Annotated in this window: 33 protein-coding genes and 2 pseudogenes; 18 read left to right on the top strand and 17 right to left on the bottom strand. The window is 63.4% G+C overall.

Annotated elements, in window-relative coordinates:
- Both SO180_RS33200 and SO180_RS33195 read left to right on the top strand, forming a co-directional pair.
- Window positions 1–1,391 (top strand): ABC transporter ATP-binding protein (locus tag SO180_RS33200; protein ID WP_449383034.1); only part of this gene is annotated, 1,391 nt, incomplete at its 5' end.
- A gap of 13 nt (window positions 1,392–1,404) precedes the next feature.
- A complete protein-coding gene (locus SO180_RS33195; protein WP_449383033.1) occupies window positions 1,405–1,890 on the top strand; it encodes a nucleoside deaminase in 486 nt (161 codons plus the stop codon).
- A gap of 190 nt (window positions 1,891–2,080) precedes the next feature.
- Here SO180_RS33195 and SO180_RS33190 read toward each other — a convergent pair whose 3' ends face one another.
- Window positions 2,081–3,187, bottom strand: coding sequence for a hypothetical protein (locus SO180_RS33190; protein WP_449383032.1), 1,107 nt, complete (start codon window positions 3,185–3,187; stop codon window positions 2,081–2,083).
- A 568-nt stretch (window positions 3,188–3,755) separates the two neighbouring features.
- Between SO180_RS33190 and SO180_RS33185 the strand changes: the two genes are divergently transcribed.
- The 4 genes from SO180_RS33185 to SO180_RS33170 all read left to right on the top strand — a co-directional run bounded on the left by SO180_RS33185 (window position 3,756) and on the right by SO180_RS33170 (window position 8,456).
- On the top strand, window positions 3,756–5,327 hold the full coding sequence (locus SO180_RS33185) for an ABC transporter ATP-binding protein (protein ID WP_449383031.1): 1,572 nt from the start codon (window positions 3,756–3,758) through the stop codon (window positions 5,325–5,327).
- Window positions 5,311–6,402, top strand: coding sequence for an ABC transporter permease (locus SO180_RS33180; protein WP_449383030.1), 1,092 nt, complete (start codon window positions 5,311–5,313; stop codon window positions 6,400–6,402). The genes SO180_RS33185 and SO180_RS33180 overlap by 17 nt, the downstream gene beginning before the upstream one ends.
- The gene (locus SO180_RS33175) at window positions 6,389–7,306 is read left to right on the top strand and encodes an ABC transporter permease (RefSeq protein ID WP_449383029.1); all 918 of its coding nucleotides are present in this window, start codon (window positions 6,389–6,391) and stop codon (window positions 7,304–7,306) included. Before SO180_RS33180 ends, SO180_RS33175 begins: the two co-directional genes overlap by 14 nt.
- Before the next feature lie 73 nt (window positions 7,307–7,379).
- On the top strand, window positions 7,380–8,456 hold the full coding sequence (locus SO180_RS33170; RefSeq protein ID WP_449383028.1) for a BMP family ABC transporter substrate-binding protein: 1,077 nt from the start codon (window positions 7,380–7,382) through the stop codon (window positions 8,454–8,456).
- A 109-nt stretch (window positions 8,457–8,565) separates the two neighbouring features.
- Here the strand turns inward: SO180_RS33170 and SO180_RS33165 are convergent, their stop codons facing one another.
- Window positions 8,566–9,912 carry an 8-oxoguanine deaminase gene (locus tag SO180_RS33165; RefSeq protein WP_449383027.1) on the bottom strand — a complete coding sequence of 449 codons (1,347 nt, stop codon included), beginning with the start codon at window positions 9,910–9,912 and terminating at the stop codon, window positions 8,566–8,568.
- Window positions 9,913–10,052: 140 nt separating this feature from the next.
- Here SO180_RS33165 and SO180_RS33160 point away from each other — a divergent pair, with 140 nt between their 5' ends.
- Together SO180_RS33160 and SO180_RS33155 are read left to right on the top strand one after the other, a co-directional pair.
- Window positions 10,053–10,880, top strand: coding sequence for an FAD binding domain-containing protein (locus SO180_RS33160; RefSeq protein WP_449383026.1), 828 nt, complete (start codon window positions 10,053–10,055; stop codon window positions 10,878–10,880).
- Window positions 10,877–13,447 (top strand): annotated as a pseudogene (locus tag SO180_RS33155) (molybdopterin-dependent oxidoreductase); the annotation flags it as partial. The gene SO180_RS33160 and the pseudogene SO180_RS33155, both read left to right, overlap by 4 nt.
- An 18-nt stretch (window positions 13,448–13,465) precedes the next feature.
- On the opposite strand, the gene uraD reads toward SO180_RS33155, so the two are convergent.
- From uraD to SO180_RS33135, 4 genes are all read right to left on the bottom strand, one after another.
- Window positions 13,466–14,353 (bottom strand): 2-oxo-4-hydroxy-4-carboxy-5-ureidoimidazoline decarboxylase, encoded by an 888-nt coding sequence (gene uraD / locus SO180_RS33150; protein ID WP_449383036.1) that lies wholly within the window; start codon window positions 14,351–14,353, stop codon window positions 13,466–13,468.
- An 11-nt stretch (window positions 14,354–14,364) separates the two neighbouring features.
- A complete protein-coding gene (gene puuE, locus SO180_RS33145) occupies window positions 14,365–15,300 on the bottom strand; it encodes an allantoinase PuuE (protein ID WP_449383025.1) in 936 nt (311 codons plus the stop codon).
- Between the two features lies 1 nt (window position 15,301).
- Window positions 15,302–15,715, bottom strand: a complete 414-nt coding sequence (locus SO180_RS33140) for a DUF3830 family protein (RefSeq protein WP_027528380.1) — start codon at window positions 15,713–15,715, stop codon at window positions 15,302–15,304.
- A gap of 87 nt (window positions 15,716–15,802) precedes the next feature.
- A complete protein-coding gene (locus SO180_RS33135) occupies window positions 15,803–16,084 on the bottom strand; it encodes a hypothetical protein (protein ID WP_449383035.1) in 282 nt (93 codons plus the stop codon).
- 230 nt (window positions 16,085–16,314) lie between these two features.
- Between SO180_RS33135 and SO180_RS33130 the strand changes: the two genes are divergently transcribed.
- Together SO180_RS33130 and poxB are read left to right on the top strand one after the other, a co-directional pair.
- On the top strand, window positions 16,315–16,533 hold the full coding sequence (locus SO180_RS33130) for a hypothetical protein (RefSeq protein ID WP_449383024.1): 219 nt from the start codon (window positions 16,315–16,317) through the stop codon (window positions 16,531–16,533).
- A gap of 125 nt (window positions 16,534–16,658) precedes the next feature.
- Window positions 16,659–18,395, top strand: a complete 1,737-nt coding sequence (gene poxB, locus SO180_RS33125; protein WP_449383023.1) for a ubiquinone-dependent pyruvate dehydrogenase — start codon at window positions 16,659–16,661, stop codon at window positions 18,393–18,395.
- A 43-nt stretch (window positions 18,396–18,438) separates the two neighbouring features.
- On the opposite strand, the gene SO180_RS33120 is transcribed toward poxB, so the two are convergent.
- A complete protein-coding gene (locus SO180_RS33120; RefSeq protein WP_449383022.1) occupies window positions 18,439–18,825 on the bottom strand; it encodes a hypothetical protein in 387 nt (128 codons plus the stop codon).
- Window positions 18,826–19,126: 301 nt separating this feature from the next.
- Here SO180_RS33120 and SO180_RS33115 point away from each other — a divergent pair.
- Window positions 19,127–19,387, top strand: a pseudogene (locus SO180_RS33115) (DUF2798 domain-containing protein).
- A gap of 62 nt (window positions 19,388–19,449) precedes the next feature.
- Entirely contained in the window at window positions 19,450–20,643 is a 1,194-nt protein-coding gene (locus tag SO180_RS33110) for an MFS transporter (protein ID WP_449383021.1), read from the top strand.
- 61 nt (window positions 20,644–20,704) lie between these two features.
- Here SO180_RS33110 and SO180_RS33105 read toward each other — a convergent pair whose 3' ends face one another.
- The 3 genes from SO180_RS33105 to SO180_RS33095 all read right to left on the bottom strand — a co-directional run bounded on the left by SO180_RS33105 (window position 20,705) and on the right by SO180_RS33095 (window position 24,397).
- The gene (locus SO180_RS33105) at window positions 20,705–21,529 is read right to left on the bottom strand and encodes a dihydrolipoyllysine-residue succinyltransferase component of 2-oxoglutarate dehydrogenase complex (protein ID WP_449383020.1); all 825 of its coding nucleotides are present in this window, start codon (window positions 21,527–21,529) and stop codon (window positions 20,705–20,707) included.
- A gap of 223 nt (window positions 21,530–21,752) precedes the next feature.
- A complete protein-coding gene (locus SO180_RS33100) occupies window positions 21,753–23,564 on the bottom strand; it encodes a chloride channel protein (RefSeq protein WP_449383019.1) in 1,812 nt (603 codons plus the stop codon).
- A 206-nt stretch (window positions 23,565–23,770) separates the two neighbouring features.
- Complete coding sequence (locus tag SO180_RS33095; protein ID WP_449383018.1) at window positions 23,771–24,397, bottom strand: MarC family protein; 627 nt, start codon at window positions 24,395–24,397, stop codon at window positions 23,771–23,773.
- 224 nt (window positions 24,398–24,621) lie between these two features.
- On the opposite strand from SO180_RS33095, the gene SO180_RS33090 reads away from it, so the two are divergent.
- From SO180_RS33090 to lon, 3 genes are all read left to right on the top strand, one after another.
- On the top strand, window positions 24,622–25,188 hold the full coding sequence (locus tag SO180_RS33090) for a YciE/YciF ferroxidase family protein (protein WP_449383017.1): 567 nt from the start codon (window positions 24,622–24,624) through the stop codon (window positions 25,186–25,188).
- A gap of 180 nt (window positions 25,189–25,368) precedes the next feature.
- On the top strand, window positions 25,369–25,755 hold the full coding sequence (locus SO180_RS33085) for an Hsp20/alpha crystallin family protein (protein ID WP_449383016.1): 387 nt from the start codon (window positions 25,369–25,371) through the stop codon (window positions 25,753–25,755).
- Window positions 25,756–25,763: 8 nt separating this feature from the next.
- On the top strand, window positions 25,764–28,145 hold the full coding sequence (lon, locus tag SO180_RS33080; protein WP_449383015.1) for an endopeptidase La: 2,382 nt from the start codon (window positions 25,764–25,766) through the stop codon (window positions 28,143–28,145).
- A gap of 240 nt (window positions 28,146–28,385) precedes the next feature.
- Here lon and SO180_RS33075 read toward each other — a convergent pair whose 3' ends face one another.
- The 3 genes from SO180_RS33075 to SO180_RS33065 all read right to left on the bottom strand — a co-directional run bounded on the left by SO180_RS33075 (window position 28,386) and on the right by SO180_RS33065 (window position 32,049).
- The gene (locus SO180_RS33075; RefSeq protein ID WP_027528369.1) at window positions 28,386–28,688 is read right to left on the bottom strand and encodes an HU family DNA-binding protein; all 303 of its coding nucleotides are present in this window, start codon (window positions 28,686–28,688) and stop codon (window positions 28,386–28,388) included.
- A 280-nt stretch (window positions 28,689–28,968) separates the two neighbouring features.
- Window positions 28,969–30,201, bottom strand: coding sequence for an acetyl-CoA C-acetyltransferase (locus SO180_RS33070; protein ID WP_449383014.1), 1,233 nt, complete (start codon window positions 30,199–30,201; stop codon window positions 28,969–28,971).
- Window positions 30,202–30,585: 384 nt separating this feature from the next.
- Window positions 30,586–32,049, bottom strand: coding sequence for a GH1 family beta-glucosidase (locus SO180_RS33065; RefSeq protein ID WP_449383013.1), 1,464 nt, complete (start codon window positions 32,047–32,049; stop codon window positions 30,586–30,588).
- Between the two features lie 247 nt (window positions 32,050–32,296).
- On the opposite strand from SO180_RS33065, the gene SO180_RS33060 reads away from it, so the two are divergent.
- Complete coding sequence (locus tag SO180_RS33060) at window positions 32,297–32,674, top strand: NUDIX hydrolase (protein ID WP_449383012.1); 378 nt, start codon at window positions 32,297–32,299, stop codon at window positions 32,672–32,674.
- 57 nt (window positions 32,675–32,731) lie between these two features.
- Here SO180_RS33060 and clcA read toward each other — a convergent pair whose 3' ends face one another.
- The 4 genes from clcA to SO180_RS33040 form a co-directional block, all read right to left on the bottom strand.
- Entirely contained in the window at window positions 32,732–34,096 is a 1,365-nt protein-coding gene (gene clcA / locus SO180_RS33055) for a H(+)/Cl(-) exchange transporter ClcA (RefSeq protein WP_449383011.1), read from the bottom strand.
- A gap of 303 nt (window positions 34,097–34,399) precedes the next feature.
- Window positions 34,400–35,935 carry a PAS domain-containing sensor histidine kinase gene (locus tag SO180_RS33050; protein ID WP_449383010.1) on the bottom strand — a complete coding sequence of 512 codons (1,536 nt, stop codon included), beginning with the start codon at window positions 35,933–35,935 and terminating at the stop codon, window positions 34,400–34,402.
- Between the two features lie 481 nt (window positions 35,936–36,416).
- Window positions 36,417–37,262, bottom strand: a complete 846-nt coding sequence (locus SO180_RS33045; RefSeq protein WP_449383009.1) for a metal-dependent phosphohydrolase — start codon at window positions 37,260–37,262, stop codon at window positions 36,417–36,419.
- Window positions 37,263–37,481: 219 nt separating this feature from the next.
- Window positions 37,482–38,084: a hypothetical protein gene (locus tag SO180_RS33040; protein ID WP_449383008.1), complete on the bottom strand. Its 603-nt coding sequence runs from the start codon at window positions 38,082–38,084 to the stop codon at window positions 37,482–37,484.
- A 724-nt stretch (window positions 38,085–38,808) separates the two neighbouring features.
- Between SO180_RS33040 and SO180_RS33035 the strand changes: the two genes are divergently transcribed.
- Together SO180_RS33035 and SO180_RS33030 are read left to right on the top strand one after the other, a co-directional pair.
- Complete coding sequence (locus tag SO180_RS33035; RefSeq protein ID WP_449383007.1) at window positions 38,809–39,555, top strand: FkbM family methyltransferase; 747 nt, start codon at window positions 38,809–38,811, stop codon at window positions 39,553–39,555.
- 75 nt (window positions 39,556–39,630) lie between these two features.
- Window positions 39,631–40,380: a glycosyltransferase family 32 protein gene (locus tag SO180_RS33030; protein ID WP_449383006.1), complete on the top strand. Its 750-nt coding sequence runs from the start codon at window positions 39,631–39,633 to the stop codon at window positions 40,378–40,380.
- Window positions 40,381–40,548: the final 168 nt, after the last annotated feature.

Below are 40,548 nucleotides of genomic sequence, written 5' to 3'. Positions count from 1 at the left end.
AGAACGGCGCGGGCAAGTCGACGCTCGTCAAATGCATCATGGGCTACTACCACGCCACCGAAGGCGACATCCTGATCGGCGACCGCCAGCAGGCGATCGGCAATCCCAGGGATGCCCACGCGCTCGGGCTCGGCATGGTCTACCAGCATTTTACCCTCGTGCCGGCGATGACGGTTGCCGAGAATCTCGTGCTCGCGCGCGACGACGTTCCGGCAGTGGTGGATTGGAGTAAGGAGAAGAAGGAACTTGGAGCGTTTCTGGCGCGGATGCCGTTCAAGGTGCCGCTCAACGCAAAAGTCTCCGACATCTCCGCCGGCGAGCGGCAAAAATGCGAGATTCTCAAGCAGCTCTATCTGAAGCGGCGCTTCCTGATCCTGGACGAGCCGACCTCCGTACTGACGCCGGCCGAAGCCGACGAGGTACTCGGCATGCTCCGCGACATGGTGGTCAGGGGCGAGCTGACGATCCTGATGATCACGCACAAGTTCCGCGAGGTCATGGCGTTCGCCGACGAGGTGACGATCCTGCGGCGCGGCAAGCTCGCCGGCCAAGGCAAGGTTGCCGAGCTCACGCCCGACGCCATGGCGCGCACCATGATCGGCGCCGAAGAGTTGACCGTGCAGCCGCCGCGCACCGGCGAAACAGGCCAGGCGCGGCTGGAGCTGGCAAAGGTCCGCGCACGCGACGATGCCGGCGCGATCGCAGTGCACGACGTTTCCCTTACGGTACGCGCCGGCGAGATCGTCGGTATCGCCGGTGTCTCCGGCAACGGCCAGCGCCAGCTCGTCGAGGTGCTGGCCGGCCAGCGCGACGCCGAGAGCGGCGAAATCCGCGTCGCCGGCGATCCCTATCACGCACGCCGCGAGGAGATGCGCCAGCACAAGATGTCACTATTGCCGGAGGAACCGCTCAAGAACGCCTGCGTCGGCGGCATGAGCGTCGCCGACAATATCGCCTTCCGCGAATTCGACCGCGCGCCCTTTGCGAGCCTCGGCTGGTGGCTCAACCGCGGCGCATTCCGCGACGACGCCCGAAAGAAGATCGCGCAATACAAGATCAAGACGCGCACGCCGGAGACGCCGATCTCGGCGCTGTCAGGCGGCAATGTGCAGCGCGCGGTGCTGGCGCGCGAGCTCGGCGGCGACGTCGAAGTGCTGATCGCGGCCAATCCCTGCTTCGGCCTCGATTTCGCGGCGGTGGCGCAAATCCACGCCGAGATCATGGCCGCGCGCAATCGCGGCGCGGCGGTTCTGCTGGTCAGCGAGGATCTCGACGAATTGCTCGAGCTGTCCGACCGGTTGGTTGTGATGTTCCACGGCGAATTCGTGTATGAAGCACGGACCAGCGAAGCCGACCTCACCGTGGTCGGCCGTCACATGGCGGGACACTAACAGCGGAGCAGCGATGAGCGGCGCATCGGAACGCGACGAGCACTTCTTGCGCCTGTCGTTTGAGGTAGCTCGCCGCTCCCTCACCCATGGCAACCACCCGTTCGGCTGCCTCGTGGTCGACGCGGACGGCAAGGTGTTGATCGAGGCCGAAAACGGCTACATGCCGGACCATGACGGCACCGCGCATGCCGAGCGCCTCGCCGCCACGCAGGCCTGCCGGACGCTGGGTCGTGAGGTGCTCGCCAAGGCGACGCTCTACTCCTCCGCCGAGCCCTGCGCGATGTGCGCCGGCGCGATCTACTGGGCCGGCATCGGCCGCGTGGTCTATGGGCTCAGCGAACACCGCCTGCGCGGCGTCACCGGCAACCACCCGGAGAACCCGACCCTCGATCTGCCCTGCCGCGAGGTCTTTGTCAGCGGCCAGCGGCGAACCGAGGTCGTCGGCCCGCTCCTGGAAAACGAAGCCGAAGCCCTGCACGACGGCGTGTGGACGAGGTAGCAATCTCCACAAACTCGGACTCGTAGGGTGGGCAAAGGCGCCCTCGCGCCGTGCCCACCATCTGAATGCAATAGAGCAGAAGTGGTGGGCACGCTTCGCTTTGCCCACCCTATGATTCTCCGCCAAAACCCCCAAATGGCGCCGCGCATTCCTGCACGGCGCCATCCGAACCTTGGAAGACTTCAACCGATCAGAACTTCACAGTGACACCGCCATAGACCGTGGACTCGGTGCAGCTCTTGGTGCTCTGGCCGGTGGCGGCGACGGTGCAGACGCCGGGCATGGCGTTGTGATCGAGGCCGAACTTGTTCTCCCAGTAGCGATAGGCGACCCAGAGATCGACGAAGTGCGAGTACTTGTCACCCCACGCCGCCTTCGAGGCGTCGAAGGTCAGGCGGATCGGTTCGCTGTTCAGCTCGGTCTTGGACGCGGTGGAGAACCGGCCGACGCCCGAGAGCGCAGGAAGGCCGTTCGAGTCGCCCTTTGGTCCATACCATCCGGCACGGCCGCTGATCGACCAGTACTGCATGTTCGGCGGCAGGAAGCCGAGGTCCATGTAGTAGTTGATTTCGACCGCCCAGGTCGGATTGTAGCTGACATTGCCGTCCGAGTTACAGACGACGCCCGCAGGTCCGGCGACGAACAGGCCGCACTGGGTGAAGGCGTTGTGGTTCGAGAACTCCCAGTACATCAAGGGCGCGACGTTGATGTAGCCCTTGTAGGGAAGATCGAAGGCAAACTGCAGACCGGCGACGACGTCGCGCTTGGCGGGCGCAAGGAAGTTGTTCTCGGTGTTGCCGTCCATACCGACTTCGAACGAGACGTTGTGCAGCGGGCCGGCGGTGAAGGCCTTGGTGTTGAATAGTTCGTTCCAGCCGAAGGTCGAGCGGAACAGGCCGTAGATCTCGGTCGCGCCGGCGCAGTCGGCAGCGCCGCCGGTGATGGTCACGCCGGGCGCAACGCAAGGGCTGGCGGGGTCGTTATGACCCGACTTGAACATCGAGATGGTGAAGAAGTTGGTGCCGTAGGCCCAGAGATCGAAGTGGGTGAAGGAGTAGACCTGCTTGGGCGTCTTGCCGTCGATCGAACCATCCGGGCGCACGCTCCACATGCCGGGGTCGGTGCCCTTCGGCATATACGAGAACGACACCCGGTCGTCGATCACCAGGAAGAACGGAAGGTCCGTTGTCTTCTTGGCGGCCTTGACTGGAAGGTCCGCCGCGTGAGCCAAGCCGCCGGTGGCTAGCGTAGCAAGAGACAGCGCCGTTGCTGCAATTGCCGTGAAACGAAACGACATCCTGAACACCCCCAAAATTGAAGCTTTAGAAATCAAGCCCCGTCGGGTGCGACACTTGCGCCGTTCCCTGGAGGTGAGAAGCCTCAACTTGTTTCAGCGCCTGCTGCAGGTTTCGGCAGAAGGCGCGTGAGGATCAGGACTTTTTCGCTCGCTTCGATGCCCGGCAACGCGCTTCGCTTGCGCGCGTTGCGCGAGCCCCTGCCAGAGTTTCCCGATTGTTTTTCTTTGCCTTTTGTGCGCGGCAAAAACCGATTCGCTGAGCCCGGACCCGCGGCGTCGCCGCGTCTGCGCAAAGCGTACAAAGCGAAACGCGTCGGTTGCCCAACTTGGCATCAAGGCTGCACAGGGCGGTTCCGATTGGGCTTGAACCGTCACAAATTTGCAACAGACACTTACCGCATAACTACGGACTCGCTAGAACTGTCGCTCGAGAATCGCGAATGGATGGCGAATCCTCTCGTTTGCCGAAGCGTTGAGCAAGGCATGACGTTTTTTCGCTACTTACGCGGCGGATCAAACTAGCCCACTATTGAGGCAGAGGCACTTTACTCGACCCACGTGACGGCGAATGTCAGACGCGATGCCCAACAGCCCGCATACCGGGGAGCCACCGCTGCTCCAGACGATCGGGCTCACCAAGCGCTATGGCGACTTCCTCGCCAACGCCTCGATCGACATTGATATCTTCCCCAGAGAGATCCACGCCCTGCTTGGCGAGAACGGCGCCGGCAAGTCGACGCTGGTCAAGGCGATCTACGGCCTGATCCAGCCAAGCGCCGGCGAGATTCGCTGGCAGGGCGAGCGCATCGTGCTGTCCGGCCCGTCGGAAGCCCGCAGCCGCGGCATCGGCATGGTGTTCCAGCATTTCTCGCTATTCGAGAATCTCACCGTCGCCGAGAACGTCGCGCTCGGGCTCGACGGCAAGGAGTCCTACAAGGACATGTCGGCGCGGCTGGAACAGGTTTCGAGGACCTACGGCCTGCCGCTCGATCCAAAGCGCGAGGTCTGGCAATTGTCGGTCGGCGAGCGGCAGCGCATCGAGATCGTGCGCGCCCTGATGCAAAATCCCAAATTCCTGATCCTGGACGAGCCGACCGCCGTGCTGACGCCGCAGGAGGCCGACCAGCTATTCATCGTGCTCGAACGCCTCAAGGCGGAAGGCCGCGCAATCCTCTATATCAGCCACAAGCTCGAAGAGGTGAAGCGGCTGTGCGACACTGCCACCATCCTGCGCGGTGGCAAGAAGGTCGCGACCTGCAATCCGCGGCAAGAGACGGCGGCCTCGCTCGCGCGCATGATGGTCGGCGGCGAGATCAAGGAGGTCAGGGCCGCGACTGGCAGGCAGACCACTGTGCCGCGGCTCGTCGTCAACGATCTCACGCTTGTGCCCGACGAGCCGCACGGCGTGCGCCTCGAGCACATCTCGCTCGAGCTCAAGGGCGGTGAGATCCTCGGCATCGCAGGCGTCGCTGGCAACGGCCAGGACGAGCTTTTCGCCGCCCTGTCGGGCGAGAGGTTGTCGAAGGATCCCGGCACGGTGGTGATCGAAGGCATCGCCGCCGGCCATTTGTCGATCACCCAGCGCCGCAAGCTGGGCGCGGCCTTCGTGCCCGAAGAGCGGCTCGGCCATGGCACCGCGCCGCGCATGCGATTGTCGGAGAACGCATTGCTGACGGGCCACGCCGCCAGCGGCATGGTCAGGCACGGCTTCATCGATACGGCGGCGACGTTGAAAACGGTCGACAAGGCGACCGAGACCTTCGACGTACGCAAGGCCAAGCGCGATCCGGAAGCGGCAAGCCTCTCCGGCGGCAATCTGCAAAAATTCATCGTCGGCCGCGAGATCCTGCGCAACCCGGCCGTGCTGGTGGTGAGTCAGCCGACCTGGGGCGTGGATGCAGGCGCGGCTGCCATCATCCGCCAGGCGCTGCTGGATCTCGCCGCCAGCGGCGCGGCCGTCCTGGTGACGAGCCAGGATCTCGACGAGCTCGCCGAGATCGCCGACCGTATCGCGGTGATGTTCCACGGCCGGCTCTCGGTGCCGCTCTCGGCCAGCGAAGCGACGCGTGAAAAGCTCGGCCTGCTGATGGGCGGCAGCAGCCTGGACCAGAAGGAGGTCGCGCATGCAGCTCGTGCTTGAGAAGCGCACCGAGCGCTCCAACACGATCGCGCTGGTCTCGCCGCTGATCGCGATCGGCCTGACGATCGTGACGATGAGCATCCTGTTCGCGGTCCTCGGCAAGAATCCGCTCCTTGCTCTCCATGCGTACTTCATCGCACCATTGACCGACGGCTACTCGCTCCAGGAGATCGCGGTGAAGGCGACGCCGCTGGTGATGATCGCGATCGGGCTGTCGCTCTGCTATCTCGCCAATGCCTGGAACATTGGCGCCGAGGGCCAGTTCCTGATTGGCGCAGTCGCCGGAAGCTGGATCGCGGTGAAGACGCAAGGCACGGACGCCGGGGTCTGGGTGCTGCCGGCGATGCTCTTGCTTGGTGCCGTCGCCGGCGCGCTCTACGCCCTGATCCCGGCCATCTGCAAGGTGAAATTCGGCGCCAGCGAAATCCTGACCAGCCTGATGCTGGTCTATGTCGCCGACCTCTTCCTCGACTATCTCGTCCGTGGCCCGTGGCGCGATCCGCACGGTTTCAATTTCCCAACCACTGCGGAATTCGATCCCGTGGCGACAGTCCCGGTGCTGATCGAAGGCGGGCGGCTACATCTCGGCTCGATCATCGCACTCCTGATCGTAGCGGCAGCGGCGGTGCTGCTGGGACGAACCATCAAGGGCTTCGAGATCCGCGTGGTCGGCGCTGCGCCGCGCGCGGCGCGGTTCGGCGGCTTCAACGCCAACCAGTTGATCATCCTGACCTTCGCCGTCTCAGGCGCGCTGGCCGGTCTTGCCGGCATCATCGAGGTTGCCGGCCCGGTTGGGCATCTCCAACCCGGCATCTCGCCCGGTTACGGATTTACCGCCATCATCGTCGCCTTCCTCGGCCGGTTGAATCCGATTGGAATATTAATTGCAGGCCTTTTTCTCGCATTGACCTTCATCGGGGGCGAGCAGGCCCAGATCGCAATGAAGATCCCGCTTGATGTCACCAAGGTTTTCCAGGGGATTTTGCTGTTCTACGTGCTCGCCTGCGATTCCCTGATCCTCTACCGTTTCCGGCTGGTCTTCCCGAACCGTCAGGTGGCCCGTGGAACTGGTTGAAGCCATCATCCTGTCGGTGCTTGCCGCCTCGACGCCGCTGCTGATCGCGGCGACGGGCGAGCTCGTGACCGAGCGTTCCGGCGTCCTCAACCTCGGCGTCGAAGGCATGATGATCATGGGCGCGGCCTGCGGCTTTGCGGGTGCGTGGCTCACGGGCTCGATCATCATTGGCGCAATCTGCGGCATCATTGCGGGTACGTTGATGTCGTTGGTCTTCGCGCTGATGGCGCTCGGTCTCGCGGTCAATCAGGTTGCGACCGGGCTCGCGCTGACCATCCTCGGCATCGGGCTCTCGGGCCTGATCGGTGCCGGCTTCGTCGGCGAGCGCATCACGCCGGCGCCGCATCTCTACATTCCCATCCTCACCGACATTCCGCTGATCGGCCGCGTGCTGTTCGGCGAGGATGCCTTCGTCTATCTCTCGATCGCGCTGATCGTCGGCGTATGGTGGTTCCTCTATCGGACGCGAGCCGGGCTGATCCTGCGCGCCTGCGGCGACAACCACGTCTCCGCGCATGCGCTCGGCTATCCCGTGCTGCGCATCCGCACCCTTGCGGTGATGTTCGGCGGCGCTTGCGCGGGACTTGCCGGTGCCTATCTGCCGCTCGCCTACACGCCGTTCTTCATTCCCGGCATGACTGCTGGCCGCGGCTGGATCGCGCTCGCGCTGGTCGTGTTCTCATCGTGGCGGCCGGGGCGCCTCGTCGTCGGCGCCTACCTGTTCGGCGCGGTGACCATCCTGCAACTGCACGCTCAGGGCTGGGGCATTGGCATTCCCTCGCAGTTCATGTCGGCGCTGCCGTATCTGGCAACCGTGATCGTCCTGGTTCTCTTGTCGCGCGCACGCACCGGCGGATCGACCGCGCCGGCCGCGCTCGGCACCGTGTTCGTGCCCGATCGTTGATGGACTTCCGCTTCGTGCGCGATGGGGCGCGCACGTTGCGGTGTGGCTTTCCCCGACTGTTTGGAGATTGATGATGAGGAAAACACTTCTTGCGCTGGCTGCCGGGCTCTTGCTTGCCGGAAGCATTGGCGCCGCCTCCGCTGCCGACAAGCTGAAGGTCGGCTTCATTTACCTTGGCCCGATTGGCGATCTCGGCTGGACATATCAGCACGAGCAGGCGCGCGAGGCGCTCGTGAAGGAATTGGGCGACAAGATCGAGACTACCTATCTCGAGAATGTTCCCGAGGGCCCGGACGCCGAGCGCGCCATCGAGCAGCTCGTCCGCGCCGGCAACAAGCTGATCTTCACCACGTCCTTCGGCTACATGGACCCGACGCTGAAGGTCGCGAAGAAATATCCGAACGTGCATTTCGAGCACGCCACCGGCTACAAGCGCGACAAGAACATGTCGACCTATTCGTCGAAATGGTATCAGGGGCGGTACATCCAGGGCCTGATCGCCGCCAAGATGTCGAAAACCGGTGTGCTCGGCTATATCGGCTCGTTCCCGATTCCCGAGGTCGTCTCCGGCATCAACGCGACGATCCTCGCGGCGCAGACCATCAACCCGAACATCAAGGTCAAGATCATTTGGGCCAACACCTGGTTCGATCCGGGTAAGGAGGCCGACGCCGCCAAGGCGCTGCTCGACCAGGGCGCCGACGTTATCATGCAGCACACGGATTCGCCGGCGGCGATGCAGATCGCTGCCGAGCGCGGCAAGCTCGCCTTCGGCCAGGATTCCGAAATGATCAAGTTCGGGCCCAAGGCGCAGCTCACCTCGATCCTCGATACCTGGGGTCCCTACTACATCGCGCGCGTCAAGGCCGAACTCGACGGCACCTGGAAGTCCGAGGACACCTGGGGCGGGCTCGACAGCCACATGTTCGCGATGGCGCCCTACACCAACATGCCCGACGACGTGAAAAAGATGGCAGAGGATGCCCAAGCCGCGATCACGTCAGGCAAGCTGCATCCGTTCAAATGCCCGGTCGTCGGGCAGGACGGCAAGGAAGTCGAGTGCAAGGGCGGCGATCACCTCGATGACGGCCAGATCCTCGGCATGAACTTCTACGTCAAGGGCATCGACGACAAGGTGCCGGGCAAGTAGCACGCTTCTTGCATTGCTAAAATCACCTGCTCCTCCCGGAGGAGGTTCGGAGGGGGTAGCCACCAATACCCGGCAATGGTGGTTGCCCCCTCTTCTCTATCCTACCTGCCTAACCTGCCTGCATCGCGCGGGCCGCAGCGCTGTGGCGGCGGATCAAATCGGCGATATCCAGCCCCGGGATTGCCCCGTCGACCACGGCCCATTTGCCCGCGACCATCACCCGATCGGCCCGATGCGCGCCGCAGAGCACGACTGCCGCAATCGGATCGCCGTGGCCCGAGAAGCGCAATTCATCCAGCCGATACAGCGCCAGATCCGCCGCCTTGCCGAGGGCGATCTCGCCGAGCTCGGGGCGGCCGACGCAGGCGGCCGAGCCCTTGGTCGCCCAGCGCAGCGCGTCCTTGTGGCTGATCCTCGTCACTCCATAACGCGCTCGCTGGAGCAGGAACGCGGAACGCACCTCCTGCATCAGATTGGACGCATCGTTGGAGGCCGAGCCATCGACCCCGAGTCCGATGCCGACGCCGGCGTCCTCCATCTCGCAGACCGGGCAGCAGCCCGACGCGAGAAGCTGGTTGCTGCAGGCGCAGTGGCTGATGGTGGTCTTGGCCTTGCCGAGCCGCTTCATCTCTTCGGCGTTGAAGAAGATGCCGTGGGCGAGCCAGGTCCGCGCATTGAGCCAGCCGCACTGCTCGAGATAATCGAGCGGGCGGCAGCCATACATCTGTTCGCAAAACCTGTTCTCGTCCTCGGTCTCGGCAAGATGCGTGTGCAGGCGAACATCAAGTTTGTCGGCGAGATCGGCGGTGGCGCGCATCAGCGACGTCGTCACCGAGAATGGCGAGCATGGCGCCAACGCGATCTGCACCATCGCATCCGCACCGCGCTGGTGATGCTTTGCGACCACCCGCGCGCTGTCGGCGAGGATGGTGTCCTCGTCCTGCACCACGCTATCAGGCGGCAGGCCGCCGTCGCGCTGCGACAGGTTCATCGAACCGCGCGTGAGCAGCACCCGCACGCCGAGCCGCTTGGCAACGGCGACCTCGATGTCGAGCGCATCTTCAAGGCCCGCCGGGAAGACGTAGTGATGATCAGTCGTGGTGGTGCAGCCCGACAGCAGCAGCTCCGACATCGCCACGGTGACGCCGAGCTGGAGTGCCTCCGGTGTCATCCGTGCCCAGACCGGATAGAGCGCCTTGAGCCAGGGAAACAACTCGCGGTCCATCGCCGCCGGCAGCGCGCGTGTCAGCGTCTGGTAGAAGTGGTGATGCGTATTGATAAGACCGGGCAGGACGACATGTTCGCCCGCTTCGAACACCGCGGCGTCCGCTGCGGGCTTACCGCCAGCGGGCACAAGCTCGACGATCAGCCCATCCTGCACCACGATGCCGCGCTCGGCCCCATCGGCGAGGATGGCGAGCGGATCCTTGATCCAGACCGGCTTTGCGTTATCCATGATCCCGTTTCTCCTGACGTCGGCCGGCATTCTCGCCCGCAAGGCGAAGGTTAGTTGCTTGCATCCTTGTTGCGACTTGGCTCCGGACTTGCAAGACTCCATTTCAAGCGATCGATCCGATTCAAGGCGTTGGCGTACTCATGGACTTGAATACCATCACGTCGGTGGCCCATCCGGAGAGCCGCGCGCAACTGCCCGTTTGGACGGCAGGTGATGCTTGGCTCGCGGGCGGAACCTGGCTGTTCTCGGAGCCGCAGGCCCACCTGTCCCGCCTGATCGACCTCACCGACCTGAAATGGCCGGCACTGACCATCACCGACACCTATCTGACGATCGCGGCAACCTGCACCATCGCAGAGCTCGATGCGCTGACCTGTCCGCTCGACTGGGTCGCCGCACCGCTGATCAGCCAATGCTGCCGCGCCTTCCTCGCCTCGTTCAAGATCTGGAAGACGGCAACGGTCGGCGGCAATCTCTGCATGTCGCTGCCAGCAGGTCCAATGATCTCGCTGACGTCAGCACTCGACGGCATTTGCACGATCTGGAAGGCCGGCGGCGGCGAGCAGAAGCTTCCCGTTCTCGATTTCATCACCGGCAATCAGCGCAACCGCCTGATGCCGGGCGATCTGTTGCGGCAGATTGATATCCCCCTATCCGCACTGAAGCGCCGTTCGGCGTTCCGCCAGATCTCGCTGACGCCGGTCGGCCGCTCCGCGGCGCTGTTGATCGGCAGCCTCGATGACGATGGTGGACTGAACCTGACGGTGACTGCATCGACCGTGCGCCCGATCCGACTGTCCCTCCCGAAGCCGCCCGATGCGAACGCATTGCGCGCAGCCATCGTGACCGAGATCATCGACGGCCTCTATCATGACGACGTCCACGGCAAGCCGTTCTGGCGCAAGCATATGACGCTGCACCTTGCCGAGGAGATTCGTCGCGAATTGCTGGATGGCGCGCGGCCATGAGCTTCGAGATCAACGGCAAGCCGTTTTCGGAACACCCACGCGCGGGCCAATGCCTTCGAACCTTCCTGCGCGAGCTCGGCCATTTCGGCGTCAAGAAGGGCTGCGACGCCGGCGATTGCGGCGCCTGCACGGTGCTGCTCGATGGCGAGCCGGTGCATAGCTGTCTGATCCCGGCCTTCCGCGCCGAGGGCCGCGCGATCACCACCATCGAAGGGTTTGGCGGCGACGGCGGCACGCATCCGATGCAGCAGGCCTTTCTCGACGCCCAGGGGTTTCAATGCGGCTTCTGCACCGCCGGCATGATCCTGACCTGCGCGTCGCTGAACCAGGCGCAGCGCACCGATCTCGGCGCGGCGCTGAAGGGCAACATCTGCCGCTGCACCGGCTATCGCGCGATCGCGGATGCGCTCGACGGCAAGACCAATGTCGACGATGCCGTGGAGGCCGGCGGCGCGTTCGGCCGCAGCCTTCCCGCGCCGGCCGGACCCGACATCGTGCGCGGCGAGGCGCGCTACACTTTCGACACCGAGATCCAGGGCCTCCTCCACATCAAGCTCCTGCGTTCGCCGCATGCGCATGCGAGGATCGTCGCAATCGACAAGACGGCCGCGCTGGACGTTCCCGGCGTCCACGCGGTGCTGACCCATGAGGACGTGCCCGACCGGCTGTTCTCGACCGCGCGGCACGAGAAGGACTGGATGGACCCGGAGGATACGCGCGTCCTCGATGATATCGTCCGCTTCATCGGCCAAAAGGTCGCCGCCGTCGTGGCGGAAAGCGAGGCTGCCGCGGAGGAAGCGTGCCGCCGGCTGAAGGTGGCCTACGACATCCTGCCCGCGGTGATCGACCCGGAGCAGGCGATGGCGCTCGGGGCGCCGCTCGTGCATCCCGATCGCAGCATCGAACATCGCGTCGCGAACGCACAGCGCAACATCGTGGCGGAGATCCATGGCGAGTTCGGTGACGTTGCGGCGGCGTTCGCAGCTTCGGCCGTCAGTTACGAGGGAACTTTCGCTAGCCAGCGCGTGCAGCATGCTGCGCTGGAGACGCATGGCGGCCTGGCCTGGCTCGATGCGTCCGGCGTCCTCAATGTCCGCACCAGCACGCAGGTGCCGTTCCTCACTCGCCGCGCGCTGTCGAACATTTTCGATCTTCCCATGGACAAGGTGCGCGTGTTCTGCGCGCGGGTCGGCGGCGGCTTTGGCGGCAAGCAGGAGATGTTCGTCGAGGACATTTTGGCGCTCGCCGCGCTGAAGACGGGGCGCCCTGTGAAACTCGAGCTGACGCGCGAGGAGCAGTTCATCGCGACCTCGACGCGACATCCGATGCGTGTCCGCGTCAAGGCCGGTGCCGATGCGGACGGCAGGCTGACCGCGCTCCAGCTCGACCTGCTCTCCAATACCGGAGCTTACGGCAATCACGGCGGAGCGGTGATGTTCCACGCGGTGGGGGAGTCCATCAGCGTCTACAACTGCCCGAACAAGAGGGTCGATGGCGTCGTCGTCTACACGAACACGGTGCCGGCTGGCGCGTATCGCGGCTACGGCCTGCCGCAGGCATTGCTCGCGGTCGAGTCGGCGATCGACGAACTGGCAAGGCAGCTCGGCATCAGCCCATACGATATCCGCCGCCGCAACGTCGTCAGGCCCGGCGATCCCATGCTGTCGCCACCCCCGTCGGAATATCACGACGTCGCCTATGGCTCCTACGGGCTCGACCAGTGCCTCGATCTGGTCGAGCGCGCGATGCAGGCGGATGCGCCTCAACCGGATTTGTCGGCGGACTGGCTGATCGGCGAGAGCATTGCGCTGACCATGATCGACACCGTGCCGCCGGCCGGGCATATCGCGGACGCGATGATCACGCTCAACGGCGACGGCAGCTTCGATCTCACCGTCGGCACCGCCGAGTTCGGTAACGGCACCAGCACGGTGCACCGGCAGATCGCGGCCAGCGCGCTCGCGACCACCGTCGACAACATCGACCTCAAGCAATCCGACACAGCGCATGGCGGCCACGACACCGGCGCCTATGGCAGCGCCGGCATTTTCGTCGCCGGCAAGGCAACGCAGGCGGCGGCGGAGCGTCTTGCGAGCATGTTGAAGGCGGCGGCCGCCGAGGCATGGCTGTGCGATGCCGCGATTTGCACGCTTGACGACAATTCTGTCGTCAGCGGTGTCAGGCGGATCTCCTTTGCTGATCTCGCGAGGAACGCGCAGGAGCAAGACGAGGTGCTCGCGGCGAGCGGCAATTCCCAGGGCACGCCGCGCTCGGTCGCGTTCAACGTGCAGGGTTTTCGCGTGGCGGTGAACAAGGCCTCGGGCGAGTTGAAGATTCTCAGGAGCGTGCAGGCGGCCGATGCCGGCGTCGTTGCCAATCCCATGCAATGCCGCGGCCAGGTCGAGGGCGGCGTAGCGCAGGCTCTGGGGGCGGCAATGTATGAGGAGATGGTGATCGACGCGCAGGGGCGCATCATCAACGCCAAATTCCGCGACTATCACCTGCCCTCCTTCGCCGATGTGCCGCGCACGGAAGTGCTGTTCGCCGAGACGTCCGATACGATCGGGATGTGTATAAGAGACAGCCTAGCTCCCGCGATAGGTCGAATAGCTCCAGGGCGTGACCAGCAGCGGCACGTGGTAGTGGCCCTCGGGCTCGCTGATCGCAAAACGCAGCGGAATTTCGTCGAGGAACGGCGGGTCCGACATCGGCACGCCGCGCGTGGCAAAATATTTGCCGACGCTGAAGCGGAGCTCGTAGCGGCCGATCGGCAAGGGCCGGCCGCCGATCAGCGGCTGGTCGGTACGGCCATCGTGATTTGTGACGGCGCGCACAATGACGCGGCTCTCGCCGAGAGAAGCGAGCTCGACAAGCTCGACCGCGATGCCCGGCGCAGGCTTGCCGCTGTGATTGTCGAGCACATGGGTCGAGAGCCGGCCGTGGACCTTCAGGCGATCATCGGCGACTACGTGCTGGTCGAGCCGCAACGCAGCGATGCGGCAGATCTCCGCGATCGAGCGCCCTGTCTCGGTCTCGGCGTCGTTCGGCAGCCGCTGCTCGAAATCGCGCAGGATGGAATCCTTGGTATGGCGGCGCACGCAGACGATATAGGGGATGCCGAACTTTGCGCGATAGGCATTGTTGACGCGTTCGAACGCCGTGTATTCGGCGTCGGACAGGCGGTCGAGCCCGACGCTGTTCTGCTCGGCATTGGAGTCTGCGGTAAGACCTGCCGCACGTTGCGTCTTGTCGGCGAGATCAGGATGCGCCTTGATCAGCGCGAGTCGCAGCTCTGCCACGGCACTTTCGACCGCCGCCGTCATCGCCGCGAACAACTGATTGACCCCGGCAAACGGCCGCTGATCCGCGACGCGCTCGGCGATCCATGGCGAGTGCTCGAAAATGTTGGCGAGCGCCGCGACGAAGTCGGCTTTGCTTGCAGCGTTGAGATCGGACAGAGACAGTTGCGACATCGCCGCCCGCCTCAACCAATCTCGAACGCATCGTCGGCGAGATGGGCGAGATTATCGTGCCAATGACGCGCGATCTGCAGTCGGGTCGGCACCCAAACGTGCTCGTGCCCGCCGATATAGTCGAGAAAGCGCATCAATCCCGCCGCGCGGCCGGGACGACCGACCAGGCGGCAATGCAGGCCCACCGACATCATCTTCGGCGCGCTCTCGCCTTCGGCATAGAGCACGTCGAAGGCATCCCTCAGATAGGTGAAGAACTGCTCGCCCTCCGCAAAGCCCTGCGCGTTGATGAAGCGCATGTCGTTATTGTCGAGCGTATAGGGGATGATGAGCTGCTTGCGGCCGGAGCCCTTGACCCAATAGGGCAGATCGTCGGCATAGGAGTCGCAGAGATAGAGGAAGCCGCCCTCTTCCATCAGCAGCCGGTTGGTGTTGATCGAGGATCGACCGGTGTACCAGCCGAGTGGCCGCGCGCCGGTCGCCTCGGTATGCACGCGGATGGCCTCAGTGATCTCGGCGCGCTCCTGCGCCTCGGTCATGTCCTTGTGCTCGATCCATTTCAGGCTGTGGCTGGCGATGTCCCAGCCCGCCTCCTGCATCGCGGCGACGATCTCCGGATTGCGTTTCAGCGCCGTGGCAACGCCAAACACAGTGGTCGGCAATTTGCGCATCGTGAACATCCGCCACAGCCGCCAGAAGCCCGCGCGCGACCCATATTCGAACATCGATTCGATGTTGGCATGGCGCTGGCCGGGCCAGGGCTGCGCGCCCAGCACGTCGGACAGGAACGCTTCCGAGGCGCGGTCGCCGTGCAGAATGTTGTTCTCCCCGCCCTCCTCGAAGTTGACGACGAACTGCACCGCGACGCGGGCCCCGCCCGGCCAATGCGGATGCGGCGGGTTGCGGCCATAGCCGCGCAGATCACGGGGATAGCGGGGTTCTGGCAACTCAGACTTCCTCGAAGCGGATCGGCAGGGCGCCCTTCCACAGCACGCTCTTGCCCAGCGTCGCCAGATTCTCAAGACCCGACGTCAGCGTGATGAAGTGATTACCGGCCAGCTGGCCCATCTTGCTTGCAAAGTGCACGCCACCATAGGCGAGCAGGATCTCGGTCTCGCTGATGCCACCGGGATAGAGGATGATCTGGCCCGGCGCGGGATAGCTGGTGTGGTTCTCGTAGCCGACGCCGAAATCGAGGTCGCCGAGCGGCATCCACACGCCCTCGCCGCTCCAGCGCACGTGGATGATGTGGCTTTCGAACGGCATGGCTTTACGGAATGCGGCGACGGTCTTCGGCGCCAGTTGCTCCTCGAAGCGGGCATCAAAGGTGAAATCGCCGGCGCGAATAACGAGTTTGCTCATCTCATCTCTCTAGGTGGGAAGGCTTTGGCCCTCCACGGGGAACCTTCACGCAAAGAGCATCCCAGCAGGACCAACGCAAGTGGGGCGTCACCTGCGGTCATAAGACCAGCCGAAAATGCCGCTCCGCCGCGTTTCCGGCTCAGCCTCGGCCGCCGGCGGGGCCACCTCCTTCAGTTCCGCCTGCGGCGGAGGTGACGACGGCGCCGGCAGGTTCTCGCATTTCATGGAATAGACCAGCTTGCCGTCCGCGGTACGCCCGACCGGCGCGCAAGGGTCGGGGCGCACCGCCGTCGCGGCTTTCGGCGGCTGCTTCATCTGCGCTGCGGTGGGCGAGGCCACCAGCGCCAAGACCAGTAAATATTTCCACATCGGTGTGGCTCGATACATCAACTGGTCCCCATTCAAGCGGATCGTGCTCGCCAAGTCCATCAGGACCATCCGCGCCATTGCCGAATATTTAGCCGCGACTAAAATTTTGGCTCGCCGCTTCGTGATGGCCGAAACCGTGATATTCGGCGAGACGCATCGCCATCTCCGAAAAGCGGCGACACCGGCACGAGACATTTCTCTCGGGCGGCGTCCGACTAGGGAGACCAATGATGCGAACAACAACACTGACCGTGCTCGCCACGACGCTGCTCGCGTCCCTGACGATCCAGACGGCCTCAGCAAGTCAGCGCCACCACCCCCGCAAGGCCCCCGTCCCCGCTACCCAGTCCTTCCGCGACTCCAGCGCTGCCGTCTGGCCGACCGAGCCACGCGAAGTCGACTGGTGGCGCTACTCGACCGGCGCGCTCTCGGCGCCCGCAGGGCGGTGATTGCTAGGCTCGCACGACCATACTGCCAGATCCGTCATCCCGAGGAGCGAGCCGGGGGCGCAACGCGCCGTATGGGGAGCCTCGAAGGATAAACGCGACAACACCAGCGATACCGGGAGAACGTGATGGCGATCAACAACGTGGCCGACCTCTTCGTGGCAACGCTCGAGCAGGCGGGTGTCAAGCGGATCTATGGCATCGTCGGTGACAGCCTCAACGGCCTCACGGAAGCGCTGCGCCGCCGTGGCACCATTGAGTGGGTGCATGTGCGGCACGAGGAAGTCGCAGCGTTTGCCGCCGCAGGCGAGGCCGAGATGACGGGCAGCCTTGCAGTATGCGCCGGCTCCTGCGGACCGGGCAATCTGCATCTCGTCAATGGTCTGTTCGATGCCCATCGCAGCCGCGTTCCGGTGCTCGCAATCGCAGCGCAGATTCCCTCGGCCGAGATCGGCGGCGGCTATTTTCAGGAGACTCATCCGCAAAATCTATTCCAGGAGTGCAGCCACTATTGCGAGCTGATCTCGGATCCAAGCCAACTGCCTTACGTGCTGGAAAACGCCATCCGCGCGGCGGTCGGACTGCGCGGAGTTGCGGTCGTGGCCATACCTGGCGACGTCGCGTTTCGCGCGCCACCTCAGCGTGCTCTGGCGACCGCGCGGGGCCTGGCGCTGTCCCCACCAAAGATCGTGCCCGAGACCAACGAACTGGAGGCGCTGGCGTCTCTCTTGAACGGAACGGAGCGCGTCACGCTGTTCTGCGGCCGGGGATGCGCCGGCGCGCACGCACCGCTGATGCGGATGGCCGAGACCTTGAAGAGCCCAATCGTGCACGCGCTTGGCGGCAAGGAGCATGTCGAATACGACAATCCCTATGACGTCGGCATGACCGGCTTCATCGGCTTCTCGTCCGGTTATGCAGCGATGCATGCCTGCGACGTGCTGCTGATGCTGGGCACTGATTTCCCCTACAAGCAGTTCTTCCCGACTGACTGCCAAATCGCGCAAATCGACATCAGGCCGGAAAATCTCGGCCGACGCTGCAAGCTCGACCTCGGCGTGGTCGGCGACGTCAGGCTGACCATCGAGGCGCTGCTGCCGCTGTTGAAGGTCAAGACCGAGCGGCGGCACCTCGACAATGCGATTGCGCATTACAAGAAGGCGCGCGAGGGCCTCGACGCGCTCGCGGAGGGCACCCCGGGCCGCAAGCCGATCCATCCGCAATATCTCGCGAAGGTCATCAGCGATCATGCGGCGGACGATGCGGTGTTCACCGCGGATGTTGGCACGCCGACCGTCTGGGCGGCCCGCTATGTGCAGATGAACGGACGCCGCCGGCTGATCGGATCATTCGTGCACGGCTCCATGGCCAACGCCATGCCGCAGGCGATCGGCGCGCAGGCGGCACAGCCGGGACGTCAGGTCATTTCGCTATCGGGCGACGGCGGCTTCACCATGCTGATGGGCGACCTCATCACGCTCACCCAGATGAAGCTGCCTGTGAAGGTCGTCGTCTTCAACAATGGCGTCCTCGGTTTCGTCGCGCTCGAGATGAAGGCTGCAGGCTTCGTCGACACCAACGTCGATCTGGAGAATCCCGACTTTGCGGCGATGGCGCGCGCCATGGGCATCATGGGTCGTCGCGTCGAGGACCCGGGCGAGCTCCCGGGCGCGATGCAGGAGATCCTGACGCATAACGGACCGGCACTCCTGGATGTGGTCACCGCCAAGCAGGAGCTCTCTATGCCGCCGACTATCACCCCGGAGCAGATCAGGGGCTTCAGTCTCTGGGTCCTGCGTGCCGTCATGAATGGCCGCGGCGACGAAGTTCTCGATCTCGCCAAGACGAACCTGTTACCTCGCTAGAGACGCGCTTGTCCACGCGAGCTCTGGCGGCAGGCCCTTGTGATCAGTACGGCTGATAGTAGCGCGGACCACCATAGTAGGGACCGCCGCCGGAATAGCCGGGGCCGTAATACGGACCCGGGCCATAGTAATAGTTGTTCTCATAGTAGTCCCGCCGGCGCTGCTCGGCGATCGCACCCGCGATCATGCCGGTCGCCGCGCCCATGAAGGCGAGGCCGGCGGCGCTCGGTCCGCGACGGTAATAGCGGCGCCGTGCGGCGCTGAAGTCGGTCGCAGCGGCGGAAGCCGGGGCCACTGTGGCAGCCTTCGAAAGTGACGTGCGTGACTCGGCAGCCGAGGGCACCACCGGCGCCGCGACAAGGACGAGGCCAGCGAGCGTGGCCAGCAGGACGCTCCTGCTCTTCAAGGACATCATGGCTTTATCCGTCATCTGAGCATCCTCTGTTCGCGCTCAAAGAACCAAATTTGCAGATATGCAAACGATACATAACCCACAACCCAGCGATGTGGTTGCCTGATCGCGGCAATCCGCCGCGCCAATTTGAACGATTGTAAAGCTGCCTGGCAAAATCCGGCTTGATCGATTTCAGCGGGGCCGTTATCAAACCGGCGCGCTGTTCTTCGGCGCCGCAAGCGTTACACGTGAACCAACGCATCAACCGACGTGGTCGGGATCGATGCATTTTTCAGGGTTCAACGTGACTGTCGCGTCCTTTTCCCAAAGAGATCAGATGATTGCGGTTCGCAAACTGCCGCCGCGCTATGCGCCTGTCGTCATGCCATTGGTGCTTTCCATCCTCATGACGGCCGTGGTGTCGACCATTTCAACTCTGAAGAGCCTTGGACCTACCCCCCTCTTCCTGGTGACGTGGCCGGCGGCCTAGGGTCTGTCGTGGCTCGTCGCCTTTCCGACGTTGCTGGTGGTCCTGGCACTGGTCCGCCGGATCGTCGTCGCCTTCGTGGTCGCCCCCTCCGCGGACTCGCCCCGCTAACCGGCGAGGATCGCGGCAGCGCCCGCCGTCCCCCGCGCTTACCTCGCATGAACCTGGATCAAATGACTTCAGACCAAACGGCTTCTGCCGCAAATCCGGAGACGCTGACCCGGCATCGCCCGCTGCTGCTCTATATCGGCTCCAACACATTCTCGGAATTCGCTCACAACATCGCCACCGTCGCCTTGGGCTGGCAGATCTATGAGCTGACCGGCAGCGCCTTCTACCTCGGCATGGCGGGCCTCGTGCAGTTCATCCCGAGCGCAATTCTCGATCGCTACGACCGCCGCCGCATCGTTCAGCTTTGCCAGGTCATGCAGGCCTTGGCTGCAGCCTGGCTCGGCGTACGGGCGCTCGCGGGAACGGTGACGGCGCCGGAGATCTTCGTGGTCCTTGCCATTCTCGGGTTCGCCGGCGCCTTCGAAAGCCCGGCCTCCTCTGCGCTGCTGCCGGGCGTCGCACCGGATGGCATGCTCCAGCGCGCGACCGCCATGGCGACCGGCACACGGCAGTTCGCCACGATCACGGGTCCCGCGCTCGGGGGGTTCGCCTACGCACTCGCACCGGGCGCGCCCTACGGCATCATGGCGCTATGCTCGCTGCTGGCCGGAATGCTCGTCGGCGCGATCGAGCTCGAACGTTCCGCCGACTCCGAGCCGCCGAACCTCGCGGAATTGTTCGCGGGCCTTGCGTTCGTGCGCAGCAATCCCGCGATCCTCGGCACGACCTCGCTCGATCTGTTCGCCGTGCTGCTCGGCGGCGCGACCGCGCTGCTTCCGATCTATGCCAAGGACATTCCATGGGCGCTCGGCGTGATGCGGGCAGCGCCGGCCGTCGGCGCGCTTCTGATGACGGCGGTGATCGCGCGCTATCCGATCGCGCGTCGCGCGGGCCTGCGGATGTTCCAGGCGGTGATTGCGTTCGGGCTAGCCACCATCGTCTTCGCGCTGTCGCAAACCGTGTGGCTGTCGATCGCTGCGCTGATGGCCATGGGCGCGGCCGACACGATCAGCGTCATCGTCCGCGTCGCGCTGGTACAGCTCGCGACACCCGATGCAATGCGCGGCCGCGTCGGCGCCGTCAACTTCCTCTTCATCAACGCCTCGAACCAGCTCGGCGAATTCGAGAGCGGCATGGTCGCTGCCCTGCTCGGCGCGATGCCGGCTGCATTGCTCGGCGGCATCGGCACCATCGCAGTGGCGCTGTTGTGGATGAAGCTGTTCCCAATCCTGCGCCAGGTCGACCGACTGGAGTGAGATCGGCCCTCGATCCCCAAGGACGGCGTACGAGGGCCGAGATAAACAGCCGTCCCGACGACTATTGTTGTGCGGACTCCAGTTGCACTGGAGACGGCCGCCGGGCAGCCGCAGGCGGGGTGGGAGCGGCCTGGGCCGGCTTGCGTGACGAAGCCGGAACCGGGTGCGGCGGAGGCACGGCAGCAGCGGCCGTCTTCGGGCGCGTGTTCGAATCGGACGCCTGGTGAACAGTCTTTCCCGCCGCCTGGTCAGCCGCATTGACCGGCGTCCTGGTATCGGGCGTTTTGGCGACAAGACGCGCCATTTGCTCCTGGCTCGCTTTCAACTCGTCGGCAACCCTGAGGCTGTCGGCCGACATTTGCTCCTGGTTCGCTTTCAATTGGGCCTGGCTTGCCTTGAGCTGCTCGATGCCCTGCTGCACGTTGGCGAGATCGCTCGCCATCTTCTCGAGCAATTCCGTCACCTGCGGAGGAAGCGCGGTCACGGTCGGCGCGACCGCCTCCGGGACGGCCTGAGCGGGAGGCTCCGGTTGCGGCGATGCGGGTGATGCCTGGGCCAGCTGAACAGCCGGCGGGCCGGGCTGCGCGGCAAGCACGGGCTCTGCTTGCGAGGGTGATGATAGTGCAGCATGCAGCGGTGCCCAGCCGGCGATCACCTGCCTGAGTTGATCACCGTGGGATGATTGCGAGACCAGGGCCGCGGTGCCAATACCCGCGGCCAGCACGAGGCCGACCAGGCCGCGAAGCACTGGCCGGCGGCGCGACGGGCGGCTGCGCGTGTCATCGCGCTCCTCGCGCTCCAGCCTGGAAAGCTGCTCGCTGGCCCGCGCGATCTCTTCATCCACGCTTCTGATCTTCTCGTACGTATGCGTGAGCTCTTGGTCCATTCGCGCGGACAGCGCAAAATGTGGCTCGGCTTGTGTCGGGTTTGACACGGAATTCATTGGCGCTCCTACCCCAGCCCAATGTCGCCCCGAAGGACGTTCTTCGCATTTCCGCTTGGCTGATCATCGCCGACGCGGTTTGTCTAAAGCAAGACCCCATCATGGAAAGTGTGGGGCCGGGTCGAGACGAACGCCGCGGGCACCCCTCCTCCAATACCGCTACGCGCTACGACAACGCGCCCAGCACGCCGCGCGTGGCCTTGTCGATCTCCTCGACATAGCGGCGGCGGGCGAAGGTCTCTGTGAGGAAGCCGATCACCTTGCGGCTATCGGCGGATTCGACCACCGCGAGCATCTCCGCCTCGGCCTCGTCGAACACCGCCATCGCGCTTTTTATGTTCATTTCCGGGATCAGCACGATGTCGGTGTAGCGGGCGAGCTCGATCACCTGGATGTCGTCGGCGATGGTGTCGAGGTCGCTGGAGAACAGGTCGGGCAACATGACGAGGCCGACATATTCGTCGGCGTTGTTGACGACGACGATGCCCGGCCGCGAGCCCAGTGCGAATTCGCGCCGTGTGGCGGCAATCGTCGTCGAGGACGGCACCTTGCCGACGTCGCTGCGCATCATCCGCTCGACCGTGAGGTTTCGCAGCCAGCCGACGTCGTTGGCACTGCGGATGGTCTCGCCGCGCAAATGCAGGCGCCAGGTCGAGAACGAATGGCCGAACATGAAGCGTACGCAGATCGAGGTCACGATACAGCCCGCCAGCACCACGGCAGTGACGTCGACATTGCGCGTCATCTCCAGCACCAGGAACGACATCGTCAGGGGACCGCCGACGATGGCGACCCCGAGCGTCGCCATGCCAGTGAGCATCGCAACCAGCGGATCGATCGCGAAACTGGGGCTGATCAGCAAGAGCACGGCGGCGAAGAATTTTCCGATCAGGCTGCCGACGAACAGCGAGGCGAAGAATAGGCCGCCGCGGAAGCCCGATGCGAGCGAGATCAGACAGGCTGTCAGCTTCAGGGCGATGATCAGCGCGATCAGGCCGATCGTCATGTCGTGAAACAGATCGAGCACCATCGCGCCGTGGCCGGCCGCCAGCACCTGCGGGGTGGCGACCGCGAAGGAGCCGACGATGAGGCCGCCGATTACCGGGCGCAGCCAGACCGGTAGCCAAGCGAACAGGCGCTCGAACGTCGAGGACGAGCGCATCACGGCTATGCCCACGCCGCCGGTGACGAGCGCGAGCCCGATCAGCGCCAGATATTGCTCAATGCCGACCGTGCTCACCTTCGGTATCTCGATCGAGTACGGCGCGCCGCCGAGCCACTGCGCGGTCAACGCGCCGGCGAGCGAGGCTGCCAGGATCGGAGCGGCGCTGCCGACCGCATAGACGCCGACGATCAGCTCGCAGGCATAGAACGCGCCGGTGATCGGTGCGCCGAAGGCGGCGGCGATCGCAGCCGCGGCGCCGCAGCCGACGATCAGGCGGAGATCGTTGCGTCGAAGGTTGAAGAACTGACCGAGCAGCGAGGCGATGCCGGAGCCGATCTGGGTATAGCCGGCCTCGAGGCCGACGGAGGCGCCGCAGCCGTTGGAGATCAGCGTCTGGCTCGAGACCACCACGCTGTCGCGCAGGGACAGATTGCCGCCCCGCAGCGCGTTGGCCTCGATCGGGTCGACGGCACTGGAGATCTTCAGCCGCCGCCGCGACCATTCCATCATCCCGAGCGCCAAGCCACCAAGGGCGGGCGCGCTCAGCGCCGCCCACGGGTTGACATAGGCGTTGGCGGACAGCCGCACGTCGACGGGAATGCCGAAGATCAGGACGTGGGCGATCTGCGCGATCTCGGCCATCAGCGTCACGACGCCGCCGGTGGCGATGCCGATCAGAAGCGCGAGCGGGATCAGGTAGAATTCATTGCTGCGCAGGAGGGCGCGGATGCGGACCAGCATCCGGTTCGATGCCTTGTTCGATCCCTTGTGCGATCTCTTGCGATCGACGATGTGCCTGATCCGCGCGAACACCGGCGAGGCTCTTCTATTCTGCGGCCATGCCGTCGCCGGCCATGCGCTGTGTTGTCATCGGGATCGGCGTCCTGGCGATGCGCGCGTTCCGCGCTCTTATCGATCCGAGTTACGTCAAAGCCATGAGGCTGCGCAAGAGAAAGCCGACGATGGCATGTCCGGCTCGGGAGCTGCAAGAAAATTGCAACAAAATCAACACATTGATCTCACGGCAGGCTGGCGCGGACCGCGGCGATGCCGTTCAGGACGAACTGCACCGAATAGGCCGCAAGCAGGATGCCGAGCAGGCGCGAGAGCACGGCGTTGCCGGTCCGCCCCAACGTGCGCGCGATCAGGGTCGAGGCGGCAAAAGAGATCATGCAGAGCAGGCAGACCAAGAGGATGACCGCGATGTTGATGCCGAGCCGGGCGGCGTTGCCGGCGTCGCCCGAGAGCAGCAGCGTGGTCGCGATCGCGCCGGGGCCGGCCATCATGGGGATCGCCAGCGGAAACACCGCAACGTCGGAGGCATGCTCGGACAGCGCCTTGTCGGCCTCGCGCGCCTCACGCTGCGGCCGGTCGCCGAAGATCATGCGGTAGGACACGCCGAACAGCAGCAGCCCGCCGGCGATCTGGAACGCCGGGATGCCGATCCCGAGTTGGCGCAACAGCCAGTTTCCGATCAGCGCGATCACGACCAGGATCGAAGCCGCGATCAGCGGCGCACGCCAGGCGACGGTGCGCTTGACCGCTTCCGGCATGCCGGCGGTCGCGGCCAGGAAGGCCGGCACGAGGCCGACGGGATCGACCACCAGCAGCAGGGTGACAAACGCCGACAGGGCAAGATCGAGCATGCGCGGCAGCGTCTCCCGTAGAACGATGACTGTCGGAACCGACTTAGCCCACCAACGCCAGCTTGAAAACCAGAGGAGTCGATCATGAGCAACAGCGCGATCGGCATGCTCCTGGCGGATCGCCGCCTCGTCGCGCCGATTGGAACTTTGGGCCAGCCTCATGTCTTGATCGCCTGAGGATTGAGGAAGCAGACGCCTTCCCGTCGACCTCAAGAGGAGGATCCATGGTCAAACGAGCAAAGAAACGAGCAACGAGGACATCGAAGGCGCGGCGCGCACGCCCGACGCCAAAGACGCTGAACGACCTGTTTCTCGAAACGCTGAAGGATATCTATTTCGCCGAGAACAAGATCATCAAGACATTGCCGAAGATGGCGAAGGCAGCGCATTCAAAGGATCTCGCCGCCGCCTTCAACAAACACCTCAAGGAGACGCAAGGCCAGGTGAAGCGCCTCGACCAGGTGTTCAAGATGCTGGGCAAGCCCGCGCGCGGCAAACCTTGCGAAGCCATCAACGGTATCGCGGACGAAGGCGCGGAGATCATGAAGGAGTTCAAGGGCGCGCCGGCTCTCGATGCGGGGCTGCTCGCGGCAGCGCAAGCCGTCGAGCACTACGAGATCTCCCGCTACGGTACGCTACGCACCTGGGCCGAGGAACTCGGCATGCAGGACGCGGCACGCCTGCTCCAGCAGACGCTGGACGAAGAGGAAGCGACCGACCATACGCTGACCGAGCTTGCGACCTCCGTGATCAACCTCGAAGCCGAAGAGCAGTACCGGGCGGCGGCCTAGAGGCTGCCCGCGGCGGCCAGGCAAATTGGCAACAGACGGCGCCGTGTGCGATGCAACGGCGCCGGAGCATTTGAACGGGCAGCACAGGCCGCTTGGCCGCCCAGTCAACCTGGCAGGCTGGTGCTGGATTTCCCCGGAACCAGCACCATATGCAGGCTTTCCAATTCCAGAGCCCGCGCCATGCAACCTAAAAACCCCCTCGACTGGATGCTTTCCGAAGCCCTGGAGCAGTTCAATCGCGGCGAGCGATTGCGCCAACAGTTCGGTCGCCAGGAGTCCTGCTGGGAGCCGCCGATCGACGTGCTGGAGACCGATCGGGAGCTCCTGATCCTGGTCGCCCTTCCCGGCGTCGATCCCGACAATGTCGAAACGGTGATCCATGACGGCGTGCTCGTCATCTCCGGCCGGCGCACGCTGCCACCGGAGCTGCGCAATGCCCGCATCCATCGGCTCGAGCTGCCACAGGGGCGTTTCGAGCGCCGCATTGCCCTGCCAGTCGGACGCTATGCCATCAGCCGCTTCGTGATGGACGGCTGTGTCGCGCTGCGCCTCGCCAAATCCGCCTGAGGTCGACCATGGCCAACGAACAGACCGAAACCACTGTGACCACCGAAGCCGCCAAGATTCCGGACGACGCGCTGATCGTCATCCCCGTCCGCAACATGGTGCTGTTTCCCGGCGTGATCGCGCCGATCGCGATCGCGCGGCCGAAGTCGATTGCCGCCGCGCAGCAGGCGCTGCGCGAGCAGCGGCCGATCGGCATCGTGCTCCAGCGCAACGGCGACATCGACGACCCCGCGCCGGACGATCTCTACCGGATCGTAACCATCGCCAACATCGTGCGCTACATCACCGCGCCTGACGAGACCCATCATATCGTCTGCCAGGGCGTGCAGCGCGCGCGTATCCTCGACTTCCTGCCGGGAACGCCGTTCCCGGCCGCGCGCGTGCAGCAGATTCCGGAGCCGAGCACGACCTCGCCGGAGATCGAGGCGCGCTTTCTCAACCTGCAGCGCCAGGCGATCGAGGCGATCCAGCTTCTACCGCAGGTGCCGCCAGAGCTTGTGGCGATGTTCCAGGGCACGACAGCGCCTGGCGCGCTGGCCGATCTCGCCACCGCCTATATGGACATCAAACCACAGGACAAGCAGGAGGTCCTTGAGACGATCGATCTCTCGGTCCGCATGAACAAGGTGTCGAAGCGGCTCGCAGAGCGGCTGGAGGTCTTGCGCATCTCCAACGAAATCGGCCAGCAGACCAAGGCGGCCTTCGACGAGCGCCAGCGCGAGGCGATTCTGCGCGAGCAGATGGCGACCATCCAACGCCAGCTCGGCGAAGGCGACGGCAAGGCGGCGGAAGTCGCCGAGCTGACCGAGGCCATCGCGAAAGCAAAAATGCCGCCGGAGGCAGAAGCGCATGCGAAGAAGGAGCTGCGCCGCTATGAGCGCATGCCGGAAGCGGCCGGTGAAGCCGGCATGGTCCGCACTTATCTGGACTGGCTGATCGAACTGCCCTGGGCGCTGCCCGAGGAAAAGCCGATCGACATCGCGGAGGCGCGCCGCATCCTCGACGCAGACCACTATGGCCTGGAGAAGATCAAGAGCCGCATCATCGAGTATCTCGCGGTACGCAAGCTCGCGCCACAGGGCAAGGCGCCGATCCTGTGCTTCGTCGGCCCGCCCGGCGTCGGCAAGACCTCGCTCGGCCAGTCCATCGCGCGCGCCATGGATCGCCCGTTCGTGCGCGTCAGCCTCGGCGGCGTGCACGACGAGGCCGAGATCCGCGGCCACCGCCGCACCTATATCGGCGCGCTGCCCGGCAACATCATCCAAGGCATCAAGAAGGCAGGTAGCCGGAACTGCGTGATGATGCTGGACGAGATCGACAAAATGGGCCGCGGCGTGCAGGGCGATCCGTCGGCCGCAATGCTGGAGGTGCTCGATCCCGAGCAGAACGGCACGTTCCGGGACAACTATCTCGGCGTGCCCTTCGACCTCTCGCGCGTGGTCTTCATCGCCACTGCCAACATGCTGGACTCGATCCCGGGACCGCTGCTCGACCGCATGGAGCTGATCAGTCTTGCCGGCTACACCGAGGACGAGAAGCTCGAGATCGCCACGCGCTATCTGGTGCGGCGTCAGCTCGAGGCCAATGGCCTGACGACAGAACAGGCCGAGATCGAGCCGGAGGCGTTGAAGCTGATCGTCAAGGGCTACACGCGCGAGGCCGGTGTGCGCTGGCTGGAGCGCGAGATCGGAAAGGTGTTTCGGCATGCGGCGGTGCAGATTGCCGAGGGCACCGCGACCAAGGTCGTGGTCACGCCGAAGGACATCACGACCGTGCTCGGCCAGCCACGCTTCGAGGGCGAGATTGCGCTACGCACCAGTGTGCCCGGCGTTGCCACGGGGCTTGCCTGGACGCCGGTCGGCGGCGACATCCTGTTCATCGAGGCGACGCGCGTGCCCGGCAGGGGCAGCCTGATCCTGACCGGCCAGCTCGGCGACGTCATGCGCGAGAGCGTGCAGGCTGCGCTGACGCTGGTGAAGAGCCGCGCGACCCAGCTCGGCATTGATCCGGCGCTGTTCGAGAAGAGCGACATCCATGTTCACGTCCCGGCGGGCGCCACCCCGAAGGACGGCCCGAGCGCAGGCGTTGCAATGTTCACGGCGCTGACCTCGCTGCTGACCAACCGCACCGTGCGCAACGACACCGCCATGACCGGCGAGATTTCCTTGCGCGGCTTGGTGCTCCCCGTCGGCGGCATCAAGGAGAAGGTCGTGGCGGCCGCAGCGGCAGGCCTGAAGCGGGTGATGCTACCGGCGCGCAACAAGCGGGATTTCGACGACATCCCGAAGAGCGCGCGCGAGAGCCTGGAATTCATCTGGCTCGAGCGGGTCGACGAGGCAGTCGCCGAAGCGCTTGACCCGGCCAAAGCACAGGTCGAGGCAGCGGAGTGAGAACGGTGATGACGATGGCGTTGAAAAGAACAAAGACCAGACGGACGGTGCAGCGGTTGCGGCAATGGCTCGATCGTACGATCGGCCGGCTCCGGGAGCAGATCCCTGCGTCGCGCGGTCGGCTTCAGCCCGTTCGGGTCAAAGCCAGATACCGCAGGGGCTGACCCCTCCGCCTCGCCCCTGCGGCACCTAAAAAAACAAAAGGCCCCCTCTTGTGGAGGGGGCCTTTGCTTTTAGCCGTTAGGCCACGGCGTCCTTGGCGGCCTTCACGGGCCGTGCGCGGACGATCTTCCGGGCCGGCTTGGCCTTGAACATCATCTCTTCACCCGTGAACGGGTTGGTGCCCTTGCGCGCCTTGGTCGCGGGCTTCTTGATGACCACGAACTTGGCGAAGCCCGGCACCAGGAAAAGGCCGTTCTTCTTGAGCTCCTTGTGGCCGACATCCGTCAAGGTCTCCATGACGTTCTTGACGTCGCGCTTGGAAAGCTCGGTGGCAGTCGCGATCTTTTCGATCAGTTGCGATTTGGACAGTTGGGTTGGCATCGTGTCTCCTCTGATTCGTTGCCGGTTGCATATTAGACCAACCGTTGAAGGCCTATAGCCTTCTGCACAGTTTTGTCGCGAAAATACGGGCTTTTTTGTCCCGCTGTGACAAAAAACCCTGCTTTTTAGCCACTTCCAGAGCAGGTGGCAGCCAAAACAGCGCTTTTTACCTTATTTCAAAGGCCCGCGACGCCCTTGCTAAAGCTGATTCCATGCTCTCGACAAGCGACGACCGCCCTCTTTGTGCAAGAAGGAGCGCGATTCACCCTATAAAAGAAGGCTAAACCCGCTCGATGATCACCGCGGGCGCCATGCCGCCTGCGGCGCACATGGTGACCAGGCCGCGCTTCAGGTCCCGCCGCTCGAGCTCGTCGAGGATGGTGCCGATCAGGATCGAGCCGGTGGCGCCGATGGGATGGCCGAGCGCGATCGAGCCGCCATTGACGTTGACCTTGGCGCGGTCGAGCTTGAGATCGCGGATGTATTTTTCCGCAACCACTGCAAAGGCCTCGTTGATCTCGAACAGATCGATGTCGTCGATGCCAAGCCCGGCCTTGGCCAACACCTTGCGGGTCGCCGGCACCGGCGCGTTCAGCATCAGGGTCGGCGAGTTCCCCATATTCGCCATCGCGACCACGCGGGCACGAGGCTTCAGCCCATGCGTCTTGGCATAGGTCGGCGAGGCCAGCAGGATCGCGGCGGCGCCATCGACGACACCGGACGAGTTGCCGGCGTGGTGCACGAAGTCGATTTTGAGATCTGGATATTGTTGCAGGATCAGCCCGCGATAGGTCGTCCCCTTGTCGTCGAGCGCATAGTCGGCAATCGCGGGAAATGCAGGCTTGAGGCTGCTAAGTCCCTCCATCGTGGTCTGCGGCCGCGGATACTCCTCGTGATCGAGCGCGAGGCTGCCGTCCTCGCGGTAGACCGGCACCAGGCCCTTCTTGAAGTGCCCATTGGCCATCGCATGCGCCGCGCGCTTCTGGCTCTCCAGCCCGAGCGCATCGACATCCCTTCGCGTGATGCCTTCCATGGTTGCGATCGCATCCGCGCAGACGCCCTGATGCGACTGCGGATGCCTTGCGCGCAGGCGCAGATTGCCGGAATCCATCATCATCGGACCGCCGCCGCGCCGTCCCTCCATCGACATCATCTCGCAGCCGCCAGCGATCACGAGATCCTCTGCGCCGGACATAATGGAAGCCGCCGCCATGTTGACGCTGGTGATGCCGGAGCCGCAGAAGCGGTCGAGCGTGACGGCGCTGGCGCGCACGTCATAGCCGGCATCGAGCGCCGACATCCGCCCGAGGTCTCCGCTTTGCGTCGCGACCTGCGCGCTACAGCCCCAGACGATGTCGTCGACATCCGCGGTGTCGATGCCGGTCCGATCGGCGAGCGCGCGCAGCACGGTCGCACCCAGTTGCTGTGGATGAATGCCCGACAGCGCCCCCTTGCCGGCCTTGCCCACCCCGCGCGGCGTCCGACAGGCATCGATGATCAGCGCGTCCACCATGGCGTTATCCTCTTGTTCTTGGCTGTTGCGGCGGTTTTGAATCAGGGGGCGAGCGGAGTCAATGCGCAGGTCGGCGCCGCCTCTTTGCAAAAAGCTGAAAAACAAGCCCATGCAAAGTAGAAGCGTGGCTGCCGGACGACACACGGCCGTTCCGCGAAACCATTTGATTCGTCGAGACAAATCGAAGGCAACAAGCGATGGCCGGGCAATGCGGTGAGAAAGTCGCTTTGCCGCCATCCCTCGAGACGTGCACCTTTGGCGGGCTCTTCAGGATGAGGTCTGGTATCGCGGCGAAATCCTGGACCCTCATGCGGAGGAGCGCCGCTCGCGGCGCGGCTCGAACCATGCGGCCGAGCCTACGCGACCGCCTTGGGCAAAGACCCCTCACACCCCCGCTGCGTTCTTTGCGATCACGTTGCGGTAGAAGCTCGCGCTGAGTTTTGGCGTGCGGACCTGGGTGTCGAAGTTCACGTGGTAGAGCCCGAAGCGCTTGTTGAGCCCGTAGACCCACTCGAAATTGTCCATCAGGCTCCACAGGAAATAGCCGCGGACCGGCACGCCCTCCGCCGTCGCGCGCTCGAGCTGGGCGAGATAGTTGCGCAAATACATGATGCGGTCGGTGTCGAAGATCTTGCCGTCGGGCGTGACCTGGTCGTCGCCGGAGGCGCCGTTCTCGCTGATATAGATCGCGCCCGTCTTCCATATCTTCGCAGCTAACTTCGGTACCCAGTAGATTGTCTCGGGGCCGACACGCAGCCAGTCCGAATTCATGTGCGGAAACGATTTTGGGATCGGCAGCAGCGAGAAGCCGGCGCCCTTGTCGGAGGCCACGACATAATGCTGCGGCGCATAGATGTTGAGACCAAGGAAGTCGATCGGTGACGAGATGATCTTGAGCTCTGCATCGGTGTATTTCGGCGCGTTGGGCCCCGCGAATTGCAGGAAGGCGTCGGTGTACTTGCCCTCCATGATCACGTTGAGATAGCTCGCGTTCAGCTCGCGCAGCGCGATCTCGGTGGCCCGGACGTTCTCCGGCGTGTCGATCGCGGGAATGCAGGCATCGATGTTCTCCGCCGGCCCCACCCTCGTGCCGCGGCGGCCGGAGCTGCGAACCGCCTGCACCGCGAGACCATGCGCCAGCGCGGTGTTGTGCCTGACCTGGTTCACCTCGGCTTGCGACAGCGTCAGCCCCGGCGCGTCGATGCCGATGCCATAGCCGAAATAGACGAACCGGCCGCTCTCGTTCAGAGTGAACACGTTCTTGACGCGATCGGTCAGGTATCGCGCGACATGGGCTGCGTAGTCCCCGAACGCCTTGCAGGTCTCGGCCGAGCGCCAGCCGCCGAAACGATCTTGCAGCGATTGCGGCAGATCCCAATGATAGAGAGTGAGCCACGGCTCGATGCCGTTCTTGAGGAGCTCGTCGATCAGGCGATTATAGAAGTCGAGCCCCTTCGGGTTCGGCTTGCCGTCGCCGTCGGGAAACACCCGCGGCCATGCGACCGAGAAGCGATAGGCCTTGCAGCCGAGCTCCTTGATCAGCGCGATGTCGTCCTTGTAGCGATGGTAGTGCTCGTTGGCCCGGTCACCATTGGTTCCGTCCTCGATCTTGCCAGCCACCCGCGTAAACGTGTCCCAGATCGAGGCCCCTCGCCCATCTTCGGTGACGGCACCCTCGACCTGGTAGGACGAGGTCGCAGTGCCCCAGAGGAAGCCCGGCGGAAAGCCTCCCGCCGGGCGTGGCGCCGCTCCCGGCTTCGCCTCGACGGATTGTCCGGGGGCCGCAATCCCCGCTGCGGACAGCCCCGCGATCCTCGCAAACTGGCGACGCGAGAACTTGTCCGGCATTGGTTCTGTTCCACTTCTATTCATTTCGGACCGGCACAATGGAGGGTCCCGGCCGATTTGAGAAGTGAAGTTCGGGGACGATCGTGATGCGCTGCTGGTGTATCGAGAGCGGCAGGGGCAAACTTGGTCGCGCTCCGGCCAGGCCAATACCGGGATAATACAGGGCCGCAAACGCAGCGCCCGTTATTGTAGGCCGATCCGACTGGTCTAGACTGCTGCCCATTGATGAAATCGATTCGCAGGGATTATGGCAAAGTCCTCGAAACTCGTTGTGGCAAAGAAGGGGCGCGTGCTCCTGGTCAGACGACGGCGCGATAAGCGCTGGATGTTTCCGGGCGGCCGCAGGCGTGCAGGCGAGAGTGACAGGAAGTGCCTACGCCGCGAGATCAGGGAAGAATTGCCGAACCTGAAGCCCGGCCCTTTGAAGCTCTGGAGAGAAGTGAAGCGGAAAAACCGCCGATCCGGACGAAAGATGAGCGATGCGATTTTCCTGACGAAGAATGCTTCCGGCGGGCTGAAGATCGGAGACAAGAAGGAGATCGACAAGGCGGCCTGGTGCAAGCCGCGAGGGCTCAGATTAACACCGACGTCGCGCTACATCCGGGACAGGCTGTTTCCGAAGTGAGCCCCAAGGCTCGCAATCACGGCTTCGAACCCGGGCAATCAGCGGGCATCGGGTGCTCTACGCCTTTGTCGACGTCTGGTCAGCCTTCAGCCCTCGTCTCTGTCTGATTTGCCGCTCCAAACGCAGCGTATGCTCACGCAGGGAATCGTAGATCGGTGCATTGCCCAGCAGCATGGGTAGCAACATCGCCATGAAGCAGGCGCCCAGCATCGGCAGCAGCATTGTCACGTTACCGGTCATTTCGGCGACGAGAACGATGCCTGTCACCGGCGCACGCACCACGCCAGTGAAGAAAGCGGCCATGCCCACCAATGCAAATGCTTCCGGCTGGATGGCGAACGTTGGGAATGCAAAGCGGCAAGCCGCTCCGAACAGCTGCCCAGACTGAGCTCCCAGCACGAGCAAGGGTGCGAACAGTCCGCCGGGAGTGCCGGCGGCGTATGAGAGAGCACTGAGCCCGAACCGGATCAGGAATGCGAAGCCGAGGATCCCCACGCTCTCGTGGCCAATCAGCGTGCGCTGCGTGATCTGATCTCCGCCACCGACCAGCTCGGGCGCGAACCAGGCCAATAGGCCCACGCTTGCGCCAATCAATCCGGCGCGGAGCTCGATCGGTAGCCGTCCGAATTGGTCCCGAACTGCGATGGTCGCGAGCAGCGTGCGATTGTATGCGACGGCCAGCAGGCCCGCGACGCCACCCAAGGTAAAGAACAGCGGGGCGGACTCTGGGCTGGGGTAGCCCAGCGGCCCGATCTGGAAGTCGGGCGCATCACCGAGAAGCAGCCTTGCGACCGGGATCGCCGTTGCCAGCGCTGCAAGTGCGGCGATGGCAACACGGTGTTCGATCCTCTGCACCAACTCCTCCAGCACGAACACGAGCCCGGCAATCGGTGCATTAAAGGCCGTTGCAAGGCCGGCGCCAGCGCCGGCCGCCAGCAGCACGCGGGAGTCCGCCCAGCAGAGCCGGCAGACTCGCGCAGCGAAAACCGCGATGCCAGCGCCCATCTGTACGGTCGGCCCCTCGCGGCCCAGTGCCAGCCCGGAGCCGATCGCCAGTATCCCCCCGACAAATTTCACCGGCACCAGACCAAACCGAGCCGGCGGAATCTCTTCGTGCAGGACGGCTTCGACATGCGGAATGCCGCTGCCCGAAGCGTGTGGCGAGAACTGCCTCACCATCCACGCGGCAACCAGGGTTGCGAGAGCGGACGCGCCGACGACGATCAAAAATCCCCAGATCCCTTGGCCATAGGCCCAGGCGATCATCTCATCGCGCAGACGATCGGCATGCGCGAGCAGAAGCCGGAAAATAGCCCCAACACATCCAGTGGCCGCTCCTATGACGAGGGCCATCGCCGCGAGCCCCAATAGGCCGCGACGTTCGTCCTCGACTTGTCGGTCGTCATTGGGGTTATGGTCCACGGCAGGTCGATGATCTCGAGGCTTTCGCAAGGGACAATCTTTGCCGAAATCACCGGCGAATGTCCCGGAAAAAATGCTTCCGACCTGATCGAAGAACTGTCTTTCTCGGCTTGCAGCACGACGCGCTGGGATGGGGGGGCAGCCGCGATCGGCGTCGGCACGAGCGCGTCATCGCTGGCGATCCACCCTCTCTATCAGGTGGCGTTCTCGACACCCACGATGCTACGGATTTGCGGCCGCGCACGCTGCGGCATCCAGGCGACGCTCGCAGCGTGTTTCGAGATCACTGGCAAATGTCGCGTATCACCCGTGTTGCGAAGGCAGATTGAACTGAAACACGGCGCCCCGTGGTTCATTCGCGCCGGTCCAAAGTCGTCCTCCGTGCGCCTCGATGATCGATTGGCAGATCGACAGGCCCATGCCGGTGCCGCCCGGCTTGGTGGTGTAGAAGGGCTCGAACAGGCGGTCGACCATGGCCAGGTCAAGTCCGGGGCCGTTGTCCCGCACGGAGACGACAACGCGATTTGAGGCATCTGCGGCCGTGCTGATCCGGAGCTCCCGTCCGCCCACGTCGATGCAATTCATCGCCTCGATCGCATTCAGGATTAGATTGAGAACAACCTGTTGCAGCTGGACGCGATAGCCCTCCGCGAGCGGCAAGCCAGGGGCAAGGTCCGTCTGGATCAAGACACCATGCTTGAGCAGCTCGCTCCGGGCTATGGTGATCACGTCCAGGATCGCGCCATTGACGTCGATGGTCTCTTTCGGCGCCGGCGTCTTCTTGATCAGCGAACGGATCCAACCGATGATCTCGCCGCCCCGCTTGGCGTCTGCGACAATGGATGCGAGCGCCTGCCGTGCCTTCTCGAAATTCGGGGATTGAGATCCCAGCCAGTTCAATGCGGCTTCCGCGTTGCAGAGCATCGCGGTGATCGGCTGGCTTAATTCGTGTGTCACCGAAGCCGTGACCTGGCCCATCGCCGCCGCGCGATTGGCGTGCGTCAGTTCCGCCTGCATCTCGCGGAACGTCTCGGCGGCTCGCTTGCGTTCGGTGATGTCGCGGCTCAGACAAATGATCCGTCGCCGACCGCCTTCGCAAAATTCACGCATGCGAACTTCGACGGGAAACACGGTGCCGTCCTTTCGGCGATAGCGACTCTCCAGCGTAGCGATGCCGCCGGCCTTGAGGCGGTCGCGGTTGATCCGCCAGGTCGCTTCATCCAGCTCCAGATCGAAGAAGGACGCAGTTACCCCCACCAGTTCGCCCCGGCTGTAACCCAGGCTATCGCAAGCATGTCGGTTCACGTCGAGCACGCGACCGTCTTCACAGTGGAGCATGAACGTGTCGGTCGCGTGGTCCACGAAGGTACGGAAACGGGCCTCGCTTTCGATCAGCGCCTGTTCGGCGCGCTTGCGCTCCGTGATGTGGCGCCCCACTCCGCGGTAGCCGATAAAGCCCCCCGTCTCGTCAAAGACGGGCAGCCCGGAGACGGACACGTAGCGCTTGCCGCCATCGGGCGTCGGCCGCGCGTGCTCGAAATCGCGGAACGGGAGGTGGGCATCGAGCATCTCCCGATGCTTGCGCCAGCCCTCTGCATCAGGCTCCAGGGATGGCACCTCCCACCGCGTCCTGCCGATCTCGGCGACCGGCGGCTCGGCAAGCGTCTCGGCGAACTCCTGGCGGATGAAGCGATGCTGCGAGTCGGTTTCCCAGTACACATCGAAGGAGAATTGCACCAATGTGCGAAAGCGCTCCTCGCTCTCGCGCAGCGCCTCCTCGGAGCGCTTGCGCTCATTCGAATCGAGCGCGACCGACGGCACTTGAACCGGATCTTGCATAATCGACTCTTGAAGAGCGATGGATCAGATCGACTTATTTCTTTCTCGCATCGGATAGCGGGGCTGTCCATCGTCCCGGAGCGGCAGATAGCCCCGGCGATCGCTAAAGACGCACGGCGGGTCGAACCTGGCCTCGCAGTGGCCAATGATCCTTCAGGAATATGCCTTGTGACGACTATACTTACGTATACGAGGGCTTCTCTGTCGCCCACATCGCGGGACGAATTGGTCCGGCCGGCGAACAACGCGGGCCGAGCTTTCGGTTCCATCAACGCCTGCGTGTGAGGCGGAGCCGTGCTACCTTTGCCACGGGCGTCGACCAATGCCCGCCGTGCGCCAAGACCTGCCCTCCCGGCAAGGTCGACGTTCGGCCACGCAGACCCATGCAGAAGTGCTTGGACGCGACGCAGACAATGCGCGCGAACGTACCAACAGTCTTGCCCGAAAGACCTAGCTTCCTAAAATCTGGATGATAGCGCAGTCACGGCTGCGGCCCGGATAAGCCGGGTTCACGTTCAGCTCGGAAAACGTTGCTATAGAGATTCGCTATCCATTGCCGTCCGCTCGAGGTGATATTGAGATAGCGTATGGCGCTCTGAATCTGCGGGGCGACATTGTTCCAATAGAACTGCGGGTACTTGTAGACGACATCGGCAGGCGTTTCGTAGCCGAGCTTCTTGTTCAACCCGACTTCCTCAAACTCGTAGAACAGCGCATTTGATTTTCTCAGATAGTTGGGATCGCCAAGCTGACCGATAAGATCAGCAGCGCGCAGGAGCATACCTTCCTCTTCGATCAGTTCGTCGTTTGAAGAATCCGTGTAAGGAAAGCGCGTGAATTCTATGGCTCGGGCAATTCGGCTCGCATCGACCTCGTCGATACCATCGAAGCGCTCGGAGGCGAACAGCTTTGAGCGGTCCACATGATAGGGTCCGAGCGAGGCGTCCGACGCCCCTCTTGGGAGACGAATTGTACGGCCGGTCAGATCTGCGACATAGGAGTCTTCGCTATCTCCTTGAACGATCCCGCGCACGTAGCCGATATCGTGGGTGAGGCACGCCAGGATGAAACTTGCGTAGTCTACGGCTGTTGTCGGCAGCAACAACATTCGTCCCATTAGGATATCGTGCCCCGCAAGAGTAACAAGCATAGTATGTTCAATGTCGTGATAAAGGGCGTCGCTGTTGCCGATGCATTCCAACGTAAGTCTGGCTGCAAACGGAAGCACTTCGGTCAGGCGGGCATGCGAGGAACCAAACCTATCTCGCGTATCAGAGGTCAGGAACGATGATAAAGTCTGCGCCAACAGTTCTGGAATCGTGATCATCTGAACACCCGTCAGTGTGTGCGCACGACAACGGCTCGTCTTGCCAACCTAGGGCCCTGACTCTTGTTCGGAAAGCTTGACCTAAATCAAAGGTCGTCTCGGCAGTTCGGCTCGCCGCCGGAGCCAATCCGAGACGTGCGGTTCAGGCCGCATGGCCGCTTGCCTCCACATCCCCCCAGGTCGCGTTTTGACAAGCGGCAGCCTCTGGCAATCGAAAGATCACCTCAACTGGTGCAAAAGCACGGTCCACCGAAAAGTGCGGCTCGCGCTTAAGATGGAGACGAGCCCCAGCGCCATCAGCAGCATGCCAAGCCAGGTCCAGCCCTGCCCGTCACCGCCCACCTCTGTCGCGGGAAAGGCGACCGGCGTCGCCGAAGGCGCAGAGGCGGCAATCACCTCCCCGGCGGCCGGCGCGGCCGCCAGAAGCGCCTCCACGTCGACCTGACCCGGCGTGATGTGGTCGGGCGTGAGCTGGTCGTCCTCGCGGTTGGGAGCTCGCACCGGCGACGCGGGGGGCGCGATCTCGGCAGCAAGGACGGGACCGGCATCTGCGACCTGCGCGGGCACGGACGGGCTCGGGCGAGACGTATCCAGCGGTGCAGAGCGCTGCAGCTCCGCACGCGCATCCACCGCCGCCTGCCGCTTGCGCGCCACAATCTCTTTCTCCTCGGGAGCGGTGGCACGATGTTTGGGGTCGCGGTGCTGAACCGCCTTCTTCACCGTCGCGCTCCCTTCGGCAGCCTGGAACCAGCATTTGCGGCGGCCCTCCAACCGATAGACCCAGTGCTGCCCCTCGGCGACCGACTTGCCGGGCCGCAGCAAGCACTCCTCTTCCGCGGGGGTGGGCGCAGGGGCTGTTGTGGGGGCGACTTCGAATAAGCCGGCGAAAGGGTTCGAAGACGCAGGCGACGTCGAGAGACCAGCAAGAAGCGCAAAAGCGGCGAAGCAAAATCGCAAATGACCGGACATGAAAAACCCCGGTGTTGCGCCCCCACCCGCACGAGCTTTGGCCGCGACCTAGGTCGCAATGCGACCTAAATCCGGCGATGCGGTGAATTCATTCTGGCGCCAAGCGAGATGCGGGCACGAATTCAGTGACGCGAACCGCGTGGCGGGGGCCCGCTCACGAGTTTGTGCGCCGTGTGTCAGTTTTGTCTGGCTACCGTCGCCAATGTTCCCTTTGCGCCAGAAGCGCCCTCTCTCGCACGTCGCAGTTTGACCCATTGCCGGTCTATGTGAGCATCGTTTCCGAACTGTTCCTTCCATCCTCATTCGCGGCAGCGCTAGGGAACGAAGATCGTTGTAGGCAGCTTGTGTGATCGGAAAACGTGCAGGAGAGCCGCGAACGATTGGTATAGTGTGGTCTCATGGCGCTCGTCAGGCACCCACACCGCGAGGGGTAAGATCTAGTTCCGTATTGAGACAGAAGATGAAGCGATGCGCGAGTCGCGCCTGATGAGCCACGCAGTCGAGAAATATTTCCGCCGCGAAGTGGTGGCAGTAGCGACTGGGCGAATGAGTGTGCCTTCAGCTACAGAGGTTTTCCATGAAAGCTAGATTGCCTGCAACGTTGCAGCCCGTGGCCTGCCAAGATCTCGTTAGATTGGGGGGCAAGGGCGACGGCGGATATCTGGTGTCTCGCTCAGATGTTGCTCGCTCCGATTTCCTTTTGTCGTTTGGCGTCAATTGCGATTGGAGATTCGAGAGCGATTTTGTGAATATCAATGATGTTCCTTTGGACGCATACGATGCCTCCACCAACCCGAAGCTCTTTATGAAAAGGGCGGTTAGGGCGTTCTTCGACCTTAAGCCGAAACTGGCATTAGGGCTTCTGTGGAAATTGCGAGCGTTCCGGCTGTTTTTCAAAGGGCGAAGACGGCATGTCGCGAAGTATGTTGGCCTTCCGATTGGAGGAATACATTGTACGCTCGACGACGTCTTTGCGCGGGTTACGGCTTCGAATGTCTTCGTGAAAATGGACATTGAAGGGAGTGAATACAGGTGTCTCGATTCAATCGTGCGCAATCGGGCTCGGATTTCCAGCGTCGTCATCGAGTTCCACGAGGTTGATCTTCATCTTGATCGGATTGTGAGTTTTGTGAACGAATTGAAGTTCAGTCTGCTGCATGTCCACGCCAACAATTGGTCTCCGATCAGCGAGGGCACGCCCCTCGTTATTGAGCTAACGCTGTCCAAAAACAGCGTGGGCGGGGCTAAAGTCGAAAGTCTCCCCTCTGCTCTCGACGCCCCAAACAATCCATCTGCGCCCGATATCGAGATTGCGTTCGCTTGAAATTACGAAACAGCCGCAGCAAAGGGACGGCCATCGGCAGTGCCAGGGAACGAAGATAGCTTGTAGGTAGCTTATGTGATCGGAAAACGTGCAGAAGAGCCGCGAACGATTGGTACAGGGCAAGGCATGATCCCTAAAATATTCCACCTCACAAGCAAGAGTAAGAAACTGTCTTCGACTGCGCAGGGCAATGTCGATGTCATAAGAGCCCTCTATCCAGACTACAAAATACTGATCCACGACGACGATGACATCGTGCAATTCATCAAGAAAAACTATCCTGAGTATTATGAGAGTACGATCTCCCAGATGCCCAAATTCATTTGGGTTGTCGACACTGTCCGATACCTCTTGATGGATCACTGTGGTGGAGTTTACTGCGACACTGACGTTCTGTTCAGAAAGAGATTTGAATTTGACGCGGGAGTCATTTTTGTCGAGCGGGAATGGACCTGGCCCAACGATCGCTCGATCACGAACAGTGTGCACAACTGCCTATTTGCGAGCGAGCCGAAGCATCCCGTTTGGACAGATATCCTCAATGGAATTACCCAGAACGTTCGAGCCGTGCAGTCGCCGACTGCGCAAGCGGGCCGATTTGCAAAGCAAGTAGCAGCCAAGCTGCTGGGAAAATCAGTTTATCCGCCGGTCTTTGGTGTCACCGGACCAAATGCTATTTCAAAGACCATCACCCAAAATGGTTCATTGAAGCAACACAATGACATTCGGGTCGTTTCTGGAAGTCAAATCTTCCAAGCAGGAATGAGCAGGGGAACGTTGGAAGAAGCCTCCTTCGTGCATGGGGCTGCCGGAAGCTGGCAATAGCTTCGAGATGCCGTGGTCGCTTTCGACTTCCTGTCCGGTTCTGGCCCCATCGCAGACGTGCGCATCCCGCAGAAGGTCCGCTTTGCGCCAGAGGACTTGTATGGGGCGATTGGTGTCAAGCGCTTTCGTTATTGGCCATCTCCTTGTTCGGCCGGGCTGCGACATCTC

The organism is Bradyrhizobium sp. UFLA05-112 (assembly GCF_053572325.1).
This window is presented reverse-complemented; position numbering and strand designations above follow the sequence as displayed.

Coding starts and splice junctions, on each gene's coding strand:
- SO180_RS33195 (WP_449383033.1), top strand. CDS start 1,405: ATGAGCGGCGCATCGGAACGCGACGAGCACTTCTTGCGCCTGTCGTTT.
- SO180_RS33190 (WP_449383032.1), bottom strand. CDS start 3,187: ATGTCGTTTCGTTTCACGGCAATTGCAGCAACGGCGCTGTCTCTTGCT.
- SO180_RS33185 (WP_449383031.1), top strand. CDS start 3,756: ATGTCAGACGCGATGCCCAACAGCCCGCATACCGGGGAGCCACCGCTG.
- SO180_RS33180 (WP_449383030.1), top strand. CDS start 5,311: ATGCAGCTCGTGCTTGAGAAGCGCACCGAGCGCTCCAACACGATCGCG.
- SO180_RS33170 (WP_449383028.1), top strand. CDS start 7,380: ATGAGGAAAACACTTCTTGCGCTGGCTGCCGGGCTCTTGCTTGCCGGA.
- SO180_RS33165 (WP_449383027.1), bottom strand. CDS start 9,912: ATGGATAACGCAAAGCCGGTCTGGATCAAGGATCCGCTCGCCATCCTC.
- SO180_RS33160 (WP_449383026.1), top strand. CDS start 10,053: ATGGACTTGAATACCATCACGTCGGTGGCCCATCCGGAGAGCCGCGCG.
- uraD (WP_449383036.1), bottom strand. CDS start 14,353: ATGTCGCAACTGTCTCTGTCCGATCTCAACGCTGCAAGCAAAGCCGAC.
- SO180_RS33140 (WP_027528380.1), bottom strand. CDS start 15,715: ATGAGCAAACTCGTTATTCGCGCCGGCGATTTCACCTTTGATGCCCGC.
- SO180_RS33135 (WP_449383035.1), bottom strand. CDS start 16,084: ATGTGGAAATATTTACTGGTCTTGGCGCTGGTGGCCTCGCCCACCGCA.
- SO180_RS33130 (WP_449383024.1), top strand. CDS start 16,315: ATGCGAACAACAACACTGACCGTGCTCGCCACGACGCTGCTCGCGTCC.
- poxB (WP_449383023.1), top strand. CDS start 16,659: ATGGCGATCAACAACGTGGCCGACCTCTTCGTGGCAACGCTCGAGCAG.
- SO180_RS33120 (WP_449383022.1), bottom strand. CDS start 18,825: ATGACGGATAAAGCCATGATGTCCTTGAAGAGCAGGAGCGTCCTGCTG.
- SO180_RS33110 (WP_449383021.1), top strand. CDS start 19,450: ATGACTTCAGACCAAACGGCTTCTGCCGCAAATCCGGAGACGCTGACC.
- SO180_RS33105 (WP_449383020.1), bottom strand. CDS start 21,529: ATGGACCAAGAGCTCACGCATACGTACGAGAAGATCAGAAGCGTGGAT.
- SO180_RS33095 (WP_449383018.1), bottom strand. CDS start 24,397: ATGCTCGATCTTGCCCTGTCGGCGTTTGTCACCCTGCTGCTGGTGGTC.
- SO180_RS33090 (WP_449383017.1), top strand. CDS start 24,622: ATGGTCAAACGAGCAAAGAAACGAGCAACGAGGACATCGAAGGCGCGG.
- SO180_RS33085 (WP_449383016.1), top strand. CDS start 25,369: ATGCAACCTAAAAACCCCCTCGACTGGATGCTTTCCGAAGCCCTGGAG.
- lon (WP_449383015.1), top strand. CDS start 25,764: ATGGCCAACGAACAGACCGAAACCACTGTGACCACCGAAGCCGCCAAG.
- SO180_RS33075 (WP_027528369.1), bottom strand. CDS start 28,688: ATGCCAACCCAACTGTCCAAATCGCAACTGATCGAAAAGATCGCGACT.
- SO180_RS33070 (WP_449383014.1), bottom strand. CDS start 30,201: ATGGTGGACGCGCTGATCATCGATGCCTGTCGGACGCCGCGCGGGGTG.
- SO180_RS33065 (WP_449383013.1), bottom strand. CDS start 32,049: ATGCCGGACAAGTTCTCGCGTCGCCAGTTTGCGAGGATCGCGGGGCTG.
- SO180_RS33060 (WP_449383012.1), top strand. CDS start 32,297: ATGGCAAAGTCCTCGAAACTCGTTGTGGCAAAGAAGGGGCGCGTGCTC.
- SO180_RS33050 (WP_449383010.1), bottom strand. CDS start 35,935: ATGCAAGATCCGGTTCAAGTGCCGTCGGTCGCGCTCGATTCGAATGAG.
- SO180_RS33045 (WP_449383009.1), bottom strand. CDS start 37,262: ATGATCACGATTCCAGAACTGTTGGCGCAGACTTTATCATCGTTCCTG.
- SO180_RS33035 (WP_449383007.1), top strand. CDS start 38,809: ATGAAAGCTAGATTGCCTGCAACGTTGCAGCCCGTGGCCTGCCAAGAT.